This is a genomic window from Clostridium sp. D33t1_170424_F3, assembly GCF_015667585.1.
Classification (GTDB): domain Bacteria; phylum Bacillota; class Clostridia; order Oscillospirales; family Acutalibacteraceae; genus Anaeromassilibacillus.
The window spans coordinates 1-55875 of the sequence record NZ_JADPEG010000017.1; the positions used below are offsets into that span (position 1 = coordinate 1).

The window sequence follows — 55875 nt, forward strand, 5'->3', positions numbered from 1 at the left end:
GCAACGATTACTACTACAGAGTGTGGGCGACCGGCAAGCCGGGCGAGAGCACGGGCGTGTATACGACTCTGCCGGGCGATGCGGCGCGAAGACATTGTACGGTAACCATCGGCTGAATTCCTGAGCGAATCGGATAACGGCCTGAAGAAAAGAACCGCATTCTCAGTAAAAGCAATGGATACTGTCCCAAAAACGGACAGTGAAAAAGGGGCCTCCTGTTGTAGAATCGAACTACAACAGGAGGCCGCCTTTCATGCCGGGAGCGTATACAAGAACAGAGAATCCATGTTAGGAGGCGTTTGGCTGATAAACAGAGGGAGAATCAAACCGCAAAACAGCAAAAAGCGACAGACTGAAACTTAAGTAAATTAAAAAGCATCATACTTAAGAACAACAAATCATGACGAAAAGGCCGTTCCCCCAAAAGCATAACTGAGTATGTCAAGTTCTAAAATCTTGAATAAATTTGATTGAAAACGGCCTCGCTTCAGCCGAAATCAGGAGCAGGGACGTATCATTCGTCGCGATTCATTGACAAATGCTTTCTGTATTGTCTTCATTTGAAAAAATTCAACATTGCATAGAGGTCTCTGTCAGTGTCCGTATAACGCTGTGGATTGAAATGAGGGCCCTGAAGAAGATCGGAACAAGAATACCGTCAGCGTTTGCGCGGGCACTGTGAATTGAAATCAGCCCGATGGCGTTTACCCCACCTCGTTTGCAGTCAGCATACTCATTAACGCCGCAACATAGAAACCCCCGCTCCACATGTTTTTACACAATAGAGCGGGGATTCCATTATCTATCTGGCCAGCTGCATATTGGGATAGACCTTTTTTAAATAATCGTCTGTATAATGTTCATCCAGAAAAGCGGAAACCGGATTGCCGGCAGGGATCCCCAAATGGCGATTGGTCTGCCGGCGCACAGCTGCGGCGGATATCACGATGTCAAAAATCATAAATACGATCAGCACCCACGCAATTGCTTTTCCCGGCCGGTTTGGAATTTTTTCAATCAGGTTGGTCAGGAAGGGGAGGGTATGCGTCAAAAATATCAGCCCTAAAATACCCCAGCATACGGAATAAAAAACATTGGTCCGCCCGTGGACGTTCAGCGGGGAGTCGCTGTACTCCCAGGAGATAGTGCCGAAAAGTACTTGTTGCAGCAGTGAGCAGACGTACTCAAACGCGCCGCCGATGACCCCGCTTGCGATAAAGATAACAAAACTGCTGGAATGGCGGAACCGGTAGAGCAGCACGGTGAAGATAATGGCACCCATTCCGTATACCGGGCTGAACGGACCGTAAATCAGGCCCTGACGGCTTTCAAAAAATCCCAGCCGCAGGTAACACCACAGCATTTCCACACAATAGCCGACCACGCACCCGATGATAAAAATAAACGCGAGTTTATAGAAATTGAGTCCATGTGCAAAAGAATCTTTGCGGCCTTCCATTTGAGCACGGCCGTGTACTTTTTCTTCATTCGCTCTAAAACGTTTCATGAAGCACCTCTTTCTGCGTCAATCTTCCAAAATCCAATATGAAATCCATCATAGCATAAATGCAATGCGGTTGCAAAGCATGCGAAGAATTAAGTGCAGCGGATCATAAGCAGCTCGGAATTGGCTGTTGGGGAATCGAAAAATGAAAGAACAGGTCGCATTGACGAAATAAAACAAATATATTTTTTTCATATGTAAAATATTTGTTGACTTCACAGAGAGAATGCGGTATGATATAGAAGTCATAAAAAACGTAGGTTTCATGAGGTGTTTGGTTTGGCGGAAGAAATCCATATGCGGTCGTTGGAAGGGTATACGGACGGCCAGCTGGTTTCTCTCATGAAGAACGGAAATTCCGATGCGTTTCTGGAGTTGACAACCCGCTATATGTCTTTAATCAGGGCAAAAGCGGCGCCGTTTCACAGCACGATGCTGGAGGCTGACGATCTGTGTCAGGAGGGTCTGATGGGCCTGCTGGATGCAGCGCGGAGCTATCAGGAAGATGGCGGGGCAAGTTTCCGCACCTATGCGGGGGTTTGTGTTGGCAACCGGATTATTATGGCATACCGGTGGGCTGCCGGGAGAAAGAACCTTCCTTTAAATAACTTCGTATCTCTCAGTGAGAAGGGCGGAGTGGAGGAAATTTCTTTACGGGCGGCGGATAATCCGGAAGAAGAGCTGATGGATCATGAGCGGTTTCAACTGCTCAAGCAGTACATCGGTCGAAACTTATCTAAAATGGAACACCAGGTGCTTATGCTTTATTTGGGCGGTTACAGTTATCATGAGATTGCCGAATCTCTTCACATTACCTCAAAAGCTGCAGATAACGCCCTGCAACGTGTGCGCCGCAAATTGAAAGAACCGTTTTAGTTAGTCCATATGCCCAGCTCAAGAGGAGCGTTGTTCATTACAAAGGCGCGGTGCAAATCCGGCAAGGGCAAATATCTATAATCTGAAGCGAGGTATATCAAATGTACGAAGACAAGACTCTCATCTGCAAAGAATGTGGCGCTGAATTCGTTTTCACCGCTGGCGAACAGGAATTCTATGCTTCCAAGGGATTCGTTAACGAGCCCCAGAGATGCAAATCCTGCCGTGATGCCCGTAAGAATGCTGCTAAACCTGAGCGCGAAATGTACACTGCTACTTGCGCCAGCTGCGGCTGTGAGGCAAAGGTTCCCTTTAAGCCCCGTGAAGACCGTCCTGTATATTGCAGCGAGTGCTTTGCAAAGATGAGGGAAGAATAATATAATTCTTTACGTATGAGACGCAGGTGCTCCGGAGCGATCCGGAGCACCTTTCTTTATATTTATGCGGCATAGAGTCGTTTCATTTGTAAATTTATGTCCGTTCTTCGTATTGCATTCTATCTGGCTGGGTATTATAATAAAAACATCAAATTATGCGGACGGAGGAACTTTTCATGGCTGCAATTACAAAAGAGACGATTATTGGGGATATCCTGGATATGGACAAGACTACGGCTCCTTTCTTTTTGGAAATGGGTATGCACTGCCTGGGATGTCCGGCTTCCCGTGGGGAATCCCTGGAGCAGGCCTGTATGGTGCATGGCGTCAATGTGGACGAAATGCTCCAAAAGCTGAACGCGCATCTGGCCGGCAAATAAATAGATCCTGTGTGCGCCGCCCGTCAACCTATTTGGCGGGCGGCAATTTCATTTTCTGAAGGAGGTACGGCAATGCCGCACCCACTGTTTTCATTAGGTGCCCGTCTGGCGCTCTGTGCTTCCATGGTGCGTCCCGGGATCAGGCTCGCGGATATTGGAACGGATCATGCGTATTTGCCGATCTGGCTGGCAAGACAGGGGATGGTTTCCCGCGCGATAGCGGCGGATGTGCGCCTGGACCCGCTTCGTTCCGCTGAACGCAATATCCGCAAGTACCATGTGGAGGATACGGTTTCCGCGCGGTTATCCGACGGCCTGAGTGTGATATTTCCCCATGAGGCGGACGACGTTGTAATGGCCGGCATGGGCGGAGAGCTGATGGTCCGTCTGATTGAAGCGGCTCCCTGGCTTCAAAATGGAGAAAAGCGATTGATTTTGCAGCCAATGACCTCCGCGGAGGATTTGCGCCGCTATCTTGAGCGGGAGGGATTTGCTGTTTTACAGGAAAAGACGGTTGAAGAGGACGGCCATGTGTACGTGGTGCTGCAGGCCATGTATGATCCGACGCAGGCCGGCGGCGGCCCGCTCTATCCTTATATTGGGAAGCTGCGGGCGGATACAGAAGCGGCGCGTGTCTACATAGCCAAATGTGCCGCGCGGCTGTCCAAAAAGGCGGACGGTATGGCGATTTCCGGCCAGGTACAGGAGGCGGCGCAATTGCGGGACGTTTTGCGCGGGTTGGATGCCTTGCTCGATCAGTCAAAAGGAGGATTACAATGATTACTGTCGGCGATTTTTATGATTTCATAGATGGATTTGCCCCGTTCCACACGGCGATGGGATTTGACAATCCCGGCCTGCTGGTGGGCGGGCGCGGCGCTTCCGTGCGGAAGGTTCTGTTTGCGCTGGATATCACGCCGGAGGTGGTGCATGAAGCGGTTGCGATGGACGCGCAGCTGATCGTCAGCCATCACCCGGTCATTTTTGAACCGCTGAAAAGCCTGGCGTTTGGTTCCGCCCCATATCTGCTGGCACAAAATGGAATTGCGGCGATCTGTGCGCATACCAATTTGGATATGGCACAGGGCGGCGTCAATACCTGCCTGGCAGAGCGGTTGCAGTTGAAAAACGTACGTATGCTGAAGGAATACGAGCACAGCGGCCTTCCGGAGGGGTTAATAGGGGAGACCGACCATCCCTATTCGCCGGAGGAATTCGCGGCATTTGTCAAACAGGCGCTGGGATGCGACGGCTTGAAATATACGGACGGCGGCCGGGAAATCACAGCGGTGGGCCTCTGCGGCGGCTCCGGCGCATATCTGTTTCCGGAGGCGGCGGCAAAGGGCGCGCAGGCGATGGTCACCGCGGATACCAAGCACAACCAGCTTCTGGAGGCAGAGGACATGGGGATGACGATTGTGGACGCGGGGCATTTTTATACGGAGGACGTGGTGATCCAGCCGTTGTTGGAGCGGATGCAGGTGGCTTTCCCGGGTGTGGAAATGATGAAATCCGTGCGGATGCACAGCCCGGCAAGATTCCTGTAACAGCCCGTCCCATACGAAAGGACTGATCAAATGGCTCTGGATGGAGCATTTTTAAGACATATTAAAAAAGAAATCGAAGAGGCGGCGATCGGCGCGCGCGTGGATAAAATTTATCAGCCCAACCGGGAAGAGATGGTTTTCGCACTGCGCACCCGTACCGATTCTTACAAGCTGCTGCTTTCTGCGCGCGCCAACAGTGCCCGCATTCATTTTACCCGCTTTGTACCGGAGAACCCAAAGGTGCCGCCCATGCTCTGCATGCTGCTGCGCAAGCGCCTGTCCGGGGCGAAGCTGGCTGCGGTGCGCCAGCCCGGGCTGGAACGTCTGCTGCTGCTGGATTTTGACGCGGTCAACGAGCTGGGGGACGAGGTGCGCCTCACGCTGGCGGTCGAGATCATGGGCCGCTACAGCAATATCATTCTGGTGGATGAAAACGGAAAGATTGTCGACGCCCTCAAACGCGTCGACGCGGAGATGTCTTCCGAACGGCTGGTGCTGCCGGGTTTAACTTATCTGTTGCCCCCGCCGCAAAACAAGCTCTGTCTGTTAGAGGTGGAGCCGCAGGCGGTTTTGGATCGACTGCGCGCATTGCCTGCCAATACGGCGCTTTCCAAGGCACTGCTTTCCGCCATGCAGGGCGTATCCCCGGTGGTCTGCCGGGAGATTGAGCATGTAACAGGGCGCGGCCTGGACTTGTGTACGCAGGATATGACGGAGGAGCAATGGGACCGGCTGCGCTTCTTTTTAAACCGCATGGCGGAGACTGTCCGGGACAGCGGTGGCACGCCGCATATAGTAACCAGCCTGGAGCACAAACCGATGGATTTTTCCTTTATGAATATCACGCAGTACGGCACCGCAGCGGTCGTCACCAGGCAGGAGAATTTTTCAGAACTGCTTGACGCCTTCTACGCGGGCAGGGACCGGTTGGAACGCATGCGGGCGCGTTCGCAGGATTTGCTGCGCGTACTGTCCAATGCGTCGGACCGCCTGAGCCGGAAAATCAACCTGCAGCGCGCGGAATTGGAGCGCTGTGCAGAACGCGACCATCTGCGCGTCTGCGGCGACCTGATCAGCGCCAGTATGTACCAGATTGAAAAAGGGCAGACCAGTGTAGAGCTGCAAAACTTTTACGATGAAGCCGCCCCGATGCTGAAAATCAACCTGGATCCGGCGCTGACGCCTGCCCAGAACGCGCAGAAATACTACAAAGCGTACCGCAAGGCGCGCACGGCGGAGGAAAAGCTGACGGAGCAGATCCGGCAGGCACAGCAGGAGCTGGAATATCTGGATACCGTATTTGAAGAGCTGAGCCGCGCGTTGGTGGAGCGCGATCTTTCTGAAATCCGCTTGGAGCTGGCGGAACAGGGATATATCCGCGCGCAGAAGGGCAAACAAAAGCCGCCCGCCGCCGCAGCTCCTTTGGAATTCACTTCCAGCGACGGCTTTCGCATTCTGGTAGGCCGCAATAACCGGCAGAACGACCGGCTGACGATGAAGGAAGCCAACAACAACGATCTGTGGCTGCACACCAAAAATATCCCAGGCTCCCATACGATCCTGGTGACGGAGGGGCGCGAGCCAAGCGAAACAGCCATCCGGGAAGCGGCGCTGCTGGCCGCTGCGCACAGCCGGGGCAGGGAGTCTTCCCAGGTCCCGGTGGATTACACACAGGTGCGCCATGTCAGCAAGCCTTCCGGAGCGAAGCCCGGCATGGTGATCTATGTCGATTACAATACCATCTATGTGACGCCGGACCGCGACTTTGTGGAGCATCTGAAGCAGGAAGAGGCCAAACGCCGCTGACGGCGGGGGTTCCTCTATTTGACAGGATTTGCGGGTAGATGCTATAATCACATTTATATCTGCGGCAAAAAAGCGGCGACACTGCGGACTGTTCTGGCGCACAGCGGCGCGGCGGTTTGCGGGAGAACGCATAGGAACTTGGAGGATACTTATGAGCAATCAGAGTGAAAGAACCGGCAACATACTGGAGAAGGCCGCCGATGTGGTTGCCGACCTGATGCAGACCATTTTTTTATTTCTTTTGAAACCCTTTGTGCCGCTTGCACGCAGGATGAGCGATAGGGTAAAGGGTTTTTTAATCAGCGCTTCCTTTTTTATCATGATGGTCATCATATATCTGGAACATACCAATATTACCAGCCTGATTTTGGGGGCGCTGCCCCTGCCGTCCATTGTTAAATACGTCTTTTTTGACCTGGTCTGCTGTGTGCTGATGGCGGTCATTGCGGTGGCGTCCATCCGGGGCCCCTTGCAGAAGAAGCGCTGCAACGCGATGATGACGCTGCTTTGGACGGGTATGTGCGTGTTCTTTTTGGTTTCCGCGATCTATACGTCCCTGGACTGGGCGGCGATCACCATCATCTTTGCGTTTGTGTTTCCCTGTGTTTTCTTTATTTGGAATAACCGGGGGGACTATGGCACGCTGTTTTCCCTGTTTACGCGCGGCGTAGTGGTTTTCAACGTGATTTTCTTTGTAGCAAGCATTTTGCTGAGCCCGATCACGGGCGGCCAGTACCGCGCCATGTTCACAAACTCCAATTCGCTGGGGCAGTATCTGTCCTTCACCATGCCGCTGTTTTTAATCCAGTATACGCTGGCTTGGAAAAAGGACGAGCAACGGACCTTTACCCCGGCGCCGGAGGGTCTGCACATCAAGCATCCGATCAAGACGCTGAATTTCGTGGCGCTTTATCTCCATGAGCGCAGCGAGCGCGTCTGGTCGCTGATCGGTCTGGGCACGGCGGCGGCCTTTGTGCTGTTCAGCCGTTCCCGCACGGCGTTCATCGCTTTTATCGTGTCGTTTGCACTGTGGTTTGTCCTCCATTTCCTGGTGGAGCACGGCAAGGAGGGAGTAAAGGCCGTTGGCAAGATGATCCTCCGCCGGGTTCTGCCCATTGTTCTGGTTGTGGTACTCTGTGTGCCGGTGACGTTTGGCCTGGTTAAATGCGGTACGTTTGCGGTATATGCCTATGCGGCGACCAACAATCTTCTGCCGGATGAATACCAGTATTTAAACCCCTTTTTGAATCGGACCAAGCTGGATGATACAATCAGTGGCTTTGGCGATCGTCTGGATATGGAGGGGAAGGACGCGGACCAGGTGAGCACCCACCGCACCACGATATGGAACGCGTTTTTGAATCGGATTGAGCCGTTTGGTCATGAGCGCGGGAAAATCTATGTGCATGATTATGGGATTGCGGCGACAACGCACAACTGTATCATACAGATTTTGTACGACAGCGGTATCTTTACGGCGCTGTTCTATTTTGCCATCAACGTGGCGGCGGGTTTCCGCGCGCTGCTGTATTTCCTGCGGCGGAGAAAAGGCGACCCGTACGCCATGTTCCCGGTGCTGATGATGCCGGGCTTTTTGGTGACGTCGCTGCTGGCTTCGTCCTACCCGCCGTTCGCTTACGGGGTGGCGCTGGCTTATTGGCTGGTGATGGCGTCTCTGTTTGAAAAGAAGATTGAGAAACTGGAAGGCTGATTGCGACAGGAGCAAGTGATGAAAAAACTGGTTCTGATCACCGATCATTTTCCCTTTACGCGCGGGGAAATGCCCTTTGTCCTGCCGGAACTGGCGGTGACGGCGCAGCGGTTTGACATTACGCTGATCTGTAAAAGCCCGGCGGAAAAGCAGGAATTCACACTGCCGGAGCGCATCCGGGTCCGGCATTACCACCGGGACGCAACGACGGCGGATAAAATCAAAAACCTGTTGGGTTGTCTGTTCGACAGGGAGTATTACCGCAGCGTGTTTGGAAAAAATCATGCGAAGGGAAGCTTCCGCGCGAGGGAAGCCGAGGTGCGGACCTTCCGGTTGGCGGCGCGTCTTTTCCAGCGGTATCTGGAGGACGAGGGCTTTTTTGAGGATGTCGAACATACCATATATTATTCCTATTGGTACAACTACGGCGCGCTGGCGCTTGCATTGGAAAAGAAAAAGCGGCCCGGTATGAAGCTGGTTACCCGCACACATGGATACGACCTGTACCGGGAGCGTTCTCCGGGGGGCGTACAGCCGTACAAGGCGTTCATGGACAGCCAAATGGACGCGGTTTTTTTTGTCGCCCGCAAGGCGCGCGATTACTATCTGGAGCATTTTGCCGGACAGAGCAAAGAGCATTACAAGCTGGCGTATCTCGGCGTACCGGACAACGGCCTCAACCCGCCGGAAGAAGGGGAAGCGCTTAGCCTGTTTTCCTGCTCCAACGTGATTCCGCTCAAGCGAATTCACCTTTTGATTGAAGCGCTGGCGCTGCTGCCGGGCCGGAAGATCCGCTGGGTACATGCGGGCGGCGGTACACAGGAGGAGGAAATGAAATCGCTGGCAGAACAGCGGCTGGGTAAAAACCCGGATATTTCCTATGCCTTTCTGGGTTCGGTGCAGAACCGGGAGATTATCCGCTACTATCAGGAGCACCATGTAGACCTGTTTTTGACGGCCTCCCAGACGGAGGGCGGTTCTCCGGTTTCCATTATGGAGGCGTTTTCCTTCGGTGTGCCCGCGGTGGGAACCAATGTGGGCGGCATTCCGGAGATGATCAACGCGGGAACGGGATTCCTGCTGGGGGAAAATCCTGCCGCCCGGGAGATTGCGAATGCGATCTCCGCATATGCGGACGCTCCCTCGTCCAAAAAGACGGAGCTGCGTTCCAACGCGCGCCAGATGTGGCATGCGTCGTTTTATGATAAAGTCAACCATACAAAGTTTGCAAAGGAATTGGAAAAGCTGTAAATAGTCCGGGGCGTCCCGGATTCAATCCGTATCCTGTTTGGGAACGAAAATACAGGAGGAAACGTGGATAAGTATAAGAAGCTCATATCCAATACCGTGATTTTTGCAATCGGCACCTTCAGTTCCAAGGTGCTGGTTTTCCTGCTGATGCCCTTGTATACCCGTGTTCTGACCAACGCGGAATACGGCGTCACGGACCTGATCATCCAGACCGGTAACCTGCTGCTTCCGCTGGTTTCTTTGGGGATTGTCAACGCGGTGCTTCGGTTTGGTCTGGAAAGGACTTCGCGCAAGAACGACGTATTTACCACCGGCCTGTTGACCATCATGGGTGGATTCCTCATCCTGCTGCTGTTCTGGCCGCTGCTGGACCGGTTGGAATTTATCTCCGGGCACACGGGACTAATTTATATGTTCGTGCTGATGTCCACCCTGCGGTCCCTCTGTTCACAGTTTGTCCGCGCACGGGGACAGGTGCGGCTGTTTGCGGTGGATGGCATTCTCAGCACTGTGACCACTATTCTGTTTAATCTGCTGTTCCTGGTGGCGCTGCAGTGGGGTGTGTTTGGCTATGTGCTGGCCATCGTCTGTTCCGACGCGCTCTCCGTGCTGTTCCTCTCCGTTAACGCAACCCTGTGGAAATATGTGCGGATCCGCAGCGTCCGGTGGCCCACCTCTCTGGCGATGCTGAAATACTCTGTCCCTTTGATTCCCAACACTATGCTTTGGTGGATTACCAATGTATCGGATCGCTATATCGTGTCCTATATGCTGGGCAACGACGCGAACGGCCTTTACGCGGTCGCCTATAAAGTGCCCTCCATTGTAGTGCTGGTGTCCGGTATTTTTATGGACGCATGGCAGATGTCCGCTGTCACAGAAACAAAAGGACGGGAACGGTTTTTCACCAAAGTGTTCCGCTGTTATTGCTCCCTGCTCTTTATCGTGGGTTCGGGTATCATTTTATTCTGCAAGGTAATTACAAAGCTGCTGGTTTCCGACGCGTTCTATTCCTCGTGGCAGTACATCCCGTTTTTGGTGTTGGCGACGGTGTTTACCTGTATTGTCAATTTTCTTGGCAGCATCTATATGGTGGAGAAAAAGAGCATGCTCTCGCTGGCGACGACAACGGTGGGCGCGGCGAGCAATGTGGTACTCAATTTTCTGCTGATCCCGCAATTTGGCGTCAATGGCGCGGCGGTTGCCACCTTTATCAGTTACCTGCTGGTATTTTTAATCCGCGCATGGGATACGCGGCGCTTTGTCAAGCTGCGGTACAGCGGCCTGCGATTGACGGTGAACACCATATTGTTGATTCTGCAGAGTATCGTGATGATCTGGGAGGTTCCCTTCTGGATCGGGATTGAAATTTTCCTGACGGCACTGATGATCGCAGCCAATGCAAATGAAATTTTAATGAATATGAAGAAGCTGTTGCGGCGGTAAAAAACCGGGCATGCGCTTGCATACCCGGTCCGGATGAGAAAAAATACAGAGGAATTACGTGTGCTGCAAGCCGTCCGGATGATTGTTTTCCGGCTGCGGAATGGCGTAGATGTCGGTATACGCTTCCGCCTCAAAATCGTCTTCCGGCGCAAATGGGATCAGGCCGGTGCAGTCCATATTGGAAGCGACGTTGTCGGTGCTGAAGAGAAACTCTTCCTTCGACAGGGGAGGCAGCTGTTTGTTTCTCGGTTCCATTGTTCTCGCTCCTTTCCGCGGTTGAATGTGCATTTGCGTTGTCGGAACGAATTTCAAAAGGACAATTTTTGAAAGGCCTTCCGGCCCCATTAGTTTGTCGCAAACAGCGGAAAAAATACGGTTTTGTGAGGAAGACCGCCGGTCACAGGAGGAAACATGAACATACAAATTTTTGGAAAAGCAAAGTGCTTTGATACGAAAAAGGCGGAGCGTTATTTTAAAGAACGCAAAATCAAATACCAGCTGATCGATTTGCCGCGGTTCGGCATGAGCAAGGGCGAGCTTTCCAGCGTGAAGACGGCGGCGGGCGGGCTGGAGGCGCTGATCGACCCAAAAGCGAAGGACGCCGCGCTGATTCGCTATTTGGCATACGACAGTGCAAAAGAAGAAAAGCTATTGGAAAACCCGGCTTGTTTCCGCACGCCGATCGTTCGGAATGGGCGGCAGGCAACCGTGGGATATTGTCCGGAAATCTGGAAAACATGGGAGTGAAGCAAATGTGCTATCTGTTTATTGAATACCCCAAGTGCACCACCTGTCAGAAAGCTAAAAAATGGCTGGAGGAACATGGCGTGGATTTTGAGGACCGCCATATTGTGGAACAGAATCCGACCGCGGAGGAGCTGGCGGGCTGGCAGGCGCGCAGCGGGCTGGAGTTGAAGCGCTTTTTCAATACCAGCGGGCTGGTGTATAAATCAATGAATTTGAAGGAAAAGCTTCCCACAATGACGGCTGAGGAGCAGTTTGCGCTGTTGGCAACCAACGGCATGCTGGTGAAGCGCCCGCTTCTGATCGGTGAAGACGCCGTTCTGGTGGGATTCCGTCCCGCAGAATGGGCTGAGCGGCTGAGCGGGGCAGCGACATGACGGAGGTATCTGCGGCGATCCTGCGCCAAAACGGAAAGATCCTGATCTGCCAGCGCGGCGAGAGCGGAAATTGTTCCCTGTTATGGGAATTTCCGGGTGGAAAACGCGAAGCAGGAGAGACTATGGAGCAGTGCGTGGTGCGCGAGTGCCGGGAAGAGCTGGGGCTGGAGATCGATTTGCACGGCCTGTATGCAAAGGAATCGTATCGGTATGGGGACGAACCCTTTGCCTTTGCCTTTTATAACGCGGTGATCCGCGCTGGCAGTTTGAAGAAAAATGTGCATCGGGACGTTCGTTGGGTAAAACCGGAGGAACTGCGGGGATACACGTTCTGTCCGGCGGACCAGTCGCTGGTGCAAAGACTCGCTGAGGAAAAGCCTCTGCTGCGCGCAGTGCATCATGTGGCGGTCATTGTTTCGGATTATCAGAAATCCAGGGAATTTTATCTGGAGAAGCTGGGTCTGGAACTGATCCGTGAAAATTACCGGGCCGACCGGGATTCTTATAAGCTGGATCTGAAAATGGGGGACTGCGAACTGGAGCTCTTTTCCTTTCCGGACAGCCCTGCGCGTCCGACCCGTCCGGAGGCCTGCGGCCTGCGCCACCTGGCTTTCCGTGTGGAAAACGTGCGCGCGGCGGCGGCGGAGCTGGAACGCCGGGGCATTGAGGTGGAGCCGGTGCGCGTCGATGAGTATACCGGGCAGGAGTATACGTTCTTTATGGACCCGGATGGGCTTCCCCTGGAACTGAAACCGCTTTGATCCCCGCGTGGGACGACATATATCTGAATTTGTGGAGGAACGGCTTTGGCAAGTTACGTAAAAGAAATTGAAAAAAGAAGGACGTTTGCGATCATCTCCCACCCGGACGCCGGTAAAACGACGTTGACGGAAAAATTTCTGCTGTACGGTGGGGCGATCACCCTGGCCGGCGCGGTAAAAGGCAAAAAGGCGGCGCGGCATGCGGTTTCCGACTGGATGGAAATCGAAAAACAGAGGGGAATTTCCGTCACCTCGTCCGTCATGCAGTTCAATTACGACGGCTACTGCATCAATATTCTGGATACGCCCGGTCACCAGGACTTCTCCGAGGACACGTATCGCACCCTGATGGCGGCCGATTCCGCCGTGATGGTCATCGATGCGGCAAAGGGCGTGGAGCCGCAGACGCGCAAGCTGTTTAAGGTCTGCCTGCTGCGGGATATTCCAATCTTTACGTTTATCAATAAGATGGACCGCGAGGCGCGCAATCCCTACGACCTGCTGGATGAAATCGAATACGAGCTGGGGATTAAGACCTATCCGATGAACTGGCCCATCGGATGTGGCAAGGAGTTCAAAGGTGTTTACGACCGCAACAAAAAGGAGATCATCGCCTTCCGCGCCAACGACGAGATGGCAAACGGACAGCGTCAGGTGACGGCGATTGAGGCCGACCTGAGCGACCCCAACCTGGCGGAGCTGATCGGCGAGGATCACCGTCAGACGCTGGTGGACGATGTGGAGCTGCTGGACGGCGCCGGCGGCGAGTTCGACCTGGAAGCGGTCCGGCATGGAAAGCTTTCACCGGTATTTTTTGGTTCCGCTCTGACGAATTTTGGTGTGGAGCCATTCCTGGAAGAGTTCCTTCGCATGACCACTCCTCCGCTGCCCAGAAAGTCCGACATTGGCGAAATCGATCCGTTTGACGACGACTTTTCTGCGTTTGTCTTTAAAATTCAGGCCAATATGAATAAGGCGCACCGGGACAGAATTGCTTTTATGCGGATTTGCTCCGGAAAATTTGAAAAGGGTACGGAAGTCCTGCATGTACAGGGCGGCAAGCGGCTCAAGCTGTCCCAGCCGCAGCAGCTGATGGCCCAGGATCGTGAGATCGTGGAAGAAGCCTACGCCGGAGATATCATCGGCGTGTTTGACCCGGGTATTTTCTCCATCGGCGATACCATCAGCATGCCGGCGAAGAAGTTCCAGTTTGAGGGTATTCCCACCTTTGCGCCGGAGCACTTTGCCCTGGTCCGGCAGATGGATACCATGAAGCGCAAACAGTTTGTAAAGGGAATTTCACAGATTGCACAGGAGGGCGCCATTCAGATATTCCAGGAGCTGGGCGGCGGTATGGAGGAAGTCATCGTTGGAGTAGTAGGTACGCTGCAATTTGAGGTGCTGGAATATCGACTGAAGAACGAATATAATGTCGACATCCGTCTGGAGACGCTTCCATATGAGCACATCCGGTGGATTGAAGACGAAGAGCTTGATCCCAAAACTTTAAATCTGACATCAGATACAAAGCGGATTCAGGATTTGAAGGGAAGGCCTTTGTTAATCTTCGCCAACAGCTGGAGTATCAACTGGGCACTGGAACACAATGAAGGCTTACAGCTGTCAGAGTTTGGCAGAACGTAATGAAAAACCATGCATTCTGAAATAGGATGCATGGTTTTTTTATGCCGTTTTTCAGCGTGCAATTTCCGATCGGAAGCAAATTTGGTTAAATAAGATACTGTATTTGGTATAACTTACCTGTCACTTTACCTGTCACACCTTGAAATTCCCGATTTTTAGAATTATACTTACATTAATTCCTAAATCAGTCACAGAAAAAAAGGAAGGTCACGGAATCATTCGTTTTTTAATGCGAAATAGAGATGAAAAATATTGTATATTTGCTTAAATGCAGTTTATAAATACCATATAATGGTATAATATTTACCATCAGGTAGTGTATGCTGTGCTTTAGGCATTGTGTCCCAATAGCGGCTATGCGGCTGGCATTTATTTTTATCTGCCAGAAGACCTGTGTTTCATTGCAAAAATGATGCAGGGAGGGGTATGCATTGAAAAAACGAGCGTTTTTCGTTTTTCTTTCGCTTACGATTCTATTCAGCGCGATATCTGCCTATCTGACACAGGCGGCAGCGGAACAGTTTTTGAGCGCAGGTTCGTGGCTGATGGATAAAGATGGAAACCTGGAACAGCAGGACGGGTATTATGTCTATACGATTAAGGAAGGCGATATCAAGGACGGCGTTGCGCAGGTTCGCTTTGATCCGGTTGCCTCTCCGGAGGTTCTGATTGAAGATCGTTTTCATCCGGGGACAAATACGGAAGTGAAAGTCAAGCTGGTAAATGGTACCGATAAAAAGCTCACACTGTTGCCGTCCGATTATACCTTTACGACGGTAAACGCCTACCAGGTGGGCGGGCCGATCCCCGTTACGATCGATCAATACACGGGCTTTAAAACCGTGGAGTACGGAGAAAATCGTAAGGTTCAATTGCAGTATGGTACGGCTTTTCAATCCAATCCAAATTCCTTCCCTGTGAAGGGCTTTGACGATACCTATATTCGTTTCAATCTGGCGCCGGTCCGGACAAGCAATATGCCGATGGCGCGTCTGTTTGACAAAAAAGATCCATACGACGTCACACTGACGGAAGCCGTTCAGGCAGAGGAAAAGATTAAAGGCGCGTTTTCATTCCTTGACGCAAAGGGACAGCAGCGAAATATCCCGGCGGACGTGGACAGAACGTATGCAGATTACATAAAACTTTACTATCGTGTAGATTCTCTGGATGCTTTAACAGATTCGCAGAAGGAGGATGTGCTCGGCGGGGAGATGGAATTCAAGAGCTACTCCGCCGATGAGACAGAAACCTTCCAGCCGGATACGGCAGACCAGAAGTTTGACCAATTCAAATTGTTTGGAATCATAAAGCCCGGCAACCATTATCAGATGCTGGAGACAGACCCGGAACTCCTGCAAATGGGGTACCGGTATCTCTACGGCAATTGTATGCGCTTTACCTTTGACGATGAAACAGCGCCGATCGATGGGATCGCCGTCAGCGCCAAGGGGATGAGTATTGCGGACTTCATGGAAAAGGATCCGGATTCCGCGGCGACAAAGAGCGCGAAAACCATTCTTTCCGGTAAGGAACTCGTTCCGTCCGGTTCTTTAGCGTTTGACCACATGGCGTTCAGTTATCAGGCGCCTAACGCCTTTAACTGGCTGCCGCATTGTGTTGATTTTAATTTAACCCTCTCTTTTAAAGTGGAAGACGGCAGTTCTTCCTCCAGCTCCTCTTCCTCCGGCGGCGGAAGCCATAGCAGCGGCGGTGGTGGCGGGCACGATTCGGGGCGGTCAAGCTCTACCCCGGAAAGCTCCAGTTCTTCCTCCGAGCCCGGCATCGTTCCTCCAGGCGGGACCTCCGGTCAGACCGGTGGGACTGTTGATCCGACAGTGTCCACAGATGTGGCAGTTCCGGTGGGAGAAAACGAGCAGGGCGCGCAGACCGGAAGTGATGGGGCAGACCAGTCCGGAAGAACGCCCAAAACGGGAGACTATACGATTCCCATGCTTTGTGTGTCCGCTTTCCTTGCGGTTGGGTCCGGAATCCTTTGTCTGCTTTGCAGGGATAAAAAGCAGAACAAAGGTAAGTATGCGCAGAAGTGAGGAAGGAGGGGAAAAGCCGATGAGACATCGTAAGAACAATTTGATTTTATCCGTGGTTGCCGTATTGACGGTGGCCTCGCTTTTAGCCGGTGCGACAGCCGCATGGTTCACCGATACGAAAGAAGTCTCAGCCGATTTTGAGGCGGGGATTCTGGATGTGGAACTCAGCGGCTTGGAGCAGGATCCGGCGGGTACGGAAGTGACAGTGGAAGAACTGTCCTTTAAAAACCTCCGTCCCATGAAGTTGGAATCTTTTAATGCATTGGGAAAGGATCAGGCTGCGGGAAGTGATTCCAGGCAGTTTCAAAAGATTCAAGTTACCAACGCAGGTTCCCTTCCCGTTTATTTCGCATTTCAGTTGGAAGAGCAGACACCTCCCGAGGGGGAGACGCTCTCCGTTTGCCCCAATACATTTGGGGGCGTTCAGAAGCCCGATGATGAGCATCTGGCTCTTCTCTGCCATAATGATCTGAAGGATCGTCTGCAGGTTTTACTGTATACCGAAGAGGGAGAGCAGATTGCAGATGTGGACCTGATGCAGGCGCCGTATGGAAAAGAAGAAGCACAGCGCATTCTGGTTCCAGCCGGTGAAAGCAAAACGTATTATTTAGGCGGCTATCTTCCGGAAGATACTCCCAATTACGTGGAGCTGCCGGAGGGAGATAATGATTACAACATGTACAACGGCGGGCATTATCATGCAAAACTGGTTGCAGTTGCCTGGCAGGTGGATGCAGGAGCATCTTCGCCGTCCCTGCCCGATTGACCGGCTTTCAGTTAGAGTGGATTTTCAGCCGCCTTGGTTGTACCGGCAAACATTTTCCAGGCCGCGCGGACTTGCTTTTTACACCAAAAGCAAGTTCATAAACCCAATACATATTAAAAAAGCTTAGGAGGAAAAGATTATGACAGCGAAAAGAAAACTAGCGATGTCCGGTGTAGCAATCATCACAGTCCTGACCCTCGTGGCGGGCGCCACAATGGCATGGTTCACTGACACAGAGAAGGTGGACGCAAACTTCAGCGCAGGTGTGCTGGATATCACCGCCGGTGAAGAAGGAAAGGATCTCGACTTTACGAATCTCCGTCCGATGAAAGACGAAGCGGCTTTCCTGGAAGAAGTCGAAGCAGTGTTGGACAATCCGAACTATTATGATGACAAGGGTTACGGTGAGTTTACGCCGGTCTATGTGCAGGAGTTTGCAATTTCCAATAAGGGTACTCTGCCGGTTAACCTGAAGCTCAAGATTGATGACAGAGAGCCAGATGGAAACGATACGGTTCCGGGTATCAAAGACAATGGTGTTGGTGGCGTAGTAAATACGCAGAGAGAAGTCCCGTGTAACAATGAACTTGGCAAAGTTTTTGATGGCAGTGCCTTTATTGATGAAGACAATGATCTGTTGAAGTTTGTTCTGCTGCAGAAAGTAAAAGTCAGCGATGGCGTATACGATTATAAAAAAGTTGAGGATTTAAGCATTGCCCAGCTGAAGAGTGGCTATCAGTTGTTGGGCGAAGATGGCAAAGTACTGGTTTTGCCGGCAGGTGAGACCGTGGAAAGCACCTATGCACTGGGCGCTTATCTCGACAGCGAGACTGGCAACATGTATCAGGGCAAAGAGTATCATGTCACTATGAGCGTTCTGGCTTCTCAGACAGATGAAGGCGCAACTTTTGCAGAATAATTGAATTTTCTTGGTTTACAGTGTACAATTATACTGTAAATGAAATGATTACCGGCGTGCCGGGGCAAACTGCCCCGGCATACCGGCTTATCGTGTTTATAAAGGGGGAGGGGCAAATTGACCAAATTACTGAAGGAATCCTGGCTGAGCCTCATGCTGGTTTTTGTTATTCTGGCGACGGTGTGTGCGGCGACTTTTGCGTGGAGGGAAGACGTTGAGCAGACGAACCTCACAGCGGAAGCGGCAACCTTAAATGTGAAACTGGATTTCGCCAATGAAGAACCCGACCCAGGCATATTAAATCTGACTGCATTGCAGGAAGGCCAGACTGTGCAAATCCCATTTTTTATGGAAAACAATTCTGACGTCCCGGCCAAGGTGTATTTTATCGTCAACAGTGATCAGACGGATCTTTTAGATCAGCTGGATTTCTCTATTGAAGCGAACGGCGAAGTTCTGGAAGAGACAGACGAAAGCGGCTTCTTTGTAGCGGAGATTGAGAAGGCGGAAGAGGACGCGGATCCTCTTGCGTATTCACTGATCGTAAAGGCAAAAGAGAATGCAGATTTGACCGGATGGGAAGCGGATACCGTGCGGCTGTTTATTACGGCGGACGTACAGTTTACCGACGCTTCGGTTCCCAGTGTAAAGGATTTATACAGCATAGAGGACTCGGAGGAATAATTTCTGCAAAATCATCAGAATGAAGAGGCTTTTCCATGATGGCAAACTTGAAAAAAATTGGTTCTGTTGTTCTTAAAATTTTAAATGCTTTTTTCCTGGTTTTGCTGGTGGTCCTTCTGGTGGTTTTGATTTATCTGGCAGTTGGTTCGCGTAGTTCCGGATTGCCGTTTTTGCAGAGTTTTAAGATTTTTACGGTCATGAGCGGTAGTATGGAACCGACGCTGAACGTCGGCGGCGTAATCCTGGTAGAGAAGGTGGACACCTCCGAATTGCAGGAAGGGGACATTATCACCTTCCTTTCCAACGATACGGCTTTAAACGGTAAGGTGGTCAGCCATAGAATTATCCAGGTGGTTGAAAACAATAATCTTACCATGTACATAACAAAGGGCGACGCAAATGAATCGCGGGACGACGCGGCTGCCATTCCGGAGAATGTCATCGGCCGTGTAATATTTCATGTGCCTTATTTGGGTTATCTTTTAAATTTCATGAAAACCAAACAGGGATTTTTTTGTATTCTGCTTTTACCATGCATGATTATTCTGCTGATCGAAACAATTGGTTTGATGAAAAACTTCTGGGCGTATATGGATGAGCGTAAGGCCTTAAAGGAACAAAACGGAGAAGCACCGGAAGAGGACAAAGATGCCACTGAGTCAGAAGCGGACAAGGGCGAAGCGGGGAAGAAAGGGATGGAAACGGATGCTCCTGAACCTTCATCTTCGGAACCGATTGCACCGGATAGGGAGGCGGAGGCCTCAGCGGAGCTGCCCGCTGTGTTTGTTAAGGAAGAACAACCAAAAGAAGACAATGACCTTTAATTCATTAGAGGTGCAGATAGATTTGGTCGAACCATAAAATCAGATATACAAGGAGTGTGGTCACCATGAGAAGGAAAACGATAAAGTTGTCGGCTGCCGTTGTGTTAAGCGCGGGTATTCTGCTTTCACTTGCTGCGGGTATCACGTATGCAACGGAGACAGAACCGTATGGGGACCATCAGGAACTGCAAATACCAGTTTATGAGGAAAGTACCGATGTTTGGACCGATTACGTGGAACCGGCAGATTTGGACGAGTTAAAAGAAGCGGTGAAGAATCCGGAAACAGCAGCGATTTCTGTAAACGCAGAGATAATCACTGGCACCGTTACAATTAAAAGGCCGGTTCATTTGGATGTGATCGGATATGATGAACTTTCTTCGTCAAAGCAGAAAAATGTTAAGATAAAGCTGGATCTTTCTGAAAAGGTCGGTGGCTTTATGGTCGTTCGTGGATTACCGAGGGAAAAGGTCGAAATAATCGATCAGGGAACGACGGTTCTCTATTGGGAGCAGCAATCCAATGCTCCGTTGGAAGAAGAGTCCACACCATCGGAGACAAATGCGGAAATGGAAGCGGCTGCATCCTCGGAGGCGGCAGCACAGTAAATGATATTTGATACTTAAAAATGATAAAGCCGTCTGTCCCAACCAATGGGACAGACGGCTTTATTTTTCATGGATTGTAGCAAAGCTTTCCTCAACGTGAATTCTCAAATAACTTGTTAATGTATCTATTTTCATTTTTCAATAGGTAATTTTTCTTTTATATTTTTTAAGTATTCCTCCATACATTTCTTTAACTCGAAGTCGTCACTCTTTTTAGAAAGAAGCCTATTCGTGTAAATTGTCGCTATAAAAAGGACTATAGCAACAATTAAAATTGCTATGTCCATATTCGGAAGATTTAAACCATATTTTCCAAATGTAACAATAAAAAGCGATACCAGAGAAAGACAGGATAAAAGCGTGGAACTCCATCTATGGACAATCCAACTAAACTCCTTGTTTTGCTTGCTAATTAATTTTTTATAATTATCAAATTTATGAAGACTTTCCCAATGAATATCATCGTTTTGTTCCTCAAAAAAAACTTGTATGTATGCAGATACTTTTGTTATCTGCCACCAAAATCTATTTATCATGGCCTGAAATACGATTAAAACAATAAATGAAGCTAAAAAAACCCAATTATAACTAAAACCTATCGTGAACAAAGCGACAAACGAAACATACATGGATATTGTACAGTTTGTAACTGAATCTTCTGAATTTAAAATTTCATTCCTTATTGCCTCATATACGATCATATTTTCTTTCATCTAAATTACCTCCCTAGTTCGCTCATACCCATTGAAGGGACTTTTTTGTTTTTCAGTTTTTAAATTGATGACCGCAGTTAGAGCAAGCGCTTAACTTTAAATTTCATGAAAAATACCTGCTGTAGAACTGTCTTTTGATCCGGGTATCGTTCATTGACGGGTAGTTTTGATTGTACCTTTCCAATATTGACGGGCTGAACAACAGGCGGAATATTTTATTATTTTGCCGTGAGGATAACCGCTTATTTAAAAATTGTTTCCGTTCCATCCCCAATAGGCTGTTTCCTCGTATTTTACATAGATGCGGGAGGGCTCAATATGCAAGTGTTGATTTAGAATATCGGTTATGGCGGCAGTCATTTTTTGGTAAGCATCGCCATTTGCTTTGCCGTATATTTTAACCTCCACAAAAGCCGCAGGAATTTCGCCGTTTCCCTGGAAATAAATACTGCAATTGTCTTCAAAGGTAAGCATCAGCCAATTTTCGCTTTTCCCGGGAATGAGACTGATTGCTTTTCCAAGCTCTGTTTTTATGGCTTCTTTTTGATCTGCCGAAATTGGCACATTGGCTTTTGTTTGAATGCAAGGCATAGAAAACCCTCCCGTTTTTTGTTTTTGTCAGTATACCATATTTTTTCCAGCAGATTCAAGGGGAAGTGCAAGTCGCTTTTGCTTTTTCACCAGTTGTTCCTTTTGGGTACGGGTCAGCCGTTTTATTTGGGCTTCCCGGCGCAGCGCCTCGGAGCGGTTTTCTGCTGTTTCCCAATAGACCAGCTTTACAGGCAGGCGGGAGCGCGTATATTTTGCGCCCTTTCCAGTGCTGTGCATGTGCAGCCGGTTTTGCAGGTTGGTGGTCCAACCGGTGTAAAATGAGCCGTCCGAGCACTGCAGCATATAGACAAAGTTCACGGTCAAGATACCTCTCTATGTTAAAAAAATGTCAACTGGCTGTTGGCGTAGCCCTGTTTATAGGCGGAAATAATGTCCCGCATTCGATAGAGAATCCCGGCGCGGTCGCATGCGTCCGCAAATTTATGATACAATGCGGCTGCCCGTGGACTGGTGCAGCGGTAACGGTCCCCATATTGTTTCATATAGCGCTCCTTCAGGTTTTGTCCGGGAAACCGTTCCTCCAGCTTCTGATAGTACCAATCCCGCTGATTCTGCCGGAGCGTCATGCCAAAAGCAGGATAGATGAAGCGGACGCCGCTCTCTTGGGCCAGCTGCACAATGGAAAGAACATTTTCTTCATTGTCCTCAAGAAAAGGCAGGACCGGCATTAAAAGAATCCCGCAGAAGATTCCGTTTTGTGCAATGGTTTGCAAGGCGGCAAAGCGTTGGGAGGAGGGACAAACGCTTGGCTCAATCTGTTTGCAGAGCTTGTCGTCTGAGGTGGTAATAGTCATTTTGATCAGAACCGGAGCCTGCTCCTGAATTTCTTTTAAAATATCGAGATCGCGCAGAATCAAGTCGCTTTTCGTGGCAATGGCGCTGCCAAAACCGTAAGCGCTGATCAGTTCCAAAGCGTGGCGCGTTAATTGCAGTTCCTTTTCAAACGGATTGTATGGATCGCTCATGGCGCCTGTTCCCACTACGCCGCTGCGCACTTTCCGGCGAAGGTCATTCCGGATCGTTTGTAAGGCATTTTCTTTGGCGCGTACTCGGTCAAACTGATCGATCCGATAGCATTCGCTTCGGCTGTCGCAATAGATGCATCCATGGCAGCAGCCTCGGTAAATATTCATATTGTAATCCAGGCCGAACCAATTGGGATCTTTGCTCCGGGTAATAATGGTTTTAGCGGGTACATATTCCATGCTGTTTCTCCTGCCTTTTTGATGTGTCCATATCTTATCATAAAAGCCGGACATCTTGGCGTCATATTTACAAAGATTTGGCGTAAATTTCCGTATAGACCGGTCGGCCGTCTATTTGCTCTGATTTCATCAGGTGAATGGTACGAATGATCGCCTGTGTGGACGGGATGGATTCAAAAAAATTTTGAAAGTCGAACGATTTGTCGACAATGACCTTCCGTCCCAGCGTCAGGTGCGGTTTAAAAGGACGGTCCTCAAAGTTAAAACCGTTTGTGCGGAGCGCGCAGAGCAACTGTTTGTGCAGAGAAGAAAGAGGGGCGCTTTCCTGTATGCCAGCCCAGTACAGAATGTCGCCCTCCTGTTGGAATTTCCCTGCACCCTGAAGCGTTATGGAAAACGATGGTTCCTGTATGGCTTCCATTGATTGGACAACGTTTTCAACGCGATCTGTTTCCCCAAGAAAGGCCAGCGTGAGATGCAGATTTTCCCTGCTTGTAAAATTGCCGGAGCAGGAGGCATCCTTAAGAGATTGGACAGCGGTGCAGAGCGCATCCAGCATGGGAGAATCAAATAAAAGTGCGATAAACAGACGCATATTGCTTCCTCCGTAAATTTTTCATTGACAGAATTTGTGTTTTCTGCTATATTAATAAAAATTACATAGTATACAAGCACAGACGAGGAGTAGTACAGGTCCTGCCGAAGCACAGAGAGAAGATGGTTGGTGGAAATCTTCCTGAGGGGGACGCGGCGCATTTGCCGCAGGACGGCGCCGTCTTTTGGAAGTAGCCTCCGAGCTTTGGACCGAACGGGTTTTCTCAGTAGGCTTCAACGGTTTCCCCCGTTACAGGGATACGGTATCGGAGTTTTCCTGTACCGGAGAGTGCGGAGAATTTCTCTGAATTTAGGTGGTACCACGGATAATACTTGTCCGCCCTAAGCTGATGATCGGCTTAGGGCGGTTTTTTGTTATGTTATGAAAATCGCACGAGCTCTGGTTGTAACAAAAAATCCTTTTTTACCGGGTCAACCGCAAGTACTTAAAACAGGTAAAACGCAACAGTTTTTTATTTGCCAACCCGCCTTGGAACAGGGCAGACAATAAAGGAGATGTCAAGATGAACTGGAAACTTGCAAGAAGAATGGATCATTTAAAGGCCTCTGAAATTCGGGAAATTTTAAAGGTGACAGAAGACCCGGAAATCATATCGTTTGCGGGTGGATTGCCTGCGCCGGAACTCTTTCCGGTTAAGGAAATCGGCCAGGTGGCGCAGCTCACGCTGGAGCAGTATGGCGCCCAGGCACTGCAGTATACCACAACAGAGGGTTTCCTGCCGCTGCGTAAATGGATTGCGGAGCGCATGAACCAGCGGCTGCAGACCTGTTTTGGCCCGGATCATATTTTGATCACCCATGGTTCGCAACAGTCTCTGGACTTGTCCGGAAAGGTTTTTCTGGATGAAGGGGACGTCGTTCTGTGTGAGTGTCCGACCTATTTGGCGGCAATCAGCGCGTTCCGGGCTTATGGCTGCACGTTTGTCGAAGTGCCGACCGACGATGAAGGCATGTTGCCGGAGGCTTTGGAACAGATTCTGTCCGCAACACCCCGCGCAAAACTGATCTACGTCATTCCGGATTTCCAGAATCCTACGGGGAGAACCTGGAGTCTGGAACGAAGAAAAGCGCTCGCCGCCCTATCGGAAAAATACCAGGTTCCGGTTCTGGAAGACAATCCATATGGAGAGCTGCGGTATGAAGGCGCGTTCCATCCGTCGGTCAAGGCGTTTGATCAGTCGGGCTCCGTTCTTTGCTGCGGAACCTTCTCTAAAATATTCTGTCCCGGATACCGGATTGGCTGGATTGCCGGGGATCGCGAAATCATTCGGAAATTTGTGTTGGTCAAGCAGGGGACGGATTTACAGTGTAATACGTTGGCTCAAATGGAGATTTATACCTATTTGCAGCAGTGTGATATCGATGCCCATATCGCCAAAATCCAGGCGGTTTATAAACGCCGCCGGGATTTGACCATTCAATTGATGGAAGACTGTTTCCCGGCGAATGTGCGGTTTACACGCCCGCAGGGCGGGTTATTCTGCTGGATTGTGCTCCCGGAAGGAACCAGTGCCCGCGAACTGCTGACAAAATGTCTGGCGCAAAAGGTCGCGTTTGTGCCCGGCGATTCGTTCTATCCCAATACCGGACGGGAGAATACGTTCCGCATCAATTTCTCCAACATGCCGGAAGAACGTATTCAGCAGGGCATTCAAATTTTGGGCCGGGTTCTGCGTCAGGAGCTTGAACAGGGATAAAGTGATGGCAGCATACCCGGTATTTGGCCGGTTGTATTTCATCAGGAGATAACCATTTTCTGCATTGTTTGTGCGCTTCCATGTTCTCACGGCTGTTGAAAGAGTTTCTTCCGTTCAAATTGCAGGATTAAGAATAATTAAAATGTATCGCAAAAGAAAAGTCAGAGAGCGCAAAATGCGTCCTCTGACTTTTTACGAATCCCTTACCAGGCAAAAATCAGGAAGTATAAAAGTACCAAAGCGCCCAAGCCGATCCGATAGTAGCCAAACGCTTTGAAGTCGTGCTTTTTGATGTAACCCATCAGGAACTTAATCGCAAGAATAGAGACAATGAAAGCGACAACCATACCGGTAATCAGAACGGCAATTTCCATGCCAGTATAGACAAATCCAAATTTCACCATTTTCAGAAGGCTTGCACCGAACATTACGGGAATTGCCAGGAAGAAGGTAAATTCCGCCGCGACGGTGCGGGAGGCGCCGATCAGGATCGCGCCCAGAATGGTTGCTCCGGAACGGGAGGTACCGGGAATCAGCGATAAAACCTGAAACAGGCCGATCATCAGGGCGGTTTGATACGTCAAATCCGGAAGGCTTTGAATACGCGGTTTTTTGCTGCGGTTCCGGTTTTCTACGACAATGAACAGAATACCATACAGAATCAACGTCACGGCTACCGTGACATAATTGTAAAACAGTTCATCAATTTTGTCGTCAAACAGGATGCCGATGACAGCGGCGGGCAGACAGGCGACAATCACTTTTGCCCAGAGGGACCAGGTTTCACTCTTTTGCAGCCTGGTCTTTTTGGGAGACAGCGGATTCAGCTTGTGAAAGTACAGGACGACGACCGCTAAGATCGCGCCCAGCTGGATGACCACCCGGAACATCTCCATAAAGGCAGGGGAGACGTTCATTTTAATAAATTCCTCTGCCAGAATCATGTGCCCGGTGCTGCTGATGGGCAGCCATTCGGTAATTCCCTCAATGATACCCAAAAGAGCGGCTTTTAGAATTTCCAATAAATCCATTTTGTTTCCTCCTGAATTGTGATGTACAACAGCGAAACTGCTGTTTATGGCGCGGCACGAAACTATAGAAAAATATGCGGCGATTTTACACAACATGCGGCCTTTTCGCAAACGGGAGCTATGACAATGGGAAAAAGAATTGCATGGCACGGTGAACTGCCTGATTCCAGAAATACCATTCATGGCTGCCGCCAAATTCCTCATATTGGTAAGCAAACCCCTGGGTTTGCATCGCTTTCGAAAAACGACGGTTCATATCCAACAAGAAATCCTGTGTGCCGCAGGCCGCGTAAAATTTTGCCTGTGGAGACTGTTGGGCCGCCTTGCCTATCATTTGAAACAGGTCGTGCTGGGCGATATCTTCGTAATTCACGCCAAACAGGCCTTGCAGTTCCGCGTTGTTTTGCCCGGCCACTTCCACCAGCTTGTATATATCACAGCATCCGGAGAAGGAGCCGCAGAAGCCGAAGACATCCGGCCGCAGTAAACCACATTCCAGAGCACCGTAACCGCCCATAGAGAGGCCAAATACGCCGGTTTCTTCCCGGGACGGGGATAACCGCAGAAGATTGCGGGTTAGTTCGGGCAATTCTTTGGAAAGATACGTAAAATACTGCTGGCCATATTTCATGTTGATGTAAAAACTGCGCGCGCCGTCGGGAAGAATGAAGACTGTCTGGTACTGCTCTGCGAGAAGGGAGAGCTGTGCGTTGTAAGCCCAGCTGCTGTTGTTGTCCGTCAGGCCATGCAGTACATAGACGGTGCGGTAGGGCCGGTCGGTCAGAAGCTTTTTTCGTGGGGAAATAATAGTGACGGACGTGTCCATTCCCAGTATGTGCGAGTAAAAGTTTCCGGTCAATGTTGCCAAATAAACGCCTCCTTGCGATGTGAGACAGTGTAAACAGGTGTGTTGTGTGAGGACACCTGACCCCTATTATACTATGGACAAGTCAAAAAATGAATAAACAAAATAAAAAATAGCTGCGTTTTACGGTTTCTGAGTGCTTTGCCATTCAACCGGCAGAAAAGGATTTTTTGTTACGAACAGAGGTCAAAAATCCCTTTCAGTTTCAATAAACAGGACCAGTAAAATGGGACATACCCCTATATAGGAAAATATGAACAGGACCAGTTGTGTCGACAGCACAAACTGGTCCTGTTTAAAAACTGAGAGGAAGTTATACGTTTATGATGCGGAGACGTGCGGCGTCGGATCCAATTCCTCGGAAGGTGAAAGGTTTTCCGCACGGATCTTGACGGAAGAGGCGTATTCGGTAGGCGTCATCCCCGTGACCGCCTTAAAACGCCGCGAGAAATAGTGGATGGTGGAGAACCCCAGGTTATGCGCAATTTCTGTAAAATTGTGCCTTCCTTCCCGGATCTGCTGCTTGGCAGCTTCAATCTTCAGTCCGCAGAAATATTCCATCACACCGCCGCCGGTTTTGGCACGGAACATTTTTTGCAGATTGGAGCGTCCAATCAGATTATCCTGACAAACGTCGTCCAGCGTGAGGCTCCGGTTGACGTTGTTTTCCAGGTAAGTAATAATCTTGGTCAATATGTCCTGATTGGCTTTTTCCCGGATAGAAGAGGTGATCTTTACATTGGCGTTAATAATATTGCCTTTGCGGATCAGAGCGATCAACATCTGTTCCAGACTGATTTTGATCAGCTGTTCCGCTCCGAACGGGACGTTTTCCCGGCGTTCCAGACGGTTGATGTAGGGATCGTTCAAGGGGCTTGCGTAGGTGTTCCGCGCTTCCCGGATCACGCTGGCCAGCAACATGCTCTCCGCATCGCTGACGCGCAAAATCTTCTGCTCAAAAAAACGCATGGCAGGGGAATGGCATGAAAAATCGATGACAATAAGATTGGGCGCGCTGGTCCCGTTTGCCCACAGACTGTGAAATTCCATCGGCCTGTGAAAGATAATGTCCCCTTTTTTGAGAAGGTAGGTGGAAGGTCCCGCGGTTACTTCCACTTCCCCTTTATCCACATAGAGCAATTCCCAAAAATCGTGCACTTCTCCCGCGAAGAAGAAATCGCGCGTGTATTCAAAATAATGGATCGATACAAACTCATCAATGACAAGTTCCTGCGTAATCTTTGTATTGAGATACTCCATGGCAATCACCGATTCCCTACTGTTCAAGATTTAGTATTAAAAAATGGGATTAGGTGCACAGTTGTATAAATATGTTTATATTTTAGACTAAAAATAAAATGAAATCAAGTGCTTATTATAGAAAACAACAGGATATTGTGGGGGATCGTGCAAGTTAATACATTCATTGGATGACTGATAAAGACAGACGGACGGAAAAACGGTTCCATTTTCCAACATTTTGTATTATGATAGAAAATATTACAGGAAAATAAGAAAAGAGGAATTTTAATATGACGCCTGAAGAAAAGGAAAATGAGCGATATCAACTGGCGCTTTCTGTTCTGGAGCAATGTGAATACGCCGTTTTAGCCACTGTGGATTCAGAAGGGAACCCGTATTGTATCCCCATTTCTCCGGCCTGCCTGAATGGCGCGGTCTATTTTCACTGCGGCCTGAGGGGGCAAAAGCTGGAGTATATACGAAACCGTCCACAGGTCTGCTTGACAGGGGCCGCGCATGTGCGCCAGGTGCAGGACAAATATACCATGGACTTTGACTCCTTTGTTCTGCATGGAACGGCGGAGATGATCGAAGATAGGGAAGAAAAGATTGCCGCGCTCCGTGCAATATCGGAGCGTTATGCGCCGGACCGTCTGGATTTGTTTGAAACCATCATGGCACGTTCTCTGGACAAAACCGGCATCTGTAAAATTACACCGGTTAAACTGACCGGAAGGCGTAAAAGAGCGAAGTAAATGTGAAGAGATAAAGACCCTTACCCCAATAAAAGTGGGGTAAGGGTCCTTTTACATTTTGTTATTCCAGGAATCCTTCTACAATGCGGTTTTCCGCTTCTTTTTCCGTTAAGCCAAGCGTCATCAGCTTGACGAGCTGTTCACCGGCAATTTTGCCGATGGCCGCTTCATGGATCAGAGCCGCATCCACGCAATTTGCGCTGATCTCCGGGATGGCGCTGACTGATCCGTCACCCATGATGATGGCGTCACATTCGGAGTGGCCCGCGCATTTTGCGTTGCCGTTGACCTTGGAAAGAAAAAGCTGTTTGGAGGAGTCTTTGGCGACAGAGCGCGAAATCAGATGCGCGCTGGAATCTGTGCCGTTTAAATCCACCTCAAAGCTGGTTTCTGCATACTGGCTGCCGTGCGTCATGATTTTTTCCTTAATAACCAGCTTCGCGCCGTCCTGCAATACCGCTTTGGAGAAGCGCTTGGTAGAATCTACCCCCTCGATCTGGGTGGTTTCCATCTCCATGTAGCTGTTTTCATCGGCCTCGATGTATGTCTGCGGGTTGATAATACGCTGTCCGTCTCCTTCACCGATGCCGATGTGCTTTTCCAAATAGAGGACACGGGCGCCCTTTTCCAGGAAGAAACGGTGGATGCCGTCGTGTTCAGCGGTGCCGCAGCCGTCGGAATGGACGCCGCAGCCTGCGACAATCGTCACGTCTGCATTTTTCCCAATATAGAAATCGTTGTAAACCAGATCTGTTACATCGCTGTGTGTGACCAGCGCCGGAATATAAATTTTTTCATTCTTTGTATTTTTCTTTACAATAATGTCAATGCCGGGTTGATCGGTTTTGGATTCAATCCGGACGTTTTCCGTTGACTGGCGTCCGGCACAACCGCTGTTTTCACGAATATTAAACGCGCCCTGCGGTTCGCCTTTCCAGTCGGCGACCAGCTCCAAAAGTTTTTTTGCAATGCGGTCCATTGTCAACCCACCTCCTTCGGGCAGAAACGGCAGGTATCCGTGCCGCCGAGCAGCTTTGGCAGAACCTCTTCACGCGGGCCCTGTGTCAGAACTTTTCCGTCGGAAAGCACGACGATTTCATCGGCAATTTCCATAATGCGTTCCTGGTGCGAGATGATGATAATGGACGATCCCTGAATCCCGTTGTGCAGTTTGCGAAATACCTCAATCAGGTTCTGGAAGCTCCAGAGGTCGATTCCCGCCTCCGGCTCATCGAAAATGGAAAGCTGTGTACCGCGCGCCATGACCATGGCGATCTCGATGCGCTTGATTTCGCCGCCGGACAGGCTCGCGTTGACCTCACGGTCGACATAATCGCGCGCGCAGAGACCGACCTCGGACAGGTATTCGCAGACCCCGGCGGTGGTCAGTTTCCTTCCTGCCGCCAGAGTGATCAGGTCGCGCACCTTGATGCCCTTGAAACGGACCGGCTGCTGGAACGCATAGCTGATTCCAAGGCGGGCGCGGTCGGTGATACCGCTCTGTGTGATGTCCTGTCCGTTAAAGTAAATCTGGCCGGACGTGGGGGAAAGGATACCCGCCGCCACCTTGGCAAGGGTGGATTTACCGCCGCCGTTCGGCCCGGTGATGACGACAAATTTGCCGTCGCCAACGGTCAGGGAGACATCGTTTAAAATATCTTTACTGTTCTCTACATGCAGAGAAATATTTTTAAGCTCTAGCATTGTAACCTCCTCAAAGCCTGCAAACAGAGGCTTTGTATGCTATTCATTCAATGACGTTTTGTGGTTCGCTGAGGTTATTATACCATGATCTGCCATAAAAGCAACGCGCTGCCATTTAAAATATACAAATTTGGTATATTTAATAGGAAGCCGAATGAAACTGCCGAAAAGTATGTGCGAAAGGTAAATCCTCTTTAATGTGTGGAACCCTCCGCAGCGGCTTGCAGCGTTTCTCCGGCCAGGCGGTAAGTTGTCCAGTCGCTCATGGGAACAGCGCCCATTGTGTGATAAAAGTCGATGCTGGGTTGGTTCCAGTCCAGGCAGCACCACTCCAAACGTCCGCAGCCGCGCTCCACGGCGATGGCTGCCAGCTTTTGCAGCAGCGCCTTGCCGACGCCCAGCCCGCGCTTGTCCGGCTGCACAAAGAGGTCTTCCAAATAGAGGCCGGCACGTCCTAAAAAGGTGGAGAAATTGTGGAAGAACAGGGCGAATCCGGCCGGTTCCCCGGCGTATTCTGCGATAAGCACCTCCGCCTTGTGTTTTTCAAACAACCATTCCTTCAGAAGTGCTTCCGTTGCGACTACCTGATCGCTCATCTTTTCATATTCCGCCAGGCCTTTGATAAACCAAAATATGACGGGGATGTCCGCTTCCTCCGCGCAGCGCAGGACCAGAGCGGAATCGTGTGATTGTTGTTTGTCCATATGGAACGCTTCCTTTCCTGACAAAAAGTAAGGCCGACTGCAGAGTTTGTTCTTCTGCAGCAGCCTTTTGTGTTTACAGTTTAAAATCGTCCGGGTCGTACGCGCGCAGGGGAGGCAGATTTTGCGGCGTGCGCTTCAACGGGTCGTAGGAGAAGCTGCGGCATTCGCCCTCCGGAGTCCGATACTTGCCCAGCTGGCAGACACAGGCGCCGTCAAAATCGGAGCTGTGCACACAGTATTCGCACCGCACTTCTATATCCTTGCGGAAAAACTTTTTGATCATTCCCTTCAAGTCAGCTTCTGTCCTTTCTTTGTTGTAAATCTTTCTTATGTGATTATAGCAGAGGCGTTTTCAAAACGCCATACCTTGGAGCAATTTCAGAAAATAAGATCGGCCGTTCAGCAGTCCGGGAAGCCTGTAGCATCGTTGTTGTTCTTGCCGCAGTCTTTCAAATCTTCTTTGTTGTCCTTGATCACGAATATCAATCTATAATACGTTTCCGTGCGCCGGTACGGAGTCTTTCCGCGTTTGAAAGAGAAGCAGGACGCAAAGCGCCAGGATAGCGATTGCGGCGGGTACAGAGCCGGCCAGCGACGCGTGCAGTGGCGCGCTGGTATTGCTGAAGACCGAGACGCTTGCCGGGAACAACTGGCAAAGCCCAAAGGTGATGCTTCCCGCGAGAAGACCGTGGAGCAGGCGAAACAGCATGAAGCGGGGCAGGCCGATCGGGATGCCGGAGATGGAAGAAAGAATCTGGAAATGCACGCAGATACCGCCCCAGCCGATGGCAAAGGAAAAGATCCACAGGGGAAATTGCAGGCTGGCGGCGTCGCTGCATCCACCGGTTACCTCCAGCAGAACGGAAAGGAAGCCGGAGGCACAGGGATCGGTGACAAAAATGCGCAGTAATGCGAGCAGGACCGCAAACAGCACGACAAAGCAACACATGGAAAGCATGGAGCGCGCCGCATCCGATGCGGAGCAGATCAATGCCTCCGCCGCGCCCATGCGGCTTCCGCCGCTCCTTTTTGCGGAGAAATCCCGCTTGACGCCGATACTGCACAAAACACCCAGGAGAAGAGAGGCCAGCAACTGGGAAACGAGCAGGATAATCCCGGCTTCCGTGCTGCGCAGCAGGCTCGCGCCGACGACGCTCAGGACAAACGCCGGACCTGCGTTGACACAGAAGCAGAGCATGCGCGCCGCCTGCTCCGGCGTGATTTCCCCTTCCTGGCAGAGGGCGGCGATGGCGCGCGCGCCGACGGGATAGCCGCCCACCATGCTCATCACGATGGCTGCCGCCGTGCATCCCGGCAGCCCGAACAAAAGCTGGCAGGGTTTTGCTGTCAGCCGCCCGATGGAAGCTGCAAGGCCGGATTTCACCACAAAGACGGAGAGCGCCATAAAGGGGAACAGGGAGGGGATCAGAATATCGATGCAGGTACCGATGCCTTTTTTGGCGCCGGCGGCGGCCTGAGAGGGATAAAACAGCAGCAGAGCGGCCACGCACAGGACGCCCAGTGGCAGGAAAAGGCGCAGCAAGCGTTTCTTCACGGAAATCCATCCTTTCAAGGGAAATGAGAAACAGTCCGACTGTTTTTCTTTCGTTCTACCGCATATATATTATCGGTGGGCAGGTATTATTTGTTTTCCTGTCTGCATACCCTTGTTAAGTAATCAATGAGGAACTTGAGGTGAGTCGGATTGGCGGAAAAAAATTCGGAGAGACGATTATCTCGCAGACTCAACAGCATGCAGATGCCCACCCATATGGAGATCAACGGAAACCGTGAGGTGATTATGGAGGGTTGCCGCGGCGTGCTGGAATATGATACCGATGTGGTGCGCATCCGTACCAACCGCATGACGGTTCGCTTCACCGGGCGCAGCCTGGTCATCAAATGCCTGACGGTGGATTCCCTGGTGGTGGAGGGGTTTATCACAGGAATCGAATTCCTGCCATAGAGCCGGGACGGAGAAAAAACGGGGAGGTCTGCAAAAATGTATCTATTACGGATCCTGCGCTGGATCATGGGCTATGTGCGGTTTACCATCAGCGGTTCGCCGGAGCGGTTTTTGAATCAGTGCGCCCGATGCGGTGTCAGCCTGTGGGATATCCGGAAGGCGGACGGGTTCAGCGCCTGCATTGCCGCGGGCAGATACCGCGACCTTCTGAGCTGCACATTCAAATCGAAGACGGTACTGCGCATCAGGGAACGGCATGGCCTGCCGTTCCGCGCATCGTTCCTGCGCAAGCGCAGGGGGCTTGTGGCGGGAGCTGTGCTGGCGTTCATTTTGATGCAGTTTTTTTCCCTGCACATCTGGAGCATCGACGTCGCGGGCAATACGACCATTCCGACGGAACAGATCGAAGCGGGCATCTATGAGATGGGCCTGAAACCCGGCGTCTGGAAGAAGGACGTGGACCCGCAGCTGTTGCAGCAGCAGATCATGGCGGCGTTTCCGCAGATCAGCTGGCTTTCCGTCAACACGGCGGGATGTACCGTCACCGTGCAGCTGCAGGAGCGCGTGGCAAAGCCGGACATCGACGGGCGCAATCAAATCTGCAATGTGACGGCAAAAACCACCGGTCAGATCATCTATATGGACGTCTATTCCGGTACGCCGGAGGTCAAGGAAGGCGATGCGGTTGTTGCAGGGCAGCTGCTCATCAACGCCGTGGTGGAAGATACCAACGGCGGCAGCACGCTCAAACATGCGGCGGGAAAGATCGTTGCCGCGACAACCCGTTCGTTTGCGGCGGAAACGCCGATGGCCAAAGAAGTTGCGGAGCCGACGGGGCATGTGGTTATCCGCCGCAGCGCCACGCTCTTTGGAGTCCGCCTGCCGTTGAGCTTTGCTGGAAAGCCGGATGGCGTCTACCGGCTGGACACGGAACAGGTAAAAATCCGGCTGATGAACGCGCTCCTGCCGGTCTCCCTTTACACCGAAACCTGGACGGAAGAAAACCGGCGCATTGTGCCGGTGACGCAGGAAGAAGCCCTCTCCAACGCCAGGCGGGATGTTGCGCGCCAGCAGAAAGAACAGATGGGGGATGCGAAGATCACGGCGGAACGGGAGCAGTTCCGCGTACAGGACGGCAAGCTGCTTTACACCGTGGAGGTGGACTGCGAGGAGGAGATCGGCGTCGAGACAGAACTTTTTTTGCAATCATGATTTTTTTATGAATTTTGCGGTCAAATTAATGACGAACGTTTTTTTGTATGCTATAATTGTTACAATCTGAATGGATGGCGCGGATGTCCCGGCAGGGCAATTTTTACTGCGCCTATGGAGCGAAAAGGATGTTTGAACAAAGAATTAATATAGACCGTATGGAGCAGGCCGTGGCGCTTTTCGGCAGCTTCGATGAAAATATCAAACTGATCGAGCACGAGTACGCGGTCGGCGTCATCGGGCGCGGTTCGGAAATCAAGGTGAACGGCGAGCCGGAGAATGTGGCGAAGGCCGTCCGGGTGATTGAAAGCCTGCTGTCCCTGATCAACCGCGGAGAGGCGCTGAGCGAACAGAATGTGCGCTACTGTATTTCTCTGGTCAACGAGGGCACGGAGGAAAAGATCGAGACACTGGCGGGGGACTGCATCTGCGTGACCTCCAAGGGCAAGCCGGTAAAACCCAAGACGCTGGGACAGAAAAAGTACTGCAACGCCATCAAGAAGAATACCATCACCATCGGCGTTGGCCCGGCAGGTACCGGAAAAACGTATCTGGCCGTCGCGCTGGCGGTCACGGCGTTCCGGGCGCAGCAGGTAAACCGGATCATCTTGACGCGGCCTGCGGTGGAAGCCGGCGAGAAGCTGGGCTTCCTGCCCGGCGACCTGCAGCAGAAGGTGGACCCGTACCTGCGCCCCCTGTACGATGCGCTGTTTGACATGCTCGGTGCAGAGACATACCAGAAATATGTGGAGCGCGGCAACATTGAGGTTGCGCCGCTGGCGTATATGCGCGGCAGGACGCTGGACGACAGTTTTATCATCCTGGACGAGGCGCAGAACACCACGCCGGAGCAGATGAAGATGTTTTTGACCCGCCTCGGCTTTGGTTCCAAAATGGTGATCACGGGGGATATCACGCAGATCGACCTGCCGGACGGACGCCATTCCGGTTTGAAGGAGGCCGTCCGGGTGTTGCGTAATATTGAAGATATTGAGCAGGTTACCTTTAACGAAAAAGATGTGGTGCGCCACAGGCTGGTGCAGGACATCATTAAAGCATATGAGAAATTTCAGGAAGGCAGGCGTTAATTGAAGAACATGGAAAAGGTAAGAGTCGTCATTGACAACAGACAAAAAGAAGTAAAGATCCCAACAGGCCTGCGGATGCTTGTGCGCCGCTGCTGCAATGCGGTGCTGCGGATGGAAGAATTCAAGGAGCCTGCGGAAATCAGCGTGACGTTTGTGGACAACAAACAGATTCAGGAGCTGAATAAACAGTACCGCGGCAAGGATATGCCCACAGATGTGCTTTCTTTCCCGATGGGCGACAACGGCGTGTACGATGAGAACCACGCCACAGGCGCCAAGATTCTGGGCGATATCGTCATTTCGATGGAAAAGGCGGTGGAGCAGGCGGCGTGTTACGGACACGGGTTGGACCGCGAGGTCGGCTATTTGACGGCGCATTCCATGCTGCATCTGCTCGGCTACGACCATGAGAACGGCGGCATCGAGCGCGTCCATATGCGCGAAAAGGAAGAGCAGGTTATGACCCAGCTGGGGCTGCCTGCCTCCAGCAGCTATGTTCTGGATGAGGATGAGGAGTAAGATTGCGTTTTATTAAAAGCCTGAAATACGCTTTTAGAGGAATCGTCTACTGTATCAATAACGAGCGGAACATGCGGATACATACGGTGGCAGCGCTGTATGTGTTTGTCTTTTCGCTCTTTTTTGAATTGTCACGGGAGCGGTATGCCCTGTTGTTCATTACCTTTGCGTTGGTGATGATGGCGGAGGTGTTCAATACGGTCGCCGAGGAGATTTCCGACTTGATGGCGCCGAGTTTTCATCCCGTGGTGCGTATCGTCAAGGATATGGCGGCCGGCGGGGTTTTGATCTGCGCCGGCTTTTCCGTGGGCGTCGGCGTTTGCCTTTTTTGGCAGCCCGCCGTTTTCCTCCGGATCTGGCGCTTTTTTGCGGACAACCCCGTGATGCTCGTTCTGCTGGCGCTGGCAACGGCGCTGGCGCTGATATACATAATCGCCGGACCGATGGGTATCCGCGATTTTTTCAAGAAAAAACATGTGATCAAGTGAGAGGGATACAATTTTGAGCGAATTAAAAAATATTAAGATCCGGACGGATGACAAAACCGCGTTTATTGCGATTGTAGGCCGGCCCAATGTGGGCAAAAGTTCCCTGCTGAATCGTATGCTGGGGCAGAAGGTAGCGATTGTTTCCAGCAAGCCGCAGACAACCCGCACGCGCATCATGGGCGTTCTGACGGAGGAAGCCGTGCAGCTGGTCTTTATCGACACGCCCGGTTTGATGAAGCCGCGCAACCGGCTGGGCGATTTTATGGTGCGCTCTGTGTCGGAGTCTGTCTCCGGCGTGGACGCCTGCCTGCTGGTGGTGGAAGCCGGGCAGCGGATTTCCCCGGCGGATGAAGAGCTGATCAAAAAGTTCCGGTCGATGGACATGCCCGCCGTGCTGGCAATCAACAAAATCGACCTGCAGCAGGATAAAACCGTCCTGATGGCGCAGATTGCGGCGCTTTCCGCACAATATGATTTTGCGGCGGTGGTGCCGGTTTCCGCTCAGACGGGCGACGGTATGCGCGAGCTGGTGGACGAGCTGGAGAAGCTCGCCATGCCGGGCGGGCACTTTTTTGACGACGATACCCTGACCGACCAACCGGAACGCGTGCTGGCGGGCGAGATCGTCCGTGAAAAGCTGCTGCGCCTGCTGGATAAGGAAATTCCGCACGGCGTGGCTGTCGCGGTGGAGCGTATGCGCGAGCAGGACAACGGGACGACGGAGATACACGCCACGATTTTCTGCGAGCGGGATTCGCACAAGGGCATCATCATCGGAAAAAACGGTTCCATGCTGAAAAAAGTGGGAACATATGCCCGGCAGGATATGGAAGCGTTTTTCGGCTGCAAGATCAATTTGCAGCTTTGGGTCAAGGTAAAGGAGGGCTGGCGCGACAGCGAGGCCGTTTTGCGCAGCCTTGGCTATGACAGCAACAGCTTTGACGCGTGAGCCGTTCATTCGACTTGAAAAAGCGAGGATTTTCCCATTTCATGCTGGCGTTGGGCCGGAAAATCCGGGCGGTTGGATCAGGCGGCGTTGTTGCTCTGTTATCCTCATTTCCTATCGGAAATTAAAATGTGGATTGAAATAACAGAGGTATATACAGATATTACCGTTCATACCCCCGCGCTCTTTTGCGAATAGTAAAAGGGAACAGATTCCGGAATTGTTTGTATGATGGAACAGAGGAATCGGGCGGACCTTTACAGGTCGGAAAAGGGGCGAATTGGTATGAATGAACATGACGAGCAGGCGGCGTGGTCCTGTTTTGCACAGACGGGGCGCGTGCAGGATTATTTAATTTACAGCCAGTGTAAGCAGCAGAACGCCGTGCTGCAGGAGGAACCCGATGGTAATCAATACGGACGGCCTGGTGATTACGGAGCGGCAGGTGGGTGAGAGCGACCGGCTTGTCACCGTCCTTACCCGGGAAGAAGGCGTGCTGCGCGCCTTTGCACGGAAAGCAAAGCTGCTGAAAAGCAGCAAGCTTTCCGCCACGCAGCTGTTCTGTTATTCCCGTTTCTCCATTTATAAGGGGCGGGAAAAATATATGATCGACGACGCACAGCCGATTGAGGTCTTCTTCGACTTGCGGCGGGATATCGGGCGCCTTTCCCTTGCCCAGTATTTCTGTGAGTTGGCCGGCGTGCTCGCTCCGCAGGAGGCCGCGGCGGGGGATTTTTTGCGTCTGCTGCTCAACGCGATGCATTTTCTGGCGGCGGATTCCCGCCCGCAGCTGTTGCTGAAGGCCGTTGTGGAGATGCGGATGCTTTCGCTGGCGGGATACATGCCCAATTTGATCTGCTGTGCGGAATGCGCCTGCTATGAGGCGGAAGAGATGTATTTTCTGCCGCGCAGCGGTAAGCTGCTTTGCGGGAACTGCAACCGGCAGAGTCCCGAGGCTGCGGTGCGGCTTTCCCCCGGGACGGTTACGGCGCTGCGCCATACGATTTACGCCGAGTTTGAAAAACTGTTCGCCTTTCGGTTGCCGGAAGCGGGACAAAAGGAGCTGGCGCGCGCCAGCGAGCAGTATGTGCTGCAAACGCTGGAACGCAGCTTCGCCACGCTGGAGTTTTACCGGCAGATGTCCAGTGCAGGCGGACAAGTTTAAAGGAGATTGACTGTTAAAGAATGATTACATACAAACAAACCCTAGGATTGGACAAAAACCCGGAGGCAAAAAGAATCCGGCAAACGGTTTTTGTGGAGGAACAGGGCTTTCAAAATGAGTTTGACGAGATTGATCCCATTGCCCGCCACGTGGTGGCGTGGGAGGACGGCAGGCCGGTCGCAACCGGTCGCGTGTTTCCAAAGGACGGCTCAAAAGAAATCTGGACCATCGGCCGTGTGGCGGTTTTACCGCCGTACCGGGGCAAAGGAATCGGCGCGCTGATTGTGCGTCAGCTGGAACAGATTGCGCGGGAATGCGGCGCACGGGAATGGATGCTGTCCGCCCAGCTCCGCGCGAAGGGCTTTTATGAAGCTTTGGGTTATACGGCCCACGGAGAGGTTTATCAGGATGAATTTTGTCCGCATATCGCGATGTGTAAGCGTGCGGACGATGTGACAGATTAAATGAGGAAAAAGCTATGAGTGAAAAAATGCAGAGGCATTACCGTGCCCTGGAGCTGGATAAAATTTTACATCTGCTGGCGGAGGAGACCTCCTGCGATGCGGCGGCGGAGCTGGCGCTGGCACTGCGTCCGGTTTCGTCGCTGGCGGAGGTACAGCGATTGCTGGCGGAGACGGACGAAGCGCACACCATGATGGCGCGGTTTGGCGCGCCGTCCTTTGGCGGGCTGAAGGATGTTTCAAATTCCCTGCGCCGCGCGGAGGCCGGAGGCACGCTGAACATGGCGGAGCTGCTGCGGGTCGCCATGGTCCTGCGTACCCTGCGCGGCATCATGGACTGGCGCGGCAAAAGCGAGGGCGTAAAGAGCACGCTGGATTGGCGCTTTGAACAGATCATGCCGAATAAGTATCTGGAGGATCGCATCAACAACGCGATTCTGTCGGAGGAAGAAATGGCCGACAACGCGTCCCCGGAGCTGGCGGCGATCCGCCGGAAGATCCGTTCGGCGTCCTCCCGCGCCAGAGAACAGCTGGAAAAGATGGTGCGCTCCCAGACGACGCAGAAGTATCTGCAGGATCCCATAATCACCATGCGCGACGGGCGCTTTGTGGTGCCGGTCAAAGCGGAATGCCGCGGCGACGTGCCCGGTCTGGTGCACGATACCTCGTCTTCCGGTGCGACGGTCTTCGTGGAGCCGATGGCGGTGGTGGAAGCGAATAACGAGGTGCGCGTATTGCTCTCCCGGGAGCAGGTGGAGATCGAGCGCATCCTGGCGGAGCTTTCCGCGGAAGCAGGCAACTTTGCGAGTGGGATTATCTCCGGCTACCGGGCCGCGGTGGAGTTGAACCTGATTTTTGCCAAGGCCAATTTGGGCTACAAGATGAAAGCCAGCATGCCGCTGGTCAACGACGAGGGGCAGATCGAGCTGAAGAAGGCCTGCCACCCGCTGATTGATAAAAACAAGGTGGTGCCGACGGACATCGAGCTGGGCCTGCGCTTCGATACGCTGGTCATCACCGGCCCGAATACGGGCGGTAAAACGGTTTCTTTGAAGACGGTCGGCCTGCTGACGCTGATGGCAATGTGCGGCCTGCTGCTGCCGGTCGCGGATAACAGCCAGATTTCCGTCTTTCAAAACGTGCTGGCGGACATCGGGGACGAGCAGAGCATCGAGCAGTCGCTTTCCACCTTTTCCGCGCACATGACGAATATCATCAAAATTTTCGATCAGGCGGACGCTTCCAGCCTGGTTCTGCTGGATGAGCTGGGCGCGGGTACGGACCCGGTTGAGGGCGCGGCGCTGGCCATGTCCATTCTGGAAGCCATCCGCAACAAAGGCGCGCGCATCGCGGCGACGACGCACTACGCGGAGCTGAAAGCCTACGCGCTGCAAACGCCCGGGGTGGAGAACGCCTGCTGTGAGTTCGACGTGACGACGCTGCGGCCCACTTACCGGCTGCTGATCGGCGTTCCTGGCCGTTCCAACGCGTTTGCAATCTCCCTGCGGCTGGGAATGGATTCGGGGATTGTGGAGCACGCGAGGGCGCTGGTATCCAGCGAAAACACCCGTTTTGAAGATGTTGTACAGAGTTTGGAGGCCAGCCGCCAGAAGCTGGAAGCGGAGCGCAAAGAGGCGGAGCGCCAGCGCATGGAGGCCGAGGAGGCCAGCCGCGCGGCGAAAGAGCGCCGGGAATCCATTGACGCGGAAGCGGATAAAGAGATGGAGCGCGCGCGCCAGCGGGCGGCGGAGCTGATTGCCCGCACCCGCGGCCAGATCGACGCCATGCTCAACGAGATGGAGGAGCTGCGCAAGAAACAAAATAAAATTCTGACGGCGGAACAGAAGGCGAAGCTGAAGTCCGGCCTGCGCAGGCTGGAGGACGAAGCGGACCCGGTCAACCGGAAGGAGGGCGAGGACTATGTGCTGCCCCGCCCGCTGAAAAAGGGCGATACGGTCCTCATTTACGACATAGACAAAAAGGGAACGGTGTTGCAGCCGCCGGAAAAGGACGGCAAAACGGCGCTGGTACAGGCCGGCATCATACAGACGCGCGTGCCGGTGTCCAACCTGCGTCTGGTCAGTGAAAAACAGGCGAAAAAACAGCAGGGAACCGTGACGCGCAGTGTCAACCGCTCCAATGTGCGGGCCGCAATGGAGCTGGATTTGCGTGGACAAATGTCGGATGAAGCCATCATCAATGTGGACCAGTTCATCGATTCCGCACTGCTGGCGGGCATCAGCCAACTGACCATCATCCACGGCAAGGGCACGGGCGCGCTCCGTGCGGCGGTACAGACGCATTTGCGTCGTCATCCCAGCGTCAGGAGCTTCCGGCTCGGCACCTTTGGCGAGGGGGAAGCGGGCGTTACCATCGTGGAATTGAAATAAAACGGGGTGTTATTGTGACACGTGAGAAGGGGAAGAAGCAGATGTGGATTCTGTTTGCGATCGGCTCGGCGGTGTTTGCGGCGCTGACCTCGATTCTGGCAAAAATCGGCATTGAGGGAATCGATTCCAACCTTGCCACGGCGATCCGCACGGTGGTGGTATTGCTGCTGGCCTGGGGGATCGTATTTGCGACGGGCTCTCAGGCGGGAATCGCCCATATTTCCGGGCGCAGCTTTCTGTTTTTAATCCTGTCCGGATTGGCGACGGGGCTTTCCTGGATGTGTTACTACCATGCCATTCAAATTGGACCGGTGTCCAAAGTGGTGCCCATTGATAAATTCAGTGTGGTCATTACGATGGTGCTGGCGTTCCTGTTCCTGCACGAAAAACTGGATTTGAAAACCGTCATCGGCGGGCTTCTGATTACAGCGGGCACATTTGTGATGATCCTGTAAGCCGTATAAAGCGGACGGGCGGTTCATAAAAATAACATGGGCGGGAGGCTCAGGCGGCGACGTACTGCCTGGGCCTCTCTTTGAAAGTAAATGAACTTCCAGGTTATGGAAAGAAGGAGGACGGTAAATGGAAGAGAAAAAGAGGAGCCGGAAAGGGCTGGTTGCTGTTGTTATCGTTTTGGCGGTATTGATCGGCGGGGTCGGTGTCACTGCTGGTCTGGCGCTGAGCGACCCGTACGCGGACGCCGTCAGCGCCGGCGTCCAGCCGGATACGACGGTGCGCAAGCTGATGGACGCCGTTTTAACGGGGGACCCGGTGATGCTCACCCGGGATGAGGTCAACGGCCTGATAGCGGAGAAGTTGGCCGCACTGCCGGCGGAGGGCATACAACTGCTGGATTTGCAGTGCGTCTCCACAAAAGAGGGCTGCGCGGAATTCTATGCGCCGGTTTCCTTCCGCGGCCTGCGCCTGCCGCTCAGCGCGCGGCTGGAACTTGGGTGTGACGGGGAAGGACTCTGGGCAAACGTACAATCCGTCCACCTCGGCCGCCTGCCGGTTCCGCCGCAGTGGATGCTTGAGGCGGTGAAAAGCGCTGCTCCGCCGGAGGTCTCTGTTGAAGATGAGAGGATTTCCATGCCGGCGTCCTTTTTCGATGAAAACATCCTGGGCGGCAGCGTCGGGCTGACGGTACAGTCGCTTTCTGTCACGGATACCGGCTTTTTAGTCGATGTGGCCGGAAACCTCGACCGCCTGGAGGAGGGAATTCGTCAAAAGCTGAGCGATTTTCTGCGTGGCAGCTATTGACAATTTTTCGGAAGTGTTGTATAATTGCCAACTGTAAAGCAAATAACTTTACAGACAAGGAGGGCAGGACGTGGCGAAGAATCTGGAGATCTCCCTGCTGCTGGATTTCTACGGCGAAATGCTGACAGAAAAACAGCGCGAGGTGATCGAATTCTATTACAACGACGACCTGTCTCTTTCTGAGATTGCGGACAACGAGGGCATTACGCGCCAGGGCGTGCGCGATTCGATCAAGCGGGCGGAACACCAGCTTCTGGAGATGGAAGCGCGTCTCGGACTGGCAAAGCGGTTCCGCGAGGTGCGGGACGGCCTGGAGCGCATCAGCGATTCGGCCCGCCGTATTCAGGACTATAACAAACAGCATGTGTATTCCCGCGACATCGAGGAGAATACGCGGATGATATTGGAGCTTGCACAGCAGTTGTGCGAATAACCTTGCAGGCGAGAGGAGATTTGCTTTGGCATTTGAAGGATTGGCAGATAAGCTTTCCGCGGCCTTTAAACGGCTGAAGTCGAAGGGCAAGCTGAGCGAAGCCGATGTAAAAGAGGCGATGCGAGAGGTGCGCTTGGCGCTTCTGGAGGCCGACGTCAACTATAAGGTTGCTAAGGAATTTACAAAGAAAATTACGGACCGTGCCATCGGCGCAGAGGTTATGGAGAGCCTGACGCCCGCGCAGATGGTGGTCAAGATTGTAGATGAAGAGCTGACGGCCCTGATGGGCGGCGGCGAAACGCGTTTGGTATCCCCGGCCAGCCCGCCTGCCATCATCATGATGTGCGGCCTGCAGGGCGCCGGTAAAACGACGCATGCCGGCAAGCTGGCGAAGATGCTGAAAGGCCAGGGGCATCGCCCCCTTCTGGTCGCGGGCGACATTTACCGCCCGGCGGCGATCAAGCAGCTGCAGGTGGTCGGTTCGAAGGCGGGCGTGCCCGTTTTTGAAATGGGCACCGAAAAGCCGGTGAAAATCTGTAAAGAGGCGATCAAGCGGGCAAAAGACTACGGCAACGACTATGTCATTATCGATACGGCGGGCCGTCTGCAGATCGACGAAGTGCTGATGGACGAGCTGAAGAACATTCAGGAGGCCGTCAATCCCTCGGATATTCTGCTGGTGGTCGACGCTATGACTGGTCAGGAAGCCGTCAACGTGGCCAAGACGTTTGACGAAAAGCTTTCCATCACCGGCGTAATCCTCACCAAGCTGGACGGCGACACCCGCGGCGGCGCGGCGCTCTCCGTGCGCGCGGTAACAGGCAAGCCGATCAAGTTCGCAGGCACGGGCGAAAAGCTGGAGGACCTGGAGGTCTTCCACCCGGACCGCATGGCTTCGCGTATCCTCGGCATGGGCGACGTGCTCACGCTGATTGAGGACGCGCAGAACAAGATGGACCAGAAGGCGGCGGAGAAGGTTTCCCGCCGGATGCTGGAAAATAAAATGGACCTCAATGACCTGCTTGACCAGTTTACACAGATCAAGCGCATGGGGCCGCTGAAATCCGTCCTCAGCAAGATGCCGGGCATGGAGAAGCAGCTCAAGGATGTGGACATTGACGACCGCGACATGGACCGCATGGCGGCGATCATTCTTTCCATGACGAAGGAAGAGCGCGAAAAGCCGTCGGTCATCAACCCGTCCCGCAAGCGCCGCATTGCGGCGGGCAGCGGCATGCGGGTGGAGGACGTCAACCGCCTGCTGCGCCAGTTTGAGCAGATGCAGAAGATGATGAAGCAGCTGCGCGGCAAGGGCAAGAGGCGCTTCGGCTTCTGAAAACCGGATATCTTACACCGAGGGAATTCCCTTGTTTAAGATCATACAAACGATTTGTTATGGAGGTGAAAATCATGGCAGTTAAGATCAGACTGCGCAGAATGGGCGCCAAGAAGGCTCCGTTCTACCGCATTGTTGTTGCAGATTCCCGTTATCCGCGCGATGGCCGTTTCATTGAAGAAATCGGCACATACGATCCGATGCAGGAGCCGTCCGTTGTGAAGGTCGACGCTGAGAAGGCGAAGAAGTGGATTTCCAACGGCGCACAGCCCACCGATACCGTGAAGGCTCTGTTCAAGAAGAACGGCGTTCTTTAATTGGTTATGTGTTGCACACGGAGGTTAACATGAAGGAATTGCTGACTGCAATCGCTCAGGGCCTTGTGGAGGACCCGTCCGCCGTTTCCGTCGATGTCGACGAGCCCGGGCAGGATGGTTCCGTCGTTTATCATCTGCATGTTGCGGAGAACGACATGGGCCGGGTTATCGGCAAGCAGGGACGCATCGCGAAAGCGATCCGCGTCGTGATGCGCGCCGCGGCGACCCGCACCAACGGGAAGATTTCTGTCGAAATCGACTGAGCATAAAGGGGGGCTGACGTTTGTCCGCCCTCTCTTTTTTATTACATCAAGAAAATCCTTGGATTTTCCACTTCTAAATGTAACAAAAAATCTTTTCCTACCAGGCCAACCAGGAAAGCGCTCAGGAATTGAGAAAACACAGCTATTTTTTATATAAGCAAACCAGGAGGAATAACATGCGGAATCAATATTTGGAAGCAGGCCGGATCGTGGGGACGCACGGCGTCCGCGGGGAGCTGCGCGTGGAGCCGTGGTGCGACTCTGCCGCGTTTCTGGCGAAGCTGTGCAATCTGTACGGGGAACGCGGCGCGGAGAAATTGAAAGTGGTTTCCTCCCGCGTGCACAAGAGCCTGTTGCTGCTTCAGCTGGAAGGTGTGGATACAGTGGAACAAGCGGACATGCTGCGCGGGAAAATTCTCTACCTGGACCGCGCGGACGTGAAGCTGCCCAAGGGCCAGTATTTCATGCAGGATATGATCGGCCTGACCGTCCTGGACGCGGATACGGGAAAGCGCTATGGCCTGCTGACTGAGGTCATGCGGACCGGCGCCAACGACGTATACCAGGTAACCGGGGAGGACAAGGTAAACTACCTGGTCCCCGCCATTCCGGATGTGGTGCGGGAGGTGGATATTGACGCCGGCGTGTTGAAAATCCGGCCGCTGAGGGGGATTTTTGAAGATGCGGATTGACATCCTCACGCTCTTTCCGGAGATGTGTGAAACCGTGATGGCGGAGAGCATCATCGGCCGTGCGCGGCGGCGCGGCGCGGTCCAGGTGTGCTGTCACCAAATCCGTAATTTTGCGTATGATAAACATAACCGGGTAGACGATACGCTCTTCGGCGGCGGAATGGGAATGTTGCTGATGGCGGAGCCGATCGCGCTGTGTATGGACAACGTGATCGAGCAGCTCGGGGAAAAGCCGCATGTGCTGTACATGTCCCCCCAGGGAAGCGTGCTGACGCAGGAAAAAGTGAAAGAATTGGCAGGATTTGAGAATATTGCCATTCTATGTGGGCATTATGAAGGTGTGGACGAGCGCGTGCTGGACGCGTACGTCGACGAAGAAATTTCCATTGGAGATTATGTGCTCACGGGCGGCGAGCTGCCAGCCATGGTGGTAGCGGACGCCGTATGCCGCATGAAGGACGGCGTGCTCTCCGGCGACGAATGCTTCGAGGAGGAGAGCCATTACAACAGCTTGCTGGAATATCCGCAGTATACGAGGCCGGCTGTCTGGCGCGGAAGAGAAGTCCCTCCGGTGCTGCTGACAGGGCACCATGCCAATATTTCCCAATGGAGAAGAGAACAGTCTCTTTTGCGCACTTTGCACAAAAGACCCGATCTTCTGGCGCGGGCAGAGCTCACAAAAGCGGACAAAAAGTTTCTTTCTTCGTTGGAAATTCATGTGGAAAAATAATAAATCCCTGTACATTTTGCCTGATTTTGTCAGGCGGCCCATCGAAAAGATATGGTATACGGTACAAAAGTTTTCAACAATTACGTTAAGTTGCACAAAGGAGCGGGGGACATAAAAGGTGCGATTCGGTTATCAATCCAAAGTTTTTCAAATTTGTTGACGGCATTCCGAATTGTGATATAATAACTAGCAAGATAGAGTTTAGTAGGTTGTGTTGTTTTGCTTTGATTTTTGATTATGATTTTTTTAGGAGTGGATTAAAAATGTGCGTAAAAGAGGTATTGGTTCAGAATCAGGTAGGATTGCATGCGCGTCCGGCAACGTTCTTTATCCAGAAAGCAAATGAGTATAAATCCTCTATTTGGGTGGAAAAGGAAGAAAGACGCGTCAATGCGAAAAGTCTGTTGGGCGTACTGTCCCTCGGCATCGTTGGCGGTACATCCATCCGCATCATTGCTGACGGCGCTGATGAGGAAGAAGCTGTAAACAACTTGGTCGATTTGGTCAAGTCCGGTTTTGCAGAATAAGTCGCTCACCAGACAGCACCGCTTTCACAGGCGGTGCTGTTTTTGTTTGCAGGGAACATAAAAGAGAGAGGAGGGCGCGTCCTTGGACGACCACAAAGAACATATCAAAGAGCTGCGCAAAAAAGCGATGCGCCTGCCGCTGCATCCCGGCGTGTATATCATGCGCGACAAAACCGGGAAGATTATCTATATCGGCAAAGCGAAGGCGCTGAAAAACCGCGTCAGCCAGTATTTTGGCAGCGAAAAGAACCACGATGATAAAGTTCGCCGCATGGTCAGCAATGTAGAGGATTTTGAATACATTCTGACGGACAGTGAATTTGAGGCGCTGGTGCTGGAATGCAGCCTCATCAAGCAGCACACGCCCAAGTATAATATCCTGTTAAAGGACGACAAGGGTTATCATTATATTAAGGTGACCAAAGGCCCGTGGCCGCGGATTTCGCAGGCCAAGCAGATGCTGAGCGACGGCGCGGAATACCTGGGGCCGTATGTCAGTTCCTGGGCGACCAAAGAGTCCGTCGACGAGGCGTTGAAGATTTTCCGCCTGCCGTCGTGCTCCCGTAAGTTCCCGCAGGACATCGGCAAGGGTCGGCCCTGCCTGAATTATTTTATTAAACAGTGCAGTGCGCCCTGCCGGGGCAGGCTGTCGGAAAAGGAGTACAACGAGGCCGTAAAGGACGCGCTTGAATTCCTGCGAGGTGGCAGCGCGGCATGTGTGAAAGAATTAACAAGAAAGATGGAAGAGGCGGCGGAAAACCTGGAGTTTGAGCGGGCGGCGCACATCCGGGACCGCCTGGCGGCGATCAAGCGCATGAGCGATCGTCAGAAGGTGGTGGCGCTGAAGGTCCCGGAACAGGATATTATCGCGTTGGCGCAGGGAGCGGAGAAGAACTGCTTTGAGGTGTTCCGCTTTATGAATGGCCGGCTGTGCGACCGGGAAACCTACCTGATGGGCGAAATCGGTGAGGCGGGGGCGGCGCGCAGCGAGTTTATTGAGCGGTACTACTCCATGCGCGACCGGATTCCGCCCCGCGTAACGCTGGACGGGCCGGCGGCGGATACCGCGCTGCTTTCCGAGTGGCTGAGCCAGAAGGCGGGCCGGAAGGTGTCCGTGTCCATTCCGCAGAAGGGGGAGCAGGCCCATCTGGTGGAAATGTGCCGCAGCAACGCCGCCGAACAGCTTGCGCAGTCCATGGGGCGCACCGGACGGGAAGCTTCCGCGCTGGACGAGCTGGGGCGGCTTTTGGGCTTGGCGCATCCGCCCGCCTACATTGAAGCGTACGACATCAGCAATCTGGCCGGTGGCGACAATGTGGCGGGTATGGTGGTGTTTGAGAACGGGCGGCCGCTCAAGAGCGCTTATCGGAAGTTCCAGATCAAAACAGTGGACGGGCAGGACGATTACGGCTCCATGCGGGAGGTTATTGGGCGCCGCCTGCGGGAATATCAGGAAAACCAGGACAGCGGGGAGGGCTTCGGGCGCTTGCCGGACCTGATCCTGTTGGACGGCGGCAAGGGCCATGTGGCGGCGGTGCAGCCTATCCTGGACTCGTTCCGGCTGGATATTCCCCTGTTTGGCATGGTGAAGGACGATAAGCACCGCACGCGCGCCATTGCGGCGAACGGCGGGGAGATCGCCATCCAGCCGAACCGGAAGGCGTTTACGCTGGTGGGTGCGATTCAGGAGGAAGTGCACCGCTTTGCAATCGGGTACCACCGGCAGACCCGGAAGAAAAATACGCTCAGCACGTCCCTGACCTCAATTGAAGGAATCGGCCAATCCCGCGCGCGGGCCCTGCTCAAACATTTCCGCACCATTACTGCGATCCGGGAGGCCGACCTGGAAGAGCTGGAGAATGCGCCCGGAATGACAAAACCGTCCGCGCTCGCCGTATACCGGCATTTTCACGCGGTAAACGAAACCGTTCCGCCTGAAAACGAAGAACAGAACAACCGGCCAGTAGAGTCAGGCGGGTAGAAAAGGAAGACAGGGATCATCCTGCGCTGCTATCAGAGGAGCTGCCCCCCAGCCGGTTGCAGGTTCTTGACAGATGGGCGGGATGATGGGATAATAGAAGGCATCTAAAGCGATGGATGCGGTGAAATAAGGAGTTACGATATGCGGATTATCACAGGTTCGGCCCGCGGCAGGCGTTTGATTACGCTGGAAGGCGCAAGTGTGCGCCCCACGCCGGAACGGGTCAAGGAGGCACTGTTCAGCATCCTCCAGTTTCAGATGGAAGGCCGCCGGGTGCTTGACCTGTTTGCAGGTTCCGGCCAGCTTGGCATAGAAGCGCTCAGCCGCGGTGCAAAAGAAGCCGTGTTTGTGGATGCGGGAAAAGAACCCGTTTCCGTTGTTACTAAAAATTTGGAGAGTACCGGTTTAGCAGATCGCGCGCAGGTGATGCACATGGATTTTTCCGCGTTTTTGCTGCGCAGAAACGAGCCGTTTGATATTGCGTTTCTCGATCCGCCCTACCGGACCGGATTACTGGAGCGCGCGCTGCCCATGGTGGCCGCGGTGATGAATCCGGGCGGGACGATCATATGCGAGCATCCCTCTGACGAAAAGCTGCCGGAGACGGCGGGCGATTTTGTCAAGGAAAAGGATTACCGGTACGGTAAAATCCTGCTGACGCTGTATCGCCATAAAGAACTGTAAAAACGTGAAATAGATCTGGAAACCGCTGCAAAGGATGCCTTTGCAGAAGGGTCTTGGAAAGGAATCAACGTTATGAAAACAGCAATCTGCCCGGGCAGTTTTGATCCCGTTACGATCGGTCATCTGGATATCATCGGGCGCGCCCGTAAAATTTTTGACCACGTCATTGTGGCGGTTATGGTCAATCCCAAAAAGAACACGCTGTTTACCGCGGAAGAGCGGGTGGCTCTGATTCAAAAATGCATTAAAAATATGGACGACGTGGAAGTTGTCTGTTTTGACGGCCTGCTGGCGGACTATGCCCGCATACGCAGCGCCGACGCAATTGTAAAAGGCCTGCGCGCGCTGTCGGACTTTGAATACGAGTTTCAGCAGGCGTTGACCAATAAGAAGCTGAACCCCCAGCTGGAAACAATGTTTCTGATCACACGGTCGGAAAATATGTTCCTCAGTTCCAGTATTGTCAAGCAGATCGCCGGCTTTGGCGGCGATATATCCAACTTTGTCCCGGCCTGTATTCTGGAGGACATTAAAGAAAGAATTTACGCCTCAAAAGGGTAAGGTGCGCGGATTGTTCCCGCGGCTCTCTGAAAGGAATGGTCAAATACAATGAATGTTGAAGAATTGATTGACGAACTGTACGAAATGGTGGAGAAGGCGTGGAACCTTCCGCTGAGCCGCGGGCGCGCGGTCCTTGATGGGGACGAGGTACGGCAGATTCTGGACGAGATCCGGGAGAACCTTCCCAAAGAGCTGCGCCAGGCGAAGGCGATTGTGGCGGACCGCGCGCAGATTATCAGCGATGCCAAGCGGGAGGCGGAAACCATTGTCCGCGTGGCGGAAGAGCGTTCCAAGGCGATGGTTAACCAGGATGAAATTGTCCGCGCCGCGCAGCAGAAGGCAAACGATCTGGTGACGCAGGCCCAATTAAAGGCGCGTGAGATGCGCAAAGCGTCCAACGATTATGTGGACGACCTGATGAAGCGCACCGACGACGCATTGGCGGCAAACCTTGCGGAATTGCGTAAAACCCGCCAGAATATTAAGGCAACCCAGCGTTCCGGACAAAACTAAACCGTTTGTTTTTTGTGCATCTTGTACATGCATTTCATAAAGTTTTTGGGAACAATCAAAGAAAATTGGAAAAAATTAGGAGGCCTGCCACAAGATCTTGTGGCAGGCCTCCTTTGTTATGCCTATATACGGAAAATTGGTTAGAATACTTCCTTAAAAACACTATTCTGGTTGACATAAATGCAATGAAATGGTTGCAATTTTGTTATCGATAGAGTATAATCAGATCATTAAGTGGGGGAAGGTGGGGCAAAGTAGTACGCTGTGGTTAACATAGCCAGCATTTGCCCTGAAAAAGGCACGATTATGTTGATTGGCGAATACCAACATAATATCGACCAGAAAGGCCGCGTGATTGTACCCGCCCGGTTCCGGGAGGATCTGGGCGAGCGTTTTTATGTCACGAAGGGAATGGACGGTTGCCTGTTTGTTCTGCCTCCCGCTGAATGGCAAAAGCTCCAGGAAAAGGTCTTGGCGATGCCCATGAGCAAGGCGAGAAAGATTCAGCTGTTTTTCTTTGCCGGCGCGATGGAAGCGGAGCCGGACAAGCAGGGACGCATTCTGCTGCCGCAGCCGCTGCGGGAGTATGCGGGCCTGACCAAGGACGTTACGTTTATCGGCGCTATGAACCGGGGAGAAATCTGGGACGCGCAGAAGTGGACAGATTTTAATGCCGGATTGAACAGCGACAACGTCACCCAGATCATGGAGGACGTGGACTTTTAAAATGGCCTTCGGCGCGGCGCTGGCCGTCTGTTTGCCGAGTGCGGCCGGAGGAGATAGCATGGAGTTTCACCACAAGCCGGTGCTGTTCGATGAAGCGATTGAATCGCTTGCGATCCGCCCGGATGGAGTTTACATAGACGGGACCGCCGGGGGCGGCGGCCATTCCAGGGCCATTGCGGAACAGCTGACCACAGGGAAGCTGCTCTCAATCGATCAGGACCCCGACGCCATTGCGGTGGTGCGGGAACGGCTGAGCTCGTTTTCCTGTTCGGTTCTGGCACGCGCCAATTTTTCAGAGATGGACCGTGTGGCGCGGGAACTGGATTTGTTCCCGGTGGACGGTGTGCTGCTGGATATCGGCGTATCTTCCCATCAGCTGGATACCCCGGAGCGGGGCTTTTCTTACCACACCGACGCACCGCTCGATATGCGCATGAGCCAGCAGGGACCGAGTGCCAGGGATTTGGTCAACACGCTGACTTGGCAGGAGCTGGCGCGAATCATCAGCCAATACGGCGAGGACCGCAATGCGAAGAGCATTGCAAAGGGCATTGTCAAGGCGCGGGAAAGTGCGCCGATTGAAACGACCGTGCAGCTCGCGGAGATTATCAAGGCTTCCGTGCCTGCCGCGGTGCGCAGAGAGCAGGGGCATCCCGCCCGAAAAACCTTCCAGGCGCTGCGGATCGAGGTCAATGGGGAACTGGACTGTCTTTCCAAAGGACTGGACGCCGCGTTTTCCCTGTTAAGGCCGGGCGGACGTCTGGCGGTCATCACCTTCCATTCGCTGGAGGACCGTATGGTCAAGCAACGTATGGCATCCTGGTGCCAGGGCTGTACCTGCCCGCCGGATTTTCCGGTATGCGTGTGCGGCAAGAAGCCGAAGGCGAAGCTGTTATACAAAAAGGGACTGGCTCCCAGTGAAGCGGAATTGGAGTATAACCCCAGGAGCCGCAGTGCGCGGCTGCGGGTTTGCATAAAACGTTAAATAAAGAAACGGAAAGAAGGGGTCTGTGGATGGCGACACATCGCAAAGGCGAAGCGTATGACTTTGAACTTTTTGAGCCGAAGAGACAACCGGAACAGGAGCAACAGGAAAAAAGCAATATCATACGACTTCCGCAGGAACAACTGGATAAAAACCGCCGTCCAAAGCACAGGGGGCTGAAGGTTATTTCCATGAGCCTGTTTTTACTGGCCATGATGACCATTGCCGGTTCGCTGGTGTATGGGCAGGTCCGTCTGACAGAATTGACTGAAGACATTAACACCTATTCGGCCGTTTTGGAAGAACAGCAGAGCGTCTATGTACAGTTGAAAATGAAGTCGGATGCCAAGCTTTCTCTGCAGACCGTCGAAGATTATGCGGAGAACAACCTTGGAATGCGAAAGATCGAACAGAGTCAGGTGGAATATATCAGCCTGTCGAAGGGAGACAAGAGCCAGGTGGTGGAAGAGGAGCAGTCCCGGAACCTGTTGACTTCTATATGGGATTTTATCCAGCAGCTGTTGTCATAAAAAGAGCCTTGTTTCAATAGATATGGAATGAACGGTATCAGACCAGTTGCAGTGAACAGGTTTAAAAAAGGAGACGCGGACGGGGAGAATGTGGCAAGGCAGAGGACGCCTGTGCAGTTATAATCTTCCTGAGCCACCGAACGGTTGAAACCATTTGCTGCATGCTCTGTGGTCGGTCTATTGAGGAACAGGTGAGGATCAATACCAAAACGGGAGAGTTAAGAGGATTCTTGACTCTCCGTTTTATAATTTGGAGGTTGCAGATGGCAAAGGGAACAACAATCAGGATGTGGCATCGGACGATCTTTATGCTGATCGCCATGATTGTCATCGGTTTCGGGGCGGTTGCCGTCAGTCTGTTCCGGCTGCAAATCGTGCAGGGGGAAGAGCTGCAGACGCGCGCGGTGGACCAGTATTTGAAGGATACGTCGATCAATGCGAAGCGCGGAACGATCTATGACTGCAATATGAAAGTGCTGGCGGAGAGCGCCAATGTCTGGAAAGTCGTACTGGAACCGGCTTATATTACGGATGAGAACCGGGACCTGATCTGTACCGGCCTGGCAGAGATACTGGATTTGGACAAGAACGAGCTGCTGGAGCGCAGCCAGAAAAAAACATATTACGATGTGGTAAAGGGCAAAGTAGAAACAGAGATCAAGGATGAAATCGTCAAATTTAAAAAGGACAATCAGATTGGCAACGGCATCCGGTTGATTGAAGACTACAAACGCTATTACCCGTATGGAAAATTTGCGTCCTCCGTGCTGGGCTTTACCGGTTCTGACAGTCAGGGCCTTGCAGGCGTGGAAGCGCAGTATGATTCCACCCTGACGGGCGTTTCCGGCCGTCTGGTGACGGCGAAGAACGCGCTGGGTACGGATATGTCCTTTGATTATGAGCAGCGGGTGGAGCCGCAGAACGGCTACAGCTTGGTGCTGACGCTGGACGAAGTGGTGCAGCACTTCCTGGAAAAATACCTGGAGGAGGGCGTTGCCAACAGCGGGGCGCGCAACCGTGCCTGCGGCATCGTTATGAACGTCAAGACCGGTGCGATCCTCGGCATGGCGGTCAAAGGGGACTTTGATCCGAACGACCCGTTTACGCTCACCGATCCTACAGAGAAGGCGGCGGTAGACGCTTTGCAGGGAGAGGAACGGACGAAGGCGCTGAACGAAGCGCGTCAGAAGCAGTGGAGAAATAAATGCGTCAGCGACACCTACTATCCCGGCTCTGTTTTTAAGATGGTTACTTCGTCCATGGGGTTTGAGGAGGGTGTAATCAATGAAAATTCGCCGTTTTCCTGCCCGGGCTATTATGTAGTGGCGGACCGACGCATCAGCTGTTGGAAAACAGCGGGACACGGCGGGGAAACCTTTTCACAGGGACTGTGCAATTCCTGCAACCCGGTTTTCATCCAGGTAGGCGAACGGCTGGGACCGAAAACCTTTTTTAAGTATTTTGAAGCCTTTGGGTTTACGCAGAAGACGGGCATTGATCTGCCCGGCGAATCCCGCAGTATTTATTATGATGAAAACATGGGCCCGGTTGAATTGGCGACAGAGTCCTTTGGACAGAACTTCAGTATTACGCCGATCCAGATGATTACCGGCGCGGCCGCGGTTGCCAACGGCGGCTATCTGGTGCAGCCGCATGTGGTGGCGCAGGTTATCGATGATGACGGCAATATCATCCGCACGACGGATACCACTGTAAAACGCCAGGTGATTTCCAATGATACTTCCCAGCGCGTCAGCGCCATTCTGCAGCAGACCGCCACCACAGGCACGGCAAAAAACGGTTACATTGCCGGATACCGTGTGGCGGGAAAAACCGGTACATCGGAAAAAATCGCGGAGTGGATCGCGCAGGGCAAACAGGGAGAAAAGAAATATATCGCCTCCTATTGCGGTTACGCGCCGGCGGACGATCCACAGGTTGCCATGCTGGTGTTTTTTGACGAACCGCTCCGCCAGAACGGGCAGGTGTTCGGCAGTGCGATCGCGGGACCGCCGTTTGCAAAGACCATGAGTGAAATCCTTCCGTATTTGGGTATTGAGGCAAAGTACACGGAAGAAGAGCTTGCCAAGCTGGATACAACCACGCCGGATGTGCGCGGTAAGAGTGTACAGGAAGCGCAGAATACCATTCAGACCGCCGAATTGGAAGCGAAGGTTTACGGCAACGGCGCCACAGTGATTTCCCAGGTGCCGGAACCGGGCAAGAGCATTCCGAAGAACGGGCAGATGGTGCTGTTTACCGACGAGGAGAGCGCGTCGAAGACGCTCAAGGTGCCGAAGCTGACCGGGTTGACTTTGTCACAGGCCAATGCGGCGGCAACAAACGCCGGCATCAATATCAGCATTTCCGGCGCGGCGCTCACCGGGAAGAATGCGGTATCCAACCTGCAAAGTATTCCGGAGGGAAGCGACGTGCCGCCGGGCACCATTGTCACAGTGGACTTTGTTGAACTCGACTCGGTAGAATAAGATGTGAACTTGGAAAATGAAACAAGAATAAAACCTGTTCTAATTAGGGAATGGTAAAATTTACCGTTTATCTGTATTAGAAGAATATGGTATAATAACCTCACGCCGTGACCGGAAGCGGAGCTTCCGACGGCTGGGAGAACATTGTTCCGTTGTGATGGAGGCTGCGCCTCTTTAATGGAATAATAATTGCA

Annotated in this window: 63 protein-coding genes and 1 pseudogene; 49 read left to right on the top strand and 15 right to left on the bottom strand. The window is 52.5% G+C overall.

The window, feature by feature from the left end; translation table 11 throughout:
• Positions 1-802: 802 nt before the first annotated feature.
• Positions 803-1507 carry a putative ABC transporter permease gene (locus I4V53_RS11255; protein ID WP_502709368.1) on the bottom strand — a complete coding sequence of 235 codons (705 nt, stop codon included), beginning with the start codon at positions 1505-1507 and terminating at the stop codon, positions 803-805.
• Positions 1508-1846: 339 nt separating this feature from the next.
• Between I4V53_RS11255 and I4V53_RS11260 the strand changes: the two genes are divergently transcribed.
• The 9 genes from I4V53_RS11260 (at position 1847) to I4V53_RS11300 (ending at position 10898) form a co-directional block, all read left to right on the top strand.
• Positions 1847-2380: a sigma-70 family RNA polymerase sigma factor gene (locus I4V53_RS11260; RefSeq protein WP_286167127.1), complete on the top strand. Its 534-nt coding sequence runs from the start codon at positions 1847-1849 to the stop codon at positions 2378-2380.
• A 101-nt stretch (positions 2381-2481) separates the two neighbouring features.
• Positions 2482-2757 carry a zinc-ribbon domain containing protein gene (locus I4V53_RS11265; protein ID WP_050697369.1) on the top strand — a complete coding sequence of 92 codons (276 nt, stop codon included), beginning with the start codon at positions 2482-2484 and terminating at the stop codon, positions 2755-2757.
• Between the two features lie 176 nt (positions 2758-2933).
• A complete protein-coding gene (locus tag I4V53_RS11270; protein WP_195985797.1) occupies positions 2934-3137 on the top strand; it encodes a DUF1858 domain-containing protein in 204 nt (67 codons plus the stop codon).
• Positions 3138-3209: 72 nt separating this feature from the next.
• Positions 3210-3917: a class I SAM-dependent methyltransferase gene (locus tag I4V53_RS11275; protein ID WP_195985798.1), complete on the top strand. Its 708-nt coding sequence runs from the start codon at positions 3210-3212 to the stop codon at positions 3915-3917.
• Positions 3914-4684, top strand: coding sequence for a Nif3-like dinuclear metal center hexameric protein (locus tag I4V53_RS11280; protein WP_207747900.1), 771 nt, complete (start codon positions 3914-3916; stop codon positions 4682-4684). The genes I4V53_RS11275 and I4V53_RS11280 overlap by 4 nt, the downstream gene beginning before the upstream one ends.
• A 30-nt stretch (positions 4685-4714) precedes the next feature.
• Entirely contained in the window at positions 4715-6490 is a 1776-nt protein-coding gene (locus tag I4V53_RS11285; RefSeq protein ID WP_195985799.1) for an Rqc2 family fibronectin-binding protein, read from the top strand.
• A 151-nt stretch (positions 6491-6641) separates the two neighbouring features.
• Positions 6642-8201 carry an O-antigen ligase family protein gene (locus I4V53_RS11290; RefSeq protein ID WP_195985800.1) on the top strand — a complete coding sequence of 520 codons (1560 nt, stop codon included), beginning with the start codon at positions 6642-6644 and terminating at the stop codon, positions 8199-8201.
• Positions 8202-8219: 18 nt separating this feature from the next.
• Entirely contained in the window at positions 8220-9452 is a 1233-nt protein-coding gene (locus I4V53_RS11295) for a glycosyltransferase (RefSeq protein WP_195985801.1), read from the top strand.
• A 63-nt stretch (positions 9453-9515) separates the two neighbouring features.
• The gene (locus I4V53_RS11300) at positions 9516-10898 is read left to right on the top strand and encodes a lipopolysaccharide biosynthesis protein (RefSeq protein WP_195985802.1); all 1383 of its coding nucleotides are present in this window, start codon (positions 9516-9518) and stop codon (positions 10896-10898) included.
• Positions 10899-10952: 54 nt separating this feature from the next.
• Here the strand turns inward: I4V53_RS11300 and I4V53_RS11305 are convergent, their stop codons facing one another.
• A complete protein-coding gene (locus tag I4V53_RS11305; RefSeq protein WP_195985803.1) occupies positions 10953-11153 on the bottom strand; it encodes a hypothetical protein in 201 nt (66 codons plus the stop codon).
• Between the two features lie 156 nt (positions 11154-11309).
• Between I4V53_RS11305 and I4V53_RS11310 the strand changes: the two genes are divergently transcribed.
• The 11 genes and pseudogenes from I4V53_RS11310 (at position 11310) to I4V53_RS11355 (ending at position 20276) form a co-directional block, all read left to right on the top strand.
• Positions 11310-11645: an arsenate reductase family protein gene (locus I4V53_RS11310; RefSeq protein WP_195985804.1), complete on the top strand. Its 336-nt coding sequence runs from the start codon at positions 11310-11312 to the stop codon at positions 11643-11645.
• Between the two features lie 5 nt (positions 11646-11650).
• On the top strand, positions 11651-12019 hold the full coding sequence (locus I4V53_RS11315; protein WP_195985805.1) for an arsenate reductase family protein: 369 nt from the start codon (positions 11651-11653) through the stop codon (positions 12017-12019).
• Positions 12016-12318 (top strand): annotated as a pseudogene (locus I4V53_RS14045) ((deoxy)nucleoside triphosphate pyrophosphohydrolase); the annotation flags it as partial. The gene I4V53_RS11315 and the pseudogene I4V53_RS14045, both read left to right, overlap by 4 nt.
• Before the next feature lie 81 nt (positions 12319-12399).
• Entirely contained in the window at positions 12400-12780 is a 381-nt protein-coding gene (gene gloA2, locus I4V53_RS14050) for an SMU1112c/YaeR family gloxylase I-like metalloprotein (RefSeq protein ID WP_286167131.1), read from the top strand.
• A 45-nt stretch (positions 12781-12825) separates the two neighbouring features.
• Positions 12826-14424: a peptide chain release factor 3 gene (locus tag I4V53_RS11325; protein WP_195985807.1), complete on the top strand. Its 1599-nt coding sequence runs from the start codon at positions 12826-12828 to the stop codon at positions 14422-14424.
• 431 nt (positions 14425-14855) lie between these two features.
• Positions 14856-16475: a hypothetical protein gene (locus I4V53_RS11330; RefSeq protein ID WP_195985808.1), complete on the top strand. Its 1620-nt coding sequence runs from the start codon at positions 14856-14858 to the stop codon at positions 16473-16475.
• A 19-nt stretch (positions 16476-16494) separates the two neighbouring features.
• Positions 16495-17241, top strand: coding sequence for a SipW-dependent-type signal peptide-containing protein (locus I4V53_RS11335; protein WP_195985809.1), 747 nt, complete (start codon positions 16495-16497; stop codon positions 17239-17241).
• A 139-nt stretch (positions 17242-17380) separates the two neighbouring features.
• Positions 17381-18160, top strand: a complete 780-nt coding sequence (locus I4V53_RS11340; protein ID WP_195985810.1) for a TasA family protein — start codon at positions 17381-17383, stop codon at positions 18158-18160.
• Between the two features lie 117 nt (positions 18161-18277).
• Entirely contained in the window at positions 18278-18844 is a 567-nt protein-coding gene (locus I4V53_RS11345) for a hypothetical protein (protein ID WP_195985811.1), read from the top strand.
• A 35-nt stretch (positions 18845-18879) separates the two neighbouring features.
• Positions 18880-19668, top strand: coding sequence for a signal peptidase I (locus tag I4V53_RS11350; protein WP_195985812.1), 789 nt, complete (start codon positions 18880-18882; stop codon positions 19666-19668).
• A 65-nt stretch (positions 19669-19733) separates the two neighbouring features.
• On the top strand, positions 19734-20276 hold the full coding sequence (locus I4V53_RS11355) for a hypothetical protein (RefSeq protein ID WP_195985813.1): 543 nt from the start codon (positions 19734-19736) through the stop codon (positions 20274-20276).
• Between the two features lie 131 nt (positions 20277-20407).
• Here I4V53_RS11355 and I4V53_RS11360 read toward each other — a convergent pair whose 3' ends face one another.
• From I4V53_RS11360 to thpR, 5 genes are all read right to left on the bottom strand, one after another.
• Positions 20408-20989 carry a hypothetical protein gene (locus I4V53_RS11360; RefSeq protein WP_195985814.1) on the bottom strand — a complete coding sequence of 194 codons (582 nt, stop codon included), beginning with the start codon at positions 20987-20989 and terminating at the stop codon, positions 20408-20410.
• 246 nt (positions 20990-21235) lie between these two features.
• The gene (locus I4V53_RS11365) at positions 21236-21580 is read right to left on the bottom strand and encodes a phenylpyruvate tautomerase MIF-related protein (RefSeq protein ID WP_195985815.1); all 345 of its coding nucleotides are present in this window, start codon (positions 21578-21580) and stop codon (positions 21236-21238) included.
• Between the two features lie 27 nt (positions 21581-21607).
• Positions 21608-21898 carry a GIY-YIG nuclease family protein gene (locus tag I4V53_RS11370; protein ID WP_195985816.1) on the bottom strand — a complete coding sequence of 97 codons (291 nt, stop codon included), beginning with the start codon at positions 21896-21898 and terminating at the stop codon, positions 21608-21610.
• Between the two features lie 20 nt (positions 21899-21918).
• Positions 21919-22806 carry an SPL family radical SAM protein gene (locus I4V53_RS11375; RefSeq protein WP_195985817.1) on the bottom strand — a complete coding sequence of 296 codons (888 nt, stop codon included), beginning with the start codon at positions 22804-22806 and terminating at the stop codon, positions 21919-21921.
• 67 nt (positions 22807-22873) lie between these two features.
• Positions 22874-23401 (bottom strand): RNA 2',3'-cyclic phosphodiesterase, encoded by a 528-nt coding sequence (gene thpR, locus I4V53_RS11380; protein ID WP_195985818.1) that lies wholly within the window; start codon positions 23399-23401, stop codon positions 22874-22876.
• A 523-nt stretch (positions 23402-23924) separates the two neighbouring features.
• Here thpR and I4V53_RS11385 point away from each other — a divergent pair.
• Complete coding sequence (locus I4V53_RS11385) at positions 23925-25118, top strand: aminotransferase-like domain-containing protein (protein WP_195985819.1); 1194 nt, start codon at positions 23925-23927, stop codon at positions 25116-25118.
• A 203-nt stretch (positions 25119-25321) separates the two neighbouring features.
• Here the strand turns inward: I4V53_RS11385 and I4V53_RS11390 are convergent, their stop codons facing one another.
• The 3 genes from I4V53_RS11390 to I4V53_RS11400 form a co-directional block, all read right to left on the bottom strand.
• The gene (locus I4V53_RS11390; RefSeq protein ID WP_195985820.1) at positions 25322-26149 is read right to left on the bottom strand and encodes an undecaprenyl-diphosphate phosphatase; all 828 of its coding nucleotides are present in this window, start codon (positions 26147-26149) and stop codon (positions 25322-25324) included.
• 118 nt (positions 26150-26267) lie between these two features.
• Positions 26268-27017, bottom strand: a complete 750-nt coding sequence (locus I4V53_RS11395; protein WP_195985821.1) for an alpha/beta hydrolase — start codon at positions 27015-27017, stop codon at positions 26268-26270.
• A gap of 318 nt (positions 27018-27335) precedes the next feature.
• Positions 27336-28274 (bottom strand): AraC family transcriptional regulator, encoded by a 939-nt coding sequence (locus I4V53_RS11400; protein ID WP_195985822.1) that lies wholly within the window; start codon positions 28272-28274, stop codon positions 27336-27338.
• A gap of 272 nt (positions 28275-28546) precedes the next feature.
• Between I4V53_RS11400 and I4V53_RS11405 the strand changes: the two genes are divergently transcribed.
• Entirely contained in the window at positions 28547-29011 is a 465-nt protein-coding gene (locus I4V53_RS11405) for a pyridoxamine 5'-phosphate oxidase family protein (RefSeq protein WP_195985823.1), read from the top strand.
• Between the two features lie 61 nt (positions 29012-29072).
• Here the strand turns inward: I4V53_RS11405 and I4V53_RS11410 are convergent, their stop codons facing one another.
• The 5 genes from I4V53_RS11410 to I4V53_RS11430 form a co-directional block, all read right to left on the bottom strand.
• Positions 29073-29990, bottom strand: coding sequence for a SufB/SufD family protein (locus I4V53_RS11410; RefSeq protein WP_195985824.1), 918 nt, complete (start codon positions 29988-29990; stop codon positions 29073-29075).
• A gap of 2 nt (positions 29991-29992) precedes the next feature.
• On the bottom strand, positions 29993-30715 hold the full coding sequence (locus tag I4V53_RS11415) for an ABC transporter ATP-binding protein (protein ID WP_195985825.1): 723 nt from the start codon (positions 30713-30715) through the stop codon (positions 29993-29995).
• A 194-nt stretch (positions 30716-30909) separates the two neighbouring features.
• Complete coding sequence (locus I4V53_RS11420; protein WP_195985826.1) at positions 30910-31419, bottom strand: GNAT family N-acetyltransferase; 510 nt, start codon at positions 31417-31419, stop codon at positions 30910-30912.
• Positions 31420-31492: 73 nt separating this feature from the next.
• On the bottom strand, positions 31493-31702 hold the full coding sequence (locus tag I4V53_RS11425) for a hypothetical protein (protein ID WP_195985827.1): 210 nt from the start codon (positions 31700-31702) through the stop codon (positions 31493-31495).
• A gap of 204 nt (positions 31703-31906) precedes the next feature.
• Positions 31907-32974 (bottom strand): sporulation protein, encoded by a 1068-nt coding sequence (locus tag I4V53_RS11430; RefSeq protein WP_195985828.1) that lies wholly within the window; start codon positions 32972-32974, stop codon positions 31907-31909.
• Positions 32975-33124: 150 nt separating this feature from the next.
• Between I4V53_RS11430 and I4V53_RS11435 the strand changes: the two genes are divergently transcribed.
• The 27 genes from I4V53_RS11435 to I4V53_RS11565 all read left to right on the top strand — a co-directional run bounded on the left by I4V53_RS11435 (position 33125) and on the right by I4V53_RS11565 (position 55681).
• Positions 33125-33385, top strand: coding sequence for a YabP/YqfC family sporulation protein (locus I4V53_RS11435; protein ID WP_286167128.1), 261 nt, complete (start codon positions 33125-33127; stop codon positions 33383-33385).
• A 36-nt stretch (positions 33386-33421) separates the two neighbouring features.
• Entirely contained in the window at positions 33422-34597 is a 1176-nt protein-coding gene (locus tag I4V53_RS11440) for a sporulation protein YqfD (RefSeq protein WP_195985829.1), read from the top strand.
• Positions 34598-34725: 128 nt separating this feature from the next.
• Positions 34726-35685 carry a PhoH family protein gene (locus tag I4V53_RS11445; protein WP_050697405.1) on the top strand — a complete coding sequence of 320 codons (960 nt, stop codon included), beginning with the start codon at positions 34726-34728 and terminating at the stop codon, positions 35683-35685.
• 9 nt (positions 35686-35694) lie between these two features.
• Positions 35695-36204 (top strand): rRNA maturation RNase YbeY, encoded by a 510-nt coding sequence (gene ybeY / locus I4V53_RS11450; RefSeq protein ID WP_195985830.1) that lies wholly within the window; start codon positions 35695-35697, stop codon positions 36202-36204.
• Between the two features lie 2 nt (positions 36205-36206).
• A complete protein-coding gene (locus tag I4V53_RS11455; protein ID WP_195985831.1) occupies positions 36207-36692 on the top strand; it encodes a diacylglycerol kinase family protein in 486 nt (161 codons plus the stop codon).
• A gap of 13 nt (positions 36693-36705) precedes the next feature.
• The gene (gene era / locus I4V53_RS11460) at positions 36706-37641 is read left to right on the top strand and encodes a GTPase Era (protein WP_207747901.1); all 936 of its coding nucleotides are present in this window, start codon (positions 36706-36708) and stop codon (positions 37639-37641) included.
• Between the two features lie 282 nt (positions 37642-37923).
• Positions 37924-38091 (top strand): hypothetical protein, encoded by a 168-nt coding sequence (locus I4V53_RS11465; protein WP_195985832.1) that lies wholly within the window; start codon positions 37924-37926, stop codon positions 38089-38091.
• The gene (gene recO / locus I4V53_RS11470; RefSeq protein ID WP_195985833.1) at positions 38042-38803 is read left to right on the top strand and encodes a DNA repair protein RecO; all 762 of its coding nucleotides are present in this window, start codon (positions 38042-38044) and stop codon (positions 38801-38803) included. Before I4V53_RS11465 ends, recO begins: the two co-directional genes overlap by 50 nt.
• Positions 38804-38823: 20 nt before the next feature.
• The gene (locus I4V53_RS11475) at positions 38824-39267 is read left to right on the top strand and encodes a GNAT family N-acetyltransferase (RefSeq protein WP_195985834.1); all 444 of its coding nucleotides are present in this window, start codon (positions 38824-38826) and stop codon (positions 39265-39267) included.
• A gap of 26 nt (positions 39268-39293) precedes the next feature.
• A complete protein-coding gene (locus I4V53_RS11480) occupies positions 39294-41654 on the top strand; it encodes an endonuclease MutS2 (RefSeq protein ID WP_195985871.1) in 2361 nt (786 codons plus the stop codon).
• A 41-nt stretch (positions 41655-41695) separates the two neighbouring features.
• Entirely contained in the window at positions 41696-42109 is a 414-nt protein-coding gene (locus I4V53_RS11485) for an EamA family transporter (RefSeq protein ID WP_195985872.1), read from the top strand.
• Positions 42110-42236: 127 nt separating this feature from the next.
• Positions 42237-42914 carry a hypothetical protein gene (locus I4V53_RS11490; RefSeq protein WP_195985835.1) on the top strand — a complete coding sequence of 226 codons (678 nt, stop codon included), beginning with the start codon at positions 42237-42239 and terminating at the stop codon, positions 42912-42914.
• 70 nt (positions 42915-42984) lie between these two features.
• Positions 42985-43347: a YlxM family DNA-binding protein gene (gene ylxM / locus I4V53_RS11495; RefSeq protein WP_195985836.1), complete on the top strand. Its 363-nt coding sequence runs from the start codon at positions 42985-42987 to the stop codon at positions 43345-43347.
• Between the two features lie 25 nt (positions 43348-43372).
• On the top strand, positions 43373-44683 hold the full coding sequence (ffh, locus tag I4V53_RS11500) for a signal recognition particle protein (RefSeq protein ID WP_195985837.1): 1311 nt from the start codon (positions 43373-43375) through the stop codon (positions 44681-44683).
• 74 nt (positions 44684-44757) lie between these two features.
• Complete coding sequence (gene rpsP, locus I4V53_RS11505) at positions 44758-45000, top strand: 30S ribosomal protein S16 (RefSeq protein WP_195985838.1); 243 nt, start codon at positions 44758-44760, stop codon at positions 44998-45000.
• Between the two features lie 29 nt (positions 45001-45029).
• Positions 45030-45263, top strand: coding sequence for a KH domain-containing protein (locus I4V53_RS11510; protein ID WP_050697415.1), 234 nt, complete (start codon positions 45030-45032; stop codon positions 45261-45263).
• A 176-nt stretch (positions 45264-45439) separates the two neighbouring features.
• Positions 45440-45955 carry a ribosome maturation factor RimM gene (gene rimM / locus I4V53_RS11515; RefSeq protein ID WP_195985839.1) on the top strand — a complete coding sequence of 172 codons (516 nt, stop codon included), beginning with the start codon at positions 45440-45442 and terminating at the stop codon, positions 45953-45955.
• Positions 45945-46685, top strand: coding sequence for a tRNA (guanosine(37)-N1)-methyltransferase TrmD (trmD, locus tag I4V53_RS11520; RefSeq protein ID WP_195985840.1), 741 nt, complete (start codon positions 45945-45947; stop codon positions 46683-46685). Before rimM ends, trmD begins: the two co-directional genes overlap by 11 nt.
• Positions 46686-46948: 263 nt before the next feature.
• Entirely contained in the window at positions 46949-47212 is a 264-nt protein-coding gene (locus tag I4V53_RS11525) for an HPr family phosphocarrier protein (RefSeq protein ID WP_195985841.1), read from the top strand.
• A gap of 82 nt (positions 47213-47294) precedes the next feature.
• Positions 47295-49193 (top strand): excinuclease ABC subunit UvrC, encoded by a 1899-nt coding sequence (uvrC, locus tag I4V53_RS11530; protein WP_195985842.1) that lies wholly within the window; start codon positions 47295-47297, stop codon positions 49191-49193.
• A gap of 141 nt (positions 49194-49334) precedes the next feature.
• A complete protein-coding gene (gene rsmD / locus I4V53_RS11535) occupies positions 49335-49877 on the top strand; it encodes a 16S rRNA (guanine(966)-N(2))-methyltransferase RsmD (RefSeq protein WP_195985843.1) in 543 nt (180 codons plus the stop codon).
• Positions 49878-49949: 72 nt separating this feature from the next.
• Positions 49950-50438: a pantetheine-phosphate adenylyltransferase gene (gene coaD, locus I4V53_RS11540; RefSeq protein ID WP_195985844.1), complete on the top strand. Its 489-nt coding sequence runs from the start codon at positions 49950-49952 to the stop codon at positions 50436-50438.
• 48 nt (positions 50439-50486) lie between these two features.
• On the top strand, positions 50487-50951 hold the full coding sequence (locus I4V53_RS11545; RefSeq protein WP_195985845.1) for an ATPase: 465 nt from the start codon (positions 50487-50489) through the stop codon (positions 50949-50951).
• Positions 50952-51257: 306 nt separating this feature from the next.
• A complete protein-coding gene (mraZ, locus tag I4V53_RS11550) occupies positions 51258-51677 on the top strand; it encodes a division/cell wall cluster transcriptional repressor MraZ (RefSeq protein ID WP_050697423.1) in 420 nt (139 codons plus the stop codon).
• 58 nt (positions 51678-51735) lie between these two features.
• Positions 51736-52662 (top strand): 16S rRNA (cytosine(1402)-N(4))-methyltransferase RsmH, encoded by a 927-nt coding sequence (gene rsmH / locus I4V53_RS11555; RefSeq protein WP_195985846.1) that lies wholly within the window; start codon positions 51736-51738, stop codon positions 52660-52662.
• A gap of 29 nt (positions 52663-52691) precedes the next feature.
• Positions 52692-53192 carry a hypothetical protein gene (locus I4V53_RS11560; RefSeq protein WP_195985847.1) on the top strand — a complete coding sequence of 167 codons (501 nt, stop codon included), beginning with the start codon at positions 52692-52694 and terminating at the stop codon, positions 53190-53192.
• Between the two features lie 263 nt (positions 53193-53455).
• Positions 53456-55681, top strand: coding sequence for a penicillin-binding transpeptidase domain-containing protein (locus I4V53_RS11565; RefSeq protein ID WP_195985848.1), 2226 nt, complete (start codon positions 53456-53458; stop codon positions 55679-55681).
• Positions 55682-55875 lie beyond the last annotated feature (194 nt).

What these genes read in the sequence shown, in the direction of transcription:
- I4V53_RS11255 (WP_502709368.1), bottom strand. Translation starts at nt 1,507, where the DNA reads ATGAAACGTTTTAGAGCGAATGAAGAAAAAGTACACGGCCGTGCTCAA.
- I4V53_RS11260 (WP_286167127.1), top strand. Translation starts at nt 1,847, where the DNA reads ATGAAGAACGGAAATTCCGATGCGTTTCTGGAGTTGACAACCCGCTAT.
- I4V53_RS11265 (WP_050697369.1), top strand. Translation starts at nt 2,482, where the DNA reads ATGTACGAAGACAAGACTCTCATCTGCAAAGAATGTGGCGCTGAATTC.
- I4V53_RS11270 (WP_195985797.1), top strand. Translation starts at nt 2,934, where the DNA reads ATGGCTGCAATTACAAAAGAGACGATTATTGGGGATATCCTGGATATG.
- I4V53_RS11275 (WP_195985798.1), top strand. Translation starts at nt 3,210, where the DNA reads ATGCCGCACCCACTGTTTTCATTAGGTGCCCGTCTGGCGCTCTGTGCT.
- I4V53_RS11280 (WP_207747900.1), top strand. Translation starts at nt 3,914, where the DNA reads ATGATTACTGTCGGCGATTTTTATGATTTCATAGATGGATTTGCCCCG.
- I4V53_RS11285 (WP_195985799.1), top strand. Translation starts at nt 4,715, where the DNA reads ATGGCTCTGGATGGAGCATTTTTAAGACATATTAAAAAAGAAATCGAA.
- I4V53_RS11290 (WP_195985800.1), top strand. Translation starts at nt 6,642, where the DNA reads ATGAGCAATCAGAGTGAAAGAACCGGCAACATACTGGAGAAGGCCGCC.
- I4V53_RS11295 (WP_195985801.1), top strand. Translation starts at nt 8,220, where the DNA reads ATGAAAAAACTGGTTCTGATCACCGATCATTTTCCCTTTACGCGCGGG.
- I4V53_RS11305 (WP_195985803.1), bottom strand. Translation starts at nt 11,153, where the DNA reads ATGGAACCGAGAAACAAACAGCTGCCTCCCCTGTCGAAGGAAGAGTTT.
- I4V53_RS11310 (WP_195985804.1), top strand. Translation starts at nt 11,310, where the DNA reads ATGAACATACAAATTTTTGGAAAAGCAAAGTGCTTTGATACGAAAAAG.
- I4V53_RS11315 (WP_195985805.1), top strand. Translation starts at nt 11,651, where the DNA reads ATGTGCTATCTGTTTATTGAATACCCCAAGTGCACCACCTGTCAGAAA.
- I4V53_RS11335 (WP_195985809.1), top strand. Translation starts at nt 16,495, where the DNA reads ATGAGACATCGTAAGAACAATTTGATTTTATCCGTGGTTGCCGTATTG.
- I4V53_RS11340 (WP_195985810.1), top strand. Translation starts at nt 17,381, where the DNA reads ATGACAGCGAAAAGAAAACTAGCGATGTCCGGTGTAGCAATCATCACA.
- I4V53_RS11350 (WP_195985812.1), top strand. Translation starts at nt 18,880, where the DNA reads ATGATGGCAAACTTGAAAAAAATTGGTTCTGTTGTTCTTAAAATTTTA.
- I4V53_RS11355 (WP_195985813.1), top strand. Translation starts at nt 19,734, where the DNA reads ATGAGAAGGAAAACGATAAAGTTGTCGGCTGCCGTTGTGTTAAGCGCG.
- I4V53_RS11360 (WP_195985814.1), bottom strand. Translation starts at nt 20,989, where the DNA reads ATGAAAGAAAATATGATCGTATATGAGGCAATAAGGAATGAAATTTTA.
- I4V53_RS11365 (WP_195985815.1), bottom strand. Translation starts at nt 21,580, where the DNA reads ATGCCTTGCATTCAAACAAAAGCCAATGTGCCAATTTCGGCAGATCAA.
- I4V53_RS11375 (WP_195985817.1), bottom strand. Translation starts at nt 22,806, where the DNA reads ATGGAATATGTACCCGCTAAAACCATTATTACCCGGAGCAAAGATCCC.
- thpR (WP_195985818.1), bottom strand. Translation starts at nt 23,401, where the DNA reads ATGCGTCTGTTTATCGCACTTTTATTTGATTCTCCCATGCTGGATGCG.
- I4V53_RS11385 (WP_195985819.1), top strand. Translation starts at nt 23,925, where the DNA reads ATGAACTGGAAACTTGCAAGAAGAATGGATCATTTAAAGGCCTCTGAA.
- I4V53_RS11390 (WP_195985820.1), bottom strand. Translation starts at nt 26,149, where the DNA reads ATGGATTTATTGGAAATTCTAAAAGCCGCTCTTTTGGGTATCATTGAG.
- I4V53_RS11400 (WP_195985822.1), bottom strand. Translation starts at nt 28,274, where the DNA reads ATGGAGTATCTCAATACAAAGATTACGCAGGAACTTGTCATTGATGAG.
- I4V53_RS11405 (WP_195985823.1), top strand. Translation starts at nt 28,547, where the DNA reads ATGACGCCTGAAGAAAAGGAAAATGAGCGATATCAACTGGCGCTTTCT.
- I4V53_RS11410 (WP_195985824.1), bottom strand. Translation starts at nt 29,990, where the DNA reads ATGGACCGCATTGCAAAAAAACTTTTGGAGCTGGTCGCCGACTGGAAA.
- I4V53_RS11415 (WP_195985825.1), bottom strand. Translation starts at nt 30,715, where the DNA reads ATGCTAGAGCTTAAAAATATTTCTCTGCATGTAGAGAACAGTAAAGAT.
- I4V53_RS11420 (WP_195985826.1), bottom strand. Translation starts at nt 31,419, where the DNA reads ATGGACAAACAACAATCACACGATTCCGCTCTGGTCCTGCGCTGCGCG.
- I4V53_RS11425 (WP_195985827.1), bottom strand. Translation starts at nt 31,702, where the DNA reads ATGATCAAAAAGTTTTTCCGCAAGGATATAGAAGTGCGGTGCGAATAC.
- I4V53_RS11440 (WP_195985829.1), top strand. Translation starts at nt 33,422, where the DNA reads ATGTATCTATTACGGATCCTGCGCTGGATCATGGGCTATGTGCGGTTT.
- I4V53_RS11445 (WP_050697405.1), top strand. Translation starts at nt 34,726, where the DNA reads ATGTTTGAACAAAGAATTAATATAGACCGTATGGAGCAGGCCGTGGCG.
- ybeY (WP_195985830.1), top strand. Translation starts at nt 35,695, where the DNA reads ATGGAAAAGGTAAGAGTCGTCATTGACAACAGACAAAAAGAAGTAAAG.
- I4V53_RS11465 (WP_195985832.1), top strand. Translation starts at nt 37,924, where the DNA reads ATGAATGAACATGACGAGCAGGCGGCGTGGTCCTGTTTTGCACAGACG.
- recO (WP_195985833.1), top strand. Translation starts at nt 38,042, where the DNA reads ATGGTAATCAATACGGACGGCCTGGTGATTACGGAGCGGCAGGTGGGT.
- I4V53_RS11475 (WP_195985834.1), top strand. Translation starts at nt 38,824, where the DNA reads ATGATTACATACAAACAAACCCTAGGATTGGACAAAAACCCGGAGGCA.
- I4V53_RS11480 (WP_195985871.1), top strand. Translation starts at nt 39,294, where the DNA reads ATGCAGAGGCATTACCGTGCCCTGGAGCTGGATAAAATTTTACATCTG.
- I4V53_RS11485 (WP_195985872.1), top strand. Translation starts at nt 41,696, where the DNA reads ATGTGGATTCTGTTTGCGATCGGCTCGGCGGTGTTTGCGGCGCTGACC.
- I4V53_RS11490 (WP_195985835.1), top strand. Translation starts at nt 42,237, where the DNA reads ATGGAAGAGAAAAAGAGGAGCCGGAAAGGGCTGGTTGCTGTTGTTATC.
- rpsP (WP_195985838.1), top strand. Translation starts at nt 44,758, where the DNA reads ATGGCAGTTAAGATCAGACTGCGCAGAATGGGCGCCAAGAAGGCTCCG.
- I4V53_RS11510 (WP_050697415.1), top strand. Translation starts at nt 45,030, where the DNA reads ATGAAGGAATTGCTGACTGCAATCGCTCAGGGCCTTGTGGAGGACCCG.
- rimM (WP_195985839.1), top strand. Translation starts at nt 45,440, where the DNA reads ATGCGGAATCAATATTTGGAAGCAGGCCGGATCGTGGGGACGCACGGC.
- trmD (WP_195985840.1), top strand. Translation starts at nt 45,945, where the DNA reads ATGCGGATTGACATCCTCACGCTCTTTCCGGAGATGTGTGAAACCGTG.
- I4V53_RS11525 (WP_195985841.1), top strand. Translation starts at nt 46,949, where the DNA reads ATGTGCGTAAAAGAGGTATTGGTTCAGAATCAGGTAGGATTGCATGCG.
- rsmD (WP_195985843.1), top strand. Translation starts at nt 49,335, where the DNA reads ATGCGGATTATCACAGGTTCGGCCCGCGGCAGGCGTTTGATTACGCTG.
- coaD (WP_195985844.1), top strand. Translation starts at nt 49,950, where the DNA reads ATGAAAACAGCAATCTGCCCGGGCAGTTTTGATCCCGTTACGATCGGT.
- I4V53_RS11545 (WP_195985845.1), top strand. Translation starts at nt 50,487, where the DNA reads ATGAATGTTGAAGAATTGATTGACGAACTGTACGAAATGGTGGAGAAG.
- mraZ (WP_050697423.1), top strand. Translation starts at nt 51,258, where the DNA reads ATGTTGATTGGCGAATACCAACATAATATCGACCAGAAAGGCCGCGTG.
- rsmH (WP_195985846.1), top strand. Translation starts at nt 51,736, where the DNA reads ATGGAGTTTCACCACAAGCCGGTGCTGTTCGATGAAGCGATTGAATCG.
- I4V53_RS11560 (WP_195985847.1), top strand. Translation starts at nt 52,692, where the DNA reads ATGGCGACACATCGCAAAGGCGAAGCGTATGACTTTGAACTTTTTGAG.
- I4V53_RS11565 (WP_195985848.1), top strand. Translation starts at nt 53,456, where the DNA reads ATGGCAAAGGGAACAACAATCAGGATGTGGCATCGGACGATCTTTATG.